Consider the following 55419-nt stretch of genomic DNA (forward strand, 5'->3'; position numbering starts at 1 on the left):
GGTCCGTTCTGGGCAGTACGACGGAACACTGTGCGAGGTAAGTGAACTTGTCCGGCCACAGCACGAAGAACGTCGCGGTTCCGGAACCCGTGCCGCCGTTGTTGCGGAAAACGGCGCTCATCGAGCAGGCGTTGTCGTTGCACGGCCCGTTCCACTGCGAGGAGTGCAGCTGGAATTCGGGCCGCGCCGCGGTGGTCCGCGTCGTTCGCGGCACACTCGTGACCGCGGCGAGCGGCCGCGAAACCGACGGTTCGCGGGCGTGGGAAGGCGCGAGGCCCTTCAGTGGATTGAACCCGGTCAGCGTATTGACGGCCGTCAGAATGGCTAACACTCCGCTGACCGTGCCGACTATGACGCCCCACTTCTTGTAATCCGGCTCGTCCCCCGCCATTACCTCATGCTACGGGATCATTCCGGCGCGAGGGAGGGACGAAATCCACGACAACGCGTCCCCGGCGGCTTTCGTGATCATTTTCGGCGATACCGATTCGGTCCAGGACGACGCGTTCCGCTGGTGAGAGCCGCTGTTTCGGTCCCGCGTCCCAAACCGCGCCGTTCGCCTTGCACCGGACCGCCCGGCTGATGACGATGGCGTCCATCGCGGCTCGGGTCGCGATCCGGGAGGGGCGGGAATCCGCCGAAGAGAAAGAAAAGGGGGACAGTGCGCAAGACGAAGCGAATCGCCGCTGTGGCGGCCTTGGTGATCATTTCCGCTGCCACGATAGGGGCGCCACCGGACACCCAGGGCGCGCGGGTGGGCCATACCGATGGGCTACCCGGCGCGCCCCGACGGCAATCACGGCGTCCGGGATTTCGCGTACATGGATCGGGCGATTTCGCCTGCGTGATCGCCTCGCGCACCCGGGAATCCTCCACGGCCGGTGTCGTGGAGGGACGACACACGACGCTAGTTCGGTCCCTGCCGGTCGCCTGGTACGACCAGGCCGGATTCGTAGGCGAGGACGACGAGTTGCGCGCGATCGCGGGCGTGGAGTTTGGTCATGGCGCGATTGACGTGGGTCTTCGCGGTCGACGGGCTGATCACCATGTGGTCGGCGATCTCGTCGTTGGACAGGCCTCGCGCGACCAGGGCGACGGCTTCGCGTTCGCGGTTGGTCAGTTCCTTCAGCCCGGTACCTGTGCCGGCGCCGAGCGGCAGGGTGACGTACCGGTCGATCAGTTTGCGGGTGATCGCCGGCGCGAGCAGGGCGTCGCCGCGTGCGGCGACGCGTACGGCGTGAAGGAAGTCTTCGGGTTCGATGTCCTTGACGAGGAATCCCGCCGCGCCCGCGCGCAGCGCGTTGAAGACGTACTCGTCCAAGCCGTAGTTGGTCAGGATGACGACGTGCACGCCGGACAGGGCCGGATCGGCGGCGATGCGCCGGGTCGCCTCGATACCGTCGACGACGGGCATCTGGATGTCGATGAGCGCGATGTCGGGCAGGTGTTCCCTGGCGAGTGCCAGGCCTTCGCTCCCGTCGGCGGCTTCGGCCACGACCTCTATGTCGTCCTCGACGTCGAGCAGCGCGCGGAATCCGCTGCGGAGGAGCGGCTGATCGTCGACCAGCAGGACCCGGATCATGGCGTCCGCTCCACGGGAAGTTCGGCCCGGACGGAGAAACCGCCCGCGCTTCGTGGTCCGGCGTGGAGGCGGCCGCCGAGGGCGGTGACCCGTTCACGCATCCCCAGCAGTCCGACGCCGGGAATCGGTTCGGTGCCCGGTGTGGCCTCTCCGTCGTCGTCGACCTGGATGGCGAGGGCACCGGGACGGTGGTCGATCCGGACCGACGCGGTCGTGGCCGCGGCGTGCCGGGCGATGTTGGTCAGCGATTCCTGAACGATCCGGTACGCGGTGCGGTCCACCGCCGCGGGCAGGTCGTGTCGTTGCCCTTCGATGGTGAGCGTCGCGTCCAGGCCGCTCGCCTGTGCCCGTTTCACCAGGTCGGAGATCCGGTCGAGCCCGTGCGGCGGGTTCGTTTCATCGTCACGCAGCGCTTCCAGGGTCGCTCGCAGCTCCCGGGTCGCTTCACGGCCGGCCTCCCGGATCGCCAGCAAGGATTCCGGCACCGGCTCGCCCCGCTTGGTGGCCAGGTGGACGGCTACTTCGGCCTGCACCTTGATGACGGAGATCTGGTGGGTGAGCGAATCGTGCAGTTCCCGCGCGATGTGCAGCCGCTCCTCGTCGGCCCGGCGCCGCGCGGTCTCCTCGCGGGTGCGTTCGGCCTCGTCGGCCCGGCGTTCGGCCTGTCGCAGTGCTTCGCCCGCCGCGCCGGCGGCGATCAGCCAGGCCAGCTGAAGGGCGTCCCGGCTCTGGGTGAAGGCCTCGCTGATGGAAGTGGCGTTGGCGGAGGCCAGGATCACGAGCGGGAGCGCGGCGATCATGAGCACCGACCCCGCGACGGCGACGATCCGGTGACCGGCGCGGACAGCGGCATAGACCGCGACCAGGTAGGCGACGGCAGGTACATCGAAACCGACGGCCTGGTACCCCAGCGCGCACAGACCGGTCACGGCCAGCACCGTGATCGGGGCGCGTCGGTGCGCGGCGAGCGCCAGGCCACCGGTGACCAGCACCACGTAGCCCAGCGCGCCGAGGCTCGGGGTGGAGTCCTCACCGGACAGTTCCGTGACCAGCAGGACCACCGTCACCCCGACGGCGATCACCCAGTCCCAGACCCTGCTCATGCGTGCACCCTAGCCAGCCGCCCACCCGCGCGACTCCTCCGCGCGGACGATCTGCCGTCTACCACGCACGCGGTAGTTCCGGCGCTCCTACGGCATCAGCGGCAGTCCGGATTGCCTGCGTTCACCGGACGACCGGGGGCGGGTCCGGCGGACACCATCAGAGGACATCAGCCATCGAGAGAAGGAGTGCCCCATGTCGGTCCACTTGCTGTCCGAGCCGATCGCCGCCGCCTATCTGACCCCCGGGCGTCTCTGGTCCTTGGTGGCCGCCCTGGCGGGCGTGATCGGGGTGATCGTCGGAGGGCTGGCCCTCGCTCGCCACCGTTCCGGCAACACCCGGCGCGGAGCCGTCGTGGCACTGACGGCGGGGCTGCTCGGCATGGCAGGCGGTGGTTTCGTGGTGGCGGCCGCCGAGGGTGGTCCCGGTACCGGCTACGGAATCGTCGGCGGCTACATCGCCTTGGTGATCGGGCTGCTCGCCGCGATCCTCGGATGGCTGGCTCTGTCGCGCTCCCGTCGCACGGCCTGAGGGGCTGGGGGCATCGAGGTCTAGATATATCAACCTGTATTGATGTATCTTCGGCCCGTGGCGACCGTCGAGATGTCCGAGCCGCCGCCGTTCGTACGGTTGGCGAGTGATCCGCTGCGCTGGCGGCTGCTGCGCGAGTTGTCCCACGGCGACCGCCGGGTGCGGGAGCTGGTGGAACTGGTCGGGCAGCCGCAGAACCTGGTGTCCTACCACCTGCGCAAGCTGCGGGCCGCGGAGCTGGTCACGGCACGGAGAAGCAGTTTCGACGGTCGTGACACCTACTATCACCTCGATCTGGAGCAGTGCGCGGACGCGCTCGCCGAGGCGGGAAGTTCGCTGCACCCCGCTCTCGCGCCAAACCGGGTGGACGCGATGAGAGCCGGGGCCCGGCTCAAGGTGTTGTTCGTGTGCACCGGTAACAGTGGACGGTCGCCGATGGCCGAGGCGCTGCTGCGGCACCGGGCGGGTTCGATGGTCGAGGTGTCCAGCGCGGGCAGCCATCCGAAACCGTTGCATCCCGACGCCGTGCGTGTCCTCGCCGAGCGCGACATCGTCCTGACCCACGAACCGTCCCATGTGGACAGCTTCCGGCGCAGGCGATTCCATTGGGTGATCAGCCTTTGCGACCGCGTCCGCGAAGTCTGCCCGGAGTTCCCCGGGCATCCGCGCGTCATCCATTGGAGCCTGCCGGACCCGGCCAAGGAAACCGATGAGGCGGGGGAGACCTATCCGGCGTTCCGTCGCCTCGCTGTCGAGCTGGACCGCCGGATCGGGTTCCTGGCCGCCCGATTCGGTGTGCCCGGCCCCGAGAAGTATCGGAACGAAGAGGTGAAGAGGACATGACTTCGGACTTGGTGAGTGTGCGTTACCTGGTCGACGACGTCGCGGCCGCCGTCGAGTTCTACACCGGACATCTGGACTTCGCCGTGCGCTCGAGTGTGTTGCCGGCGTTCGCCGACGTGGTGCGCGGGAATCTCCGGCTGCTCCTCAGCGGTCCGGCGAGTTCGGCGGGCCGTCCGATGCCGGACGGCACGAAACCGGCACCGGGTGGCTGGAACCGCATCCATCTCGTCGTCGACGACATCGACGCCGAAGTCGCCAGGCTGCGTGCCGCGGGCGTCCCGTTCCGCAGTGACGTCGTGACCGGGCCGGGTGGCCGCCAGATCGTGTTCGACGACCCGGCGGGCAATCCGGTCGAACTGTTCCAGCCCGCGGCCCGTTGACACCGAACCACGAGCAGGAGCCCGCGATGCCGGGAAAGTCCACGGAGGACGCCATCGCCACGCCGGGCCTGGGGACCGTCCTGCGGGAATGGGGCCGGATCGGATGCGTCGGTTTCGGCGGCCCGCCCACCCACATCGCCCTGCTCCGCGAGTTGTGCGTGCGACGCCGGGGCTGGTTGTCGGACCAGGAGTTCGAGGACGCGATCGCCGCCTGCAACCTGCTGCCCGGCCCCGCGTCGACCCAGCTGGCGATCTTCACCGCGTGGCGGGTGCGCGGCCGCGCGGGAGCCCTGGTCGGAGGCGCCGCGTTCATCGTGCCCGGCCTCATCGTGATCTTGGCGCTGGCCGCGCTGTTCCTCACCGGGTCCCCGCCCGCGTGGGTGCGCGGAGCCGGTGCGGGAGCGGGCGCGGCGGTCGCCGCCGTCGCCGTGCACGCGGGCGTCGGCCTGATCCCGGCAGGCTGGCGGCGTGCGGCCACCACGGGCCGCGTGCGCTGGATCCTGTACGTCCTCGCGGGTGTCGCGTCGGCCGCTCTGGTCGGTCCATGGCTGGTGCTCGTCCTGCTGGGCTGCGGTGTGATCGAACTGACCGTCAACCGCTCACGCCGCGGCGAGTCGAGCACCGCCCTGCTCGCCGTTCCCGCGCAATCATGGGCCGCCGCGGCCGCGGGCGCCGGCGTGTTCGCGTCGGTGGCGTGGGTGGCGCTCAAGGTCGGGATGCTGTCCTACGGCGGCGGCTTCGTGATCATCCCGCTCATGCAGGACGACGCGGTGAACACCTACCACTGGATGAGCGCGGGGGAGTTCCTCAACGCGGTCGCGCTCGGCCAGGTCACGCCGGGCCCGGTGGTGCAGACCGTCGCCGTCGTCGGCTACGCCGCGGCCGGGCTCACCGGCGGCATCCTGGCCTCGCTGGTCGCCTTCGCACCGTCGTTCCTGTTCATCCTGTTCGGTGCCAAGCACTTCGACCGGCTCCGCGGAAACCCGAACGTGCGGGCGTTCCTCGACGGTGCCGGTCCGGCCGCCGTCGGCGCGATCCTCGGCTCGGCGATCCCGCTCGCGCTCAGCCTGACCCAGGCGTGGCAGTACGCCGTACTCGCCGGCGCCGGGGTCCTGCTGTTCGTGTTCCGGCGTGGAGTGGTGACCACGATCCTGGCCGCGGCCGGGGCCGGAACCGTGCTCGCGCTCGCCGGAGTGCTCCTGCCGAGCTGAGCTTCAGGCCTGCCGTGCGCCCAAACCGCGGGTGGTGACGACACGCGCGCTGCCGTCCGCCAGGTGGTAGGACAGTCCGGCGACGGCGGCTTCTCCGGCGTCGATCTTGTCGGCGAGCAGCCGGGAGCGGTCGACCAGGAGGTCGACGGTGTGGCGGATGTGCTCGTCGATGATGTCGTCGTTCCCGGTGAGCCCGGCGGCGCGGGCGGCGAGGACACTCGGGGTGACCCGTTCGATGACGTCGCGGACGAAGCCGTTGGTGCCGAGTCCGTCGGTCAGCGCCGCCCGGGTCGCGGCGACGGCGCCACAGGAGTCGTGACCCAGGACGACGACCAGGGGGCAGCCGAGGATGCTGACGGCGTACTCGATGCTGCCCAGCACCTCCGAACCGGCGACGTGGCCGGCGGTACGGACGACGAACAGGTCACCCAGTCCGCGGTCGAAGATGATCTCGGCGGCCAGGCGCGAGTCGGAGCAGCCGAAGAGGACGGCGAAGGGGCGCTGTTCAGGCGCGGTTTCGGCGCGGCGAGTGGCGTCCTGGTTCGGGTGTTCCGGGGTACCGGCGATGAAACGCCGGTTACCGGCGAGCAGAAGGTCGAAGGCCTCGGAAGGGGTCGGCGGCGCGTCGCTCATGGAGCGGACATTACCGGCTGCCACCGGGACCGGCAGATCTTTGCCGGTGTGGCGAGGGCCACGTGGAGGCGGCGGCGGAGGCCTGTCTTGACAAGTTCCCGGCTTCGGCCAGGCACGAGTATGACAAGAAATGCACTCGAATTCCCTTTCCTTTGTCTGTGGTTGACGTGTATCTCGCGCCGACCGCAAAAGTGACCGTCAGAAGTATGGTCGTCGCCGTGATCGCCGTCGACCGGTCTCGCCGCGGAGCAGGTCGTGAACGTCGCCATCAGTGGTTTCACGCCGGATCGGCAGACGCCGTCGCTGTCGATTTCGATGCGGATGAGCTGAAGAAGGTGCCTCTCACCTTTCCCCGAAAAGCCTGCGCCATCTGCCGGTGGCATGCCTCGATGAGTGGATACGCGTCGCGATGCCGTGGCGCTCGCGCACCTCGTCACCGCTTCCGTCACCGCGGTGGCCGTCACGCTCGGGCACGTCGCCTGATCCGTTCGGTATTGCTTGGCGGACAGGGGGTGGGAACCCGGCCGCCCGTTTCGGGATTCACCCTTTCGGCGAACATGCTTCGATGTGAGATCAGCTGGTTCTACGGGTGATGAGGGACATGGCGAGCGACAGTGAGGTCCGACGGCGGCCCCTGACGAGTTACGTCAGCCGCACGGACGACGAGAACGAGGTGCGACGGCTGCTCGGAGCGGGACGGCTGGTCACCTTGACCGGCGCCGGCGGTGTCGGCAAGACACGGTTGGCGGCCCAGGTGGCCAGTTCGCTCACCCGGGAGTTCCCCGGCGGTGTGGCGGTCGCCGGGCTGGGGGAGCTGCGGGACGAACGTCTCGTCGCGCGCACGGTCGCCGACAGCCTGGGCCTGCACGACACGGCGGGACGTACCGACCTGGAGGCCGTGGTGTCGTATCTGCGCCCGCGGCGGTCGTTGCTTTTGCTGGACAACTGCGAACACCTCCTCTCCGGCAGCGCGGACCTGGTGACGGCGTTGCTGCGCGACTGCCGGGACCTCGTGGTCCTGGCCACCAGCCGTTGCTCGCTGGGGCTCGCCGGTGAGCACGTGCTGACGATCCGATCCCTGCCCGTGCCCCACGAAGAGATCGGGACACCGCAGGAGGCGCTCACGTTCGGCGCTGTGCGGCTGTTCGCGGAGCGGGCCTCGAACGTCCTGTCGTCGTTCGAGGTCACCGAAGGCAACGTCGCGGATGTCGTCCGCCTCTGCCGCCGTCTCGACGGCCTGCCGCTGGCGATCGAACTCGCGGCGGCCCGGATCCGCGCCTTGTCGCCGTCGCAGATCGCCGATCGGGTCGAGCGGAACTCGGGGGTGCTGACCACCGGTCTCCGGATGCCGGTCGAGCGGCATCGGACGCTGCGCGCCACCATCGACTGGAGTCACTCCCTCTGCACCGAGACCGAGCGGACCGTCTGGGCACGCTGTTCGGTGTTCGCCGGGCAGTTCGACCTGTCCGCCGCCGAGGACGTCTGCGCCGAGGACGGCGGGCTGGACTCCCTGGCCGTGCTCGACGCGGTCGATGGTCTGGTCGACAAGTCGGTGCTGACCCGCATCGACGGCACGGACAGGGTCCACTACCGGATGCTCCGGCTCCTCCGCGGATACGGCGGACGGCGGCTCGCCGATTCCGATGATGATTTCGCCGTGGCGAGGAAACATCGTGACCACTACGCCCGGCTGATCGCACAGGCCGCCGACACGTGGTTCGGGCCGGGGCAGGACGAGACGTACGAGCGGCTGACGGCGGCGCATGCCGATATTCGTGAGGCGCTGTCATGGTCGCTCCGCACCTCTGGCGAAAGCCCGGTGGCGTTGGAGATGGCCACCGGCATGATCGAATACTGGGTGGCTCGCGGCGCGGCCTGGGAAGTGCGGGACTGGATCGATCGCGCGCTCGACGCGGTGCCGCCGGAGACCCGGGGGCGGGCCCGCGGCCTGGCGATCGCGGCCCTGTGCGCCGCGCTGCACGCTGATCTGCCGCGTGCCCGGCAGCGGTTGGCCGCCGCCGAAGCGATCGAGGACCACGAAGCCGTGCCCTACATCGACCACGCGCGGGCCTTCGTGAAGATGCTGGCCACCGAGCCGAATTCGATGGCCCACGCGGCGGAGGCCGTGCGGATCTTCGGTGAGCGAGGCGACGTACGACGCCAGATGCACCCGATGTTCCTTCAGGGCGTCGCTCTGGCTTACCGAGGGGACCTGCCGGGAGCGCGGGAGCTGCTGGGCTCGATGCGACGGCTGTGCGAGGAGGCGGGGGAGGAGCGGTATCGCTCGATGGCCTTGTTCGGTCTGGGGGTCGCCGAAGTCTGCTTCGGCGGCGATCTCGGCGACGGCGAACAGTTCATCCGTTCCGCGCTGGAGATCGACCTCCGCGCGTCCGACGTGCTGTCCGCGGCGTACCGGGTGGACGGTCTGGCCTGGGTTTCCGCCCGGCGCGGGGAATGGGTCCGCGCGGCGGAACTGTTCGGGACCGCCGCCACGCTCTGGGACCGCTGCAACGCGGAGCCCGACGTAGCGGTCTCCGCGACCCACACGACGTTCTACGAGGCCACCCGGAAAGCGCTGGGAGCCGCGAAATTCGATGCCGCGTTCACCGAGGGACGGCGGCGGAACCCGCATGACGCCCTGACCGGCCCGCAGGCCCTGCCCGTCGGCGAACCGGCCGTGCTCCCGCCGCTGACGCCGCGTGAATCGGAGATCGCGCGGCTGGTCGCGGCGGGGCTGAGCAACCGGGAGATCGCGGCGAGGCTGGTCATCGCCCGGCGAACGGTGGAGACGCATCTGCAGCACATCTCGCACAAGCTCGACTTCGTCAACCGGACCCAGCTGGCCGTCTGGGTCGGGCAGCGAGACGCCTGCCGCGGGCCGCTGTGACCCCCGGTGGGCACAGCGGCCGCGTGACGGACTGTCAGTCGATCGGGCAGGTTCCTTGATACACGGCGATCTTCGGGTCGTTCGCCGGAAGCGGGCACAGGAACTGGTCGTACCTGGTGTCTTGGTCCACGAAGCGTTTCATCCACGAAATGCTGTACTTCGCGATGGTCACGTTCGGCTTCGTCGGTGCCATGTGGCCGGCACCGGCCAGCAGCATGTACGCCTTGTCCAACGACGCGGGAAGGCTTTGGTAGAACGGCCGGGAATGCGCGCCGTCCGGGGCGATGAAGTCGTTCTGGGCACTGACGACGAACGTGGGGACCTTCAGGTCGGAGAAGGTCGTGTTCGGATTCCAGCCCGTCAGCGGGATGGCGGCCTTCAGCGTGGGCGCCTTCTGGGAGGCGATCAGGGAACCGCCGCCGCCCATCGAATGTCCCATCACGGCGAGCCGGTCCGGGTCGACGCGGTCCTTGACCTGGCTCTTGTCCGTGACGTAGCGCAGCGCCGCGAGCAGCTGGTCGGACCGGACGTCCGGGGTGTCCCAGGTGCTCTTGGTCGAGAACGTGATCACGACGAATCCCTGGGAGGCCAGCCGCGGGCCGTACCAGGCGATCGCGCTCTCCGTTTCGAGGAAGCCGGGCGCGATCGCGATCGCGCCGAACGTGCCCTGGCCGGTTTCGGTCGGGTAGTGGATCGTCCCGCCGCCGAAACCTTGCCCGGCGGGGACTTTCTCGGTGGCCGTCTGGAACGATCCGCGATCAGCCTCGATGCTGGCTTTCGTCGGAGCCGGTCCGCGAGCATAAGGATTCTCTTCGGCGACGGCCGGTACCGCCGCCACGAGAAGTGCGGCCACCGCACTGAGAACCACGGCGCCCCACTGTGATCCACGCTTCATCGCGCATGTCCTCTCGGAAGAACCGCTCCGAGTCCGGAACGGTTTCCCAGATATAGCGGGATCCTTGCCGGATGCGCGTCGTGGAAATTACTGAGAAGCGGAAAACTGTCACTTCGAGGTGAACTCAGGTCTCGTGAGTGGTAAGGACGGTTCTAACCGTCCTTACCACTCACGAGGCAGGTGGCTCGTTCAGGCTCCCGGCCGGTTCCCGGTGGGGATCGTGATGAGGGTCGTCGTCGGTGACGTGCCCTTGTCGAGGAACAACATCGCCAGCGCGCGCACCATCTGGTCGAACATGTAGAACCCGGCGGGCATGACGGGGATCAGTCCCTCGCGGAAGGCGATGTAGGCGGGCCACGCGGTGCGGATGAGGGCCGCGGACGCGTAGTCGCGCCGCAGTCCGAGCCAGTCGCCGATCGCGTCGCTCAGCACATAACGCACGAACTCGTTGAGGAATCCGCGAGTGACGCCGAGATCGATCTGAGCGGTCAGCCCGAGCAGGTCTTCGGCGAGTTCTTTGCCTTCGTGTGACGGGGAAAGGATCGGGGTGAGCACCTGCGCCGACTGCGTGTGCGCGGCGGCCCACGTCTTCGGGATGAATTCCTCCCGCACGCCGAGCAGGTGGATGGCGACCTGCCACATGTGGAGGAAGGCTTCCTCGTCGGCGGCCGACATCGGGACCTTCCACTCGCGCAGCTTCCGGTGCACGAAGGTGCCGAGGCTGTGGAAGGTGACCAGGATGTCGCCGTTGCTGATCGGGATCCGTTCGTCCGCGACGGACTTCCAGTGCGCCGACCGCGGCAGCAGATGACGCACCGCGGCGTGCACCAGCCGGGTCTTGTTGGCGGTGACCACGAACTGGCCATCGGGCTCGAACGCGTTCAGGTCGCTCAGGTCGTAGCCGAAGGTGAAGGTCTTGGCCGCGCGGTCCCGCATGTCGGCCCCGCCCGCGGACCAGTAGACCGATTTGGCCTCACGCGGGATGACCGTGCTCATGATGCCGCTGCCGAGCCCGTACAGCATGAACAGGTAGGTGTCCTTGCGCCGGTTGAAATCGGCCGCGCGGCGCAGCTTCGCGGGATCGGCCCAGGACGGCAGTTCGTTGACGCGCTGGAGGTATCCCGCCAGATCGGCGGGCAGGCCGCCGGGCAGCGGGTCGTTGTTGTCCACCCAGGACCGCATCGCGGTGTTGACGGCCGGAACCTGGCCCGACTCGAGAACTCCCGCCATGATGCGGTCGATTTCGTCGTCCCAGACCCACCAAGGGTCGGCCGCCGAACCGGTCTGCGTCGCGCCCCACGCGGGCGCGACACTCGCCGCGCCCACCAGGCCCAACGCGACACCGAGGGAAAGAACATTCCTCCTGCTGAGATCGCTCATTTACTTACCTAACTTCCTTGGTAGGTTCGGGACGCTTTGTCTCGCGTCCTATGAGTGATTCACTGGCGACTTACTCGTTTCTCGTCAAGGTCGCGAAGCGAACCCTTGACCACTTTCCCGCCCGCGTTGCGCGGGAGTTCGCGGATCACCACGAGATCCTTGGGCATCTTGAAGGACGCGAGCCTGCCGTCGAGGAATTCGATCAGTTCCCCCAAGGACGGCGCGGCGTCCGGCGGGGTGGTGATGTACGCGACCGGAACCTGGCCCCAGCGTTCGTCGGCCCGGCCGATCACGGCGACCTCCAGTACCGACGGATGTGCGGAGATCGCGTTCTCCACTTCGGCGCAGTAGATGTTCTCGCCGCCGCTGATGATCATGTCCTTCTTGCGGTCGACCACCCAGATGAAGCCGTCTTCGTCCTGCGAGACCAAGTCGCCGGAATGGAACCAGCCGCCGGCAAAGGCTTCCGCGGTCTCCTGAGGTTTCTGCCAGTAGCCCTTGGTCAGCGTCGGGCCGCGATAGACGATCTCTCCCACTTCGCCCGGTGCGACGTCGTTCATGTCGTCGTCCACGACGCGGTACTGGAGGGTCGGGATCGGTTTGCCGACGGAGCCGAGCTTGCGCACCGAGTCTTCTCCGCTGAGCACGCAGGTGATCGGGGAGGTCTCGGTCTGGCCGAACACGGCCACATTGAGGGCGCCGGGGAATTTCTCGGCCATGGCGAGAAGCGTCGACTCGGTCGCGGGAGCGGCACCCCAGCTGATGACCCGGAGCTTCAGATCACGCGCGGCGATGTCCGGCTGAGCGCAGATCAGGTCCCACTGCTGGGGAACGTTGAACACCACGGTGGCGCCTTCGCGTTCGTAGGCGTCGAGCACCGCGCGCGGGTCGAAGGCGCCCAGCGGGTGGATCACGACCACGCCGCCGACGAGGAAGTTCGCCACTATCGAACCCAGGCCCGCGATGTGGAAGAAGGGCGCGGTCAGGAAAGCGACATCGGTGTCGTCGAAGATCTTCATCGCCCGGATGCAGGTGATCGCCTGCAACTGCAGGTTGCGATGGGACAGCATCACCCCCTTCGGCCTGCCGGTGGTGCCCGAGGTGTACATGATCAGCGCCGTCGACTCCTCGCTGACGTCGGGCAGCTCCATCGGTTCGTGCGCGGCCAGGAATTCCTCGTAAGCGGTGCGGCCTTCGGCGTCGTCCGGCTCGCCGAGGACGAGGACCGTCCCGATCGACGCGGCGCTCGGTGCGGCGTCGAGCAGCGGCAGCAGCCGCGCGTCGATGACGATGGCGGACGGCGTGCAGTCGGCCAGGATGTAGTCGAGCTCCGCCGGCGCGAGCCGGAAACTGAGCGGGACGGCCATGGCGCCCAGGCTGTTCGCCGCGAACACGCTTTCCACGAACCACGGGTGATTCAGGGTCAGCGTGGCCACGCGATGGCCTTCTGTGACACCTCGCGCGGCGAGGGCGGTGGCCAGGCGCAGGGACCGCTGGGAGAGCTCCGCCCAGGTGGTCGTCTCCCCGAGGTACCGCAGGGCGGGCTTGTCCGGTCGCATCAGCGCGTGCGTGGCCGCGTGCGCCATCCAGTGGTGCCGGAAGGACGAGGCGGGAGCCGAAGCGGTCGACATGGCCATCCTCAGGTGTCGGAACGGTACTGGTCGCGAGGCCAGTATGCATGCCAAGGCGCCGGTTGAGAAGCGATAAGTTAATCGAAAATCACATCGCCGGGCAGGCCTTGCCGGATGGTTCCCGTAGAGATGATCCGGTTCGTGGTTGACTTCCCGGCATGGCCCTGTTCCCGCGCGCAGCCGCTCAGAACCCGCGATGAGCGCCGACTCGACCGCGGCCGTCCGGCCCCGCAACCGCAAGCAACTGATCGTCGAAGCGGCCGGGCGGATCTTCAGCGAACACGGCTACCACGCGGCGTCGATGGAGGAGATCGCCGCCGAAGTGGGCATCACCGCAGCCGCCCTGTACCGGCACTTCCCGAACAAGTACGCGTTGTTCGCCGCGTGCGCGAACGTCATGGCGGACCGGCTCGTCGCCACGCTCGACGAGGTGGCGCCCGGCGCGCCGCTGGCGGACCTGCTCGCCGCCGTCACGCAGGGCACGGTCACCCATCGTGCGTCGAGTGGCTTGTACCGCTGGGAATCCCGGTACCTCGACCGCGACGACCGGCATTCGCTCGGGGTGAAGTTCGGGCAGGTCGTGGACCGGGTGACGGAGGCGGTGCGGCGGGAGTACCCGCTCCCCGGCGAGGGGCTGCGGGCCGTGGCCGCCCTCGGGGTGATCGGGTCCATCACGATGCACCGCACCTCGATCGCCCAGCGCCGGGTCGAAGAGGTACTGGTCGAGTCCGCCCTGCGAGTGGCGGCGACCGATCCGACGACGGGTGACGCGGGCGCGCATACCGTCGAGCTGCCGTCCAGTCCCGTGCCGCGCACCCGGCGTTCGGAGATCCTCGCGGCCGCCATCCCGTTGTTCGAGCGGGACGGGTTCGCCAACGTCACCAATGGCCGGATCGCCGAAGCCGTGGGGCTGGTGCCGTCCGCGCTCTACCGGTATTTCCCCGGCAAGGCCGACATTCTCGCCGCGGCCTGTCTGCAGGCCGCGGGGATCCTTGCCCAAGCGGTGGAACAGAACCTTCGCGGGGTCGACGACACGAACGACGCCTTGCTCGTACTGGCACGGACGTATGTGGCCTACAGCTTCGAGCACACCGCGCTCACCAGTGTCGCCAACGCCGAACTGGCCGGCCTCCCCGCTGTTCTGCGGCGGCCCTTGGTCAGCGCGCAGCGCGAGCACATCGCCGTGTGGGAACGGCAACTACGGTCGGCACGGCCGGAACTCGACCAGCGTCAGGCGAGGGTGCTCGTGCACGCCGGTTTCGGTGTGGTGGTCGAAGCGGGCCGGAGGTTGCGATGGGAGGACGTCCCCGCCAACCGTGACGCTGTCAGCGCGTTGCTCGTGAGCGCGTTGGGCGTCTGACGCTTGCTCGAGGTGACCGATCGTCATCGGCCTGATCGTCACCGATGACAGCTTCGCGCCCGGCTTCGCTTACCTGACCGTGATAACGATCGGCCGGGATCCCTCCTGCGTCTTCCTGGCCGGCAAGGTCGAGCGCGTCGCCGAGCGAACGCCAGGGTGAACCGGCGGAGACAGCCGCACGGCTGTGATCAGCGCTACATATATACCCCCTAGGGGTACTTGTGTTCGTGGACCGCCGGGCATACCTTCATCTGCGTTAGATACCCCCTATGGGTATCCGGTTCTCGAAAGGATGGTCGTCATGGCGGAGACAACCCCGGACCCACGGCGGTGGTGGGCGCTGGGACTCATCGCGCTGGCCCAATTCATGGTCATCATGGATACGTCGATCATTGGTGTCGCCCTGCCCGCGATGCAGCAGGATCTCGGGTTCTCCCCGGGTGACCTGTCGTGGGTGTTCAACGCTTACGTCATCGCGCTGGCCGGGTTGCTGCTGCTCGGCGGGCGTCTGTCGGATCTGTTCGGGGCGCGGAGGGTGTTCGCCGCCGGGTGGGTGGTCACCCTGGGCGGTTCGGTGGTCGCCGCGGTGGCGGGGACGGCGTGGGTCGAACTGCTCGGCCGGGTGCTGCAGGGTGCGGGAGCGGCGCTGATCGCGCCGTCCGCGTTGACCCTGCTGATGATGTTGTTCGGCGCGCGTCCGCGTGAGCTGACCAAGGCGCTCGCGCTCTACGGCGCGGCCGCTCCGGCCGGTGGTACCGCGGGGGTGTTCCTCGGTGGCGTGATCACCGAGTGGCTGTCGTGGCCGTGGATCTTCTGGCTCTACGTCCCGATTTCGCTGATCGCGGTGCTGGCCACCGGCAGGCTGATGCCGTCCGCGCCCGCCCGGCGTGGTTCGGTCGACCTCGCCGGCGCCGTCGCGGCGACCGCGGGACTCGGGCTGACCGTGTTCGGCGTCGTCCGGGCACCGGAAGCTGGCTGGGGCGCGGCCGGCACCTGGGGCGCGCTGGCGGGCGGTGTCGCGCTGCTCGCGGTGTTCGTGGTGATCCAGCGGAAGCGCGCGGTTCCGTTGGTGCGGCTGGGTATCTTCGCGACGCCGAACCTCGGCGGCGCGAACCTGGCCCAGTTCCTGCTCGGCGCGGCGTGGATCCCGATGTGGTACTTCCTCAACCTGTACCTGCAGCAGGTCCTGGGATACGGGGCCTTCGCCAGTGGCGCCGCGCTGCTGCCGATGACCGTGCTGATCGTCGTGCTGATGGTCGCGGTCGCGCCCCGGCTGATCGGCCGGTTCGGCCCGAAGAAGATGATCATCGGTGGTCTGTGGGCGCTCGCCGCGGGACTGGTGTGGCTGTCGTTCGTCAGCCCGACGGGCAACTTCGTCATCGACGTCCTGCCCGCGTCGCTGGTCGCGGCACTCGGTCAGGCGCTGGCGTTCATCCCGTCGCTCGGCACCGCCATCTCCAGCGCGAAACCTGAGGAAGGCGGACTCGCCTCCGGGATCGTGAACACCTCCTATCAGATCGGATCGGCGCTCGGTCTCGCCGCGATGACCGCGGTCGGCGTGTCGTTCGGCGCGGGACGGATCGGTGACCCGGTCGCGTTGACCGGCGGCTACTCGGCGGCGTTCCTCGGGGCCGCGGGCATCGCGGTCGCCGGGGGCTTCCTGGCCATGGCCACCCTGCGCACCCCGAAGCCAGAGCCGAGCGATGTCGCCGGAGGTGAACCGGCGGTGCTGCGATGACCGGCTGTATCCCCGTGTGGAGGGCGAGACCGTTCCAGGTTCGCCCTCCACACGGCTTTTCGGGACATCTGGGTGGTACCGGCTCACATTTCGCGGGGCCGCGTCGTCGGTAGGGCGGAACACCCACCACGACAAAGGAGATCGCGATGAACGCCCGGCTCGACTACTTCGGCAACCCGGTCGGCGGAAAGTTCATGAGGACCATCATCTCGGCAGGGAGGGGACTGGCCGATTCACCTCTGCCGCTCACGATCCAGGAACTGGTGCGGATGCGCGCGAGCCAGATCAACGGTTGCGCGGTGTGCCTGGACATCCACACCAAGGAAGCCGCCGCCGCGGGTGAGTCCGACGTGCGGATCAACCTGGTCGCCGTGTGGCGGGAGGCGACGGTCTTCACCGAGGCCGAGCGCGCCGCGCTGGAGGTGACCGAACAGGCCTGCCGGATGGCCGACGGCGGCGGCGTCACCGATGAGGCGTGGGCGAACGTCGCCAAGCATTTCGACGAGGACCAGCTCGCCGCGCTCGTCGCGGTGATCTCGCTGATCAACGCCTTCAACCGGGTGAACGCCATCGTCCAGAATCCCGGCGGCGACTACCGGGCCGGACAGTTCGCCTGACCTTCGGACAGCGATTTCGGGAGAGACCATGACCATCACCGAAACAGCGCGCAATCGGGCGGCGTTCGACCGCTTTCACGACGCGACCAACACTGGCAGCTTCGAGGTCATCGAGAAGACGATCGACGAGGTTGTCGCGCCGGACGTGGTGTTCCACGCGCCGGTGCCGATGGACACGACCGGGGCACAGGCACTGAAGCAGGTGTGGACGGTGCTGCTTCGCGCGTTCCCCGACCTGCGGGTCACGGCCGAGGACGTGCTCGTCGACGGGGACAAGATCGTCTGCCGGAACACCGTCACCGGCACACATCGAGGCGAGTTCAGGGGAATGCCTGCCACCGGAAAGTCGGTTTCCTACAGCGAGATCTTCATACTCCGCTTCGCCGGAGGGCGGGTCACCGAGATCTGGGGTGTCGTCGACGTTCTCACCCAGCTACGGCAACTCGGCGCCCTCGCGGCATAGCGGTCAGGCGTCTGCCCACGGCCTGAGTTTCTCCGGATTCCGCATCCCCCAGATGCGCTGGATGCGGTCTTCGGCGACGTGGAACGCGAAGACGGCGACGGTCAGCTCGGCCTGCCGGAGCACGAGGCCGGGCCGGCCGTTGACGTCCCGCTCCAGAAGCTCGAGACCGGACGTCAGGTGCGCCACCGACATGAGATAGGACGCGACCTCCTCGCGCCCTTCGAAGGGGTGCAGCGCGGCCTTGACGAGCCCTCCGCCATCGCTGGCGGCCCTGACGTCCGGATCGAGGAGACCGATGAGCGCTCCGATGTCCTTGGCCTCCCACGCCTTCTTGAAATCCTTGACGAGTTCGGCCTGCCGGGCGATCGGGGCGGGAGAAACCCGTGTCGCGCGGATGCGGCGGCGCGCTGAGGAGGCCAGCTGGCGGCAGGCGGCCGGGCTGCGGCCGACGATCTCCGCGACCTCGGCGAAGGCGTAGCGGAAGACGTCGTGCAGGACGAACGCGACCCGCTCGGCCGGGGTCAGCGACTCGAGCACGACGAGAAACGCCATGTTGATCGACTCGTCGAGGGTGATCCGGTCGGCCGGGTCGGCGGCGGACGGACGCCCGGTCGTCCATTCGAGGTCGCCCGGCAGCGGTTCGGGGAGCCACTCGCCGACGTAGCGTTCCCTTCGCGCGCGTGCGGACCCGAGGAGGTCCAGGCAGATGCGGCTCGCGACCGTCGTCAGCCAGGCGCCGGGGGAGGCGATCGCTTCTCGCCGGTCAGTGGGCAAGGCGTACCAGCGGGTGTAGGTCTCCTGCACCACGTCCTCGGCTTCGGAAAGCGAACCGACCAGACGATACGCGAGCCCGATCAGCTGACGCCGCTCACTCACGATCGCTTTCAGGCTCGGGTCGATCGGACCGTGCGTTCGTTCGGATGAATCGTTCATGGGATTTCGCCCCCTGGTCGCGTGCGCTGTCCCGGGTACGACGAGACACCACTGCCGGATGTGAGGTCACCGGGCACCTCGCCTCCCGCAGCGGTCCTCAGGACAGCGGGCTATGCCGAGCGGGGGAAGTCCTTGCGCTTGATCTTGGCCCGGCGACCGTCCGGATGATGGAAGACGATGCCTTCGGCCACGTGCCCGGGAGAGAACCGGCTGTCCAGCGTGGCGAGGAAGTCCCGGAGCTCGTGGTAGCTGCGTGGCACCTCGGGCAAGGTGGGTGCTTGGAAGTTGAAGGGGACGCACCGGTGGTCTTCCAGCCCCAGGGGGTTGCCTTGGATGCGGGGGCCGAGCGCCTCGCTCGGGTGCTCGCCGTCCGGCCACTCGGACACGTCGGTGTTCCCGGCCGCCGCGAGGATCCACTTGTCGTCGGTGGATCCGCTGTCGGTGTCCACGTACCAGCCGTCCACGATGCCCTGTTGCTTCTGCGCCTTGCTCGGGTTGCGGCGCTTCTCGACCCGGACCACCTGTCCCGCGCGCACGGTCAGCCGGACGTTGGTGCCGTCGAGTTTCTCGGTCCCCACCCCGGCGCCGTCGAACACCCACGCGCACTCGGCGCGAGGTCTGTCGACGACGTGGAAGCGCTCATCGCGCTCGAAAAGCGTGGGGATCTTCTCCATGACCGTCTTCCCTTTCACGACGTGTCCGATGAGTTCCTCGGGAGTGATGGCGCCGACGGCCAGGCCGCCGGCAAGCGCTCGTATCAACTCCGCCACGGAGACGTTGGCTTCGACGGCCACGTGCTTCAGCGCCTTCTTCTCCTCAGGGGAGATCCAGGCGACCAGCCGTGACCATCCTTCGGGAGGTGTCCATCGAGCCAGCGTCGCAGGGTCTTTACGTGGCCTGCCCCGTCCTCGTGCCTGCTCCACGGGTTGAACCGTAGCCAGCCACGAGCGCTTGTGTCAATTGGCAAAACAGAAAATATTCGCGCAGGACCTACCCCGGATAGCGATTCGGATGCTCTTGGGAGGTAAGGCAATTCGGGGCCCGGTCGGTGACCTGCTCGGCGCCTTGGTGAGCAGTGACCCGTGATCGTGTGGATTCCGGGTCGCCCAACGTCCCAAAATCCACACAGCGCCGCGCTACCGGCACGACCACTTTGACCGATCGCGGCGAGTGGCCTTCAGTGCGCCGCTCCCGCCAAGGACTGGGGCACCCGGGTCGTGAGTGGCAAGGATGGTTAGAACCGTCTTTACCACTCACGACACCGAGGCTTCGACGCCATCGTCGCGCCGGCCCGGTTCAGTGCGCGCCCGCTTCTCCAAGGATCCGGGCGACTGCCGCCTGGCCCTTGGTCCGGGCGTGGGCGAGGGGAGTGACCCCCTGTTTGTCGGCGAGATTCACGTCGGCGCCCGCGGCGACGAGCGCTCGGACCACTTCCTGATGGCGCTGCCCGCCGTCGCCGAGGATGACCGCTTCCAGCAACGCGGTCCAGCCGAGGTCGTTCACGTGGTCGACGTCGATCCCGCTGCCCGCCACCAACCGCACGTACTCGGCGTGCCCGCGTTCGGAGGCGGGGATCAGCGAGACGCCGCCGTACCGGTTGGTGATGGTCAGGTCCGGCTTGGCCTCGAGCAGCAGCTTCGCCATCGGGACGCTGCCGGTGACCCCGGTGACCAGCCACGGTGTGTCGTGCCGCTCGTCGAGCGCGTTCGGGTCGGCGCCCGCTTTGACGAGGATTTCGGCTACCTCGACCCGGTTCTCGGTGACGGCGACGAGCAACGGGGTCCGGCCGCGATCGTCACGGGTCTCCAGGTCGGCGCCGGCGTCGACGGCCTGCCGGACACGATTCACGTCGGCTTCGAAGAGTTGACTCACGGGGACTCCTTGGCGGGGAGGCTGGGCCGAGGCGGGCGGAGGTGCGGTGCTCGGTGCAGGACTGGGTGGTGCGCTCGGTGCCTGCGGGGAGCAGGCACCGAGCACGAGGGCGGCGAGCAGCGCCACGACGGCCCGCTCACCGATCATCAGCGAAGTTCCCCGATGGCGCGCAGGCCGGCCGCGGCGAATCGCTCGTCGAGGTCGCCGCTGGGCGCGCCACCGACCCCGATCCCGGCGACCGGGCCGCCGTTCGCGGCGACCGGCACACCGCCGGCGAGGAAGAGCGTGCCGGGGATGTCACGGATGGTCGGACCGTCGCCCTGGGCGTTCTTGGCCAGCGCGGACGTCGGCTGTCCGAAGGAGACCGCGGTGAAGGCCTTGCGCTTGGCGGACTCTTCCGTCTGCGGCCCGGCACCATCGCCCTTGAGCAGGACGCGAACGTCACCCGACCGGTCCACCACGGCCACGGTGACCCGCTGGCCCTCCTTCTCGGCGGCGTCCAGCGCGGCCTGCGCGGCGCGGGTGGCGGCGTCGACGCCGAGAACGCTGGTCTGCACGACAGCCTGCGGGGCGGACGGCTGCGGCTTGCGGTCCTGTGCCTGCGCCGCGCCCACGCCGGTGGCCAGCGCGACGGTCGCGAGACCGGCCGTCATACCCAGGACGAGGCGAGTGCGGGGGAGCTTGGCGTTCATCGGATTTCCTTTGCGGTGAGGGGTGTTTCGTTCTCCTTCGACTTTCCCGCCTGGCCGGGCCCGGCGAATCGGGTGTGTGGACATCGATCGGACGTCGAGTGGTCGGTGGGGGCATCAACCGAACGATTGATGCGGGACACCCCGCCTTCCCGCTTACGATCATCGGCGACGAAGGGAGGACCGAAGTGAAACCGCACCTCGGGGCGGCCACGCGGCTGAACGCCGCGATGCACGCCGGGTTCTTCCTGCTGCTCGCCGCGTCGGTGGCCCGGTTCGTCGCGGGGCACGGGTTGAGCGGTGCCACACCGCTGATCCTCGCGCTTACCGGCGCGCTCGCGCTGGTCTACGCGGCGGGCGTACTGGGCTGGGCCGTTCTCGACCGGTGGCGTCCGGTGTGGCTGACCGCGGTGATCGCGGTCTGGCTCGCGCTGGTGGTGGCCGCGCCGAGTTTCGCCTGGTGCGCCGTGCCGTTGTTCTTCGTCTGCCTGCAGATGCTGCGCCCGCGGCTGATGATCGCGGTGGTCGTCCTGCTGACCGTCGCGACCATCCTCGCCCAGTTGAGGATCGCGAGCGGGTTCGATCCGAGCATCGTGCTCGCGCCCATCGCGGTGGCGCTGATGGCCACGATGACGTTCGTGCAACTCGACCGGGACCGCGTGGAGTTGCGGGAGACGGTCAAGAATCTCCTGCGCGCCAGAGTCGATCTCGCGCAGAGCCAGCGACTGGCCGGGATGATGCAGGAACGAGAGCGGCTGGCGCGAGAGATCCATGACGCCCTCGCGCAGGGGCTCTCGAGTATGCGGATGCTGCTCCAGGCGGCACAGAGGTCGTGGGACACGGACCCGGAACTGGCCAAGGGCCACGTGTCCCGCGCTGTCGACGCGGCCGGTGACACACTCGACGAGGCACGCCGGTTCGTCCGGGGCCTGGGGTCGCCGCGGCTCGAGGCCACCGATCTCGGCGAGACCCTGAAAGATCTCGCCGAGCAGGTCATGTTCGCCGCCATGCACGAGGTGCGCTTCGAAACCAGTGGGGATCCGTATCCGCTGTCATCCGAGGTGGAGACAGGTCTGCTCCGCGTCGCGCAGGGAGCGTTGGCGAACGTCAGTGAGCACGCCAGAGCGACGAAAGCCGCCATCACGCTGACCTACCTGGCGGACAAGGTCGTCCTCGACATCCGCGACGACGGTGTCGGCTTCGATCCGGCTTCGGCTCGCGAGAGCGGCGACCGGGGAAACGGGCTGCGGATGATCACCGAGCGGCTCGCCGAACTCGGTGGTGAGATGGTCGTCGAGAGCGCGCCGGGTGAGGGCACCGCGCTCGCCGTCGCCGTGCCCACCAGGGAGGTTCGATGACCATCCGGGTGCTGATCGTCGACGATCATCCGGTGGTGCGGGCGGGAATCGCCGCGCTGCTGGCCGGGGAACCCGACTTCGAGGTGATCGGCGAATGCGCCGGCGCCGACGAAGCCGTGCTGTTCGCCACCGCCAAGAAGCCGGACGTCGTGCTGATGGACCTGCAGCTCGGCGACGGCCCGGACGGTGTGAACGCCACCGAACGCCTGACCGCTCTGCCGGATCCGCCGAAGGTGCTGGTGCTCACCACCTACGACGCCGAACTGGACATCACCAGGGCGGTGGCCGCCGGCGCCACCGGCTACCTGCTCAAGGCGGGACCGCCCGAGGATCTCTTCCGGGGCATCCACGCCGCCGCACGCGGCGAGACCGCGATGGCACCTCAGGTCGCGGCCCGGCTCTTCGGACATATGCGGGCCCCGGCACCCGCGCTGAGCCCTCGTGAGACCGAGATAGTGCAGTTGGTGGCGGAAGGGTTGATCAACCGGCAGATCGCCGCGCGCCTGTTCATTTCCGAAGCCACGGTGAAGACGCACCTGGTCCACATCTACGACAAACTCGGCGTCGACAGCCGTGCCGGTGCGGTGGCCGTCGCCACGGAGCGGAGGATCATCCGCAACTGAAGGTGTTGTTCAGGTTTTGCGTCCCACAGCGGCGACGATGCCGGGGTCCATGAGTTCGAGGCCGTCGAGCATTTCCTCGATTTCGCACCGGGTGCGGAAAAGCCCCGGCTGATGCTCTGGTTCAGGATCGCCTGCACACGGTGGGCGATGAGGCTGTTCTCGTCCTCCGGGGTCGGAGAAATGCGAGAACACCACGTAGGAACCGGAAGGGATCGCGTCGATGTAGGTCTGCAGAACCTGCGCCGGGGGCATCCCTTCGGCGGCGCTGTGGTGGTGCGGCGTGACCACGTGCATCAGGGCGTAAGGACGGCTGAACTCGAGCATGGTGGTGACGACGTCGTTCTTCAGGACCTCGTCGAATTCGAAGCGCAAACACGGTGCCCGGCTGAGTGACTCCGACGTCGACCGGCATCGCGCCGGTCAGGTGCGATCCAGCGGCCCTTGTCCTGGTACCGCGCGCTGTTCCGGACCATCTCGCCGAACCCAGCGCCGCCTTGTACGGGCCGGCCGGCGAGCGGAGCAACATTTCGAGAGATTCGGTGTACCGGCTCCAGGTTCGTCGAACAGCCCCGCGCCACCGCATACGCCGGTTTCGGCCATCCGAAGCTCGACTCGTCGGCCGCTTCGCGGTCTCCTGCGAGCTCCGCGGCGATGCTGCGGACCTGTTCGTAACCGGTCATGGCCGGAAACGTCGGTGCCCGGCCGTAGCTTTTCATGCCCGCCAGAAACAAGTTCTTCTCCGGGTGGGTGAGTTCCTTCGCGCCGTGCGGGTAGACGGTTCGTCAGGTCGTGGCGGAAGCCGGACAGTGTCACCACTTCGCCGACGTCGTCGAGCCGCTGTCCGGCGGACGAGATCAGGGTCAACCGCCCGTCTCCGTCGCGTCCGACGGTCTCGGTGCGGAACCCTGTCACGACGGTGATCCGCCCCGACTCCACCGCCGCTTGGGCGCGCAGGCCGAGAGCGCCTCGGGCGGAGAGCTGGTCCGCCTCGCCGCCGCCGGAATCGCCTTGCATCGCAGCGCCGGCTAGCGCACGGTCGGCATCCGCGAACGCATCTTCGAGCACGACGGCGTATGGTGCGACACCGTTTTCCTTGAACGTCGCAGTTCTGTCAACTGAAGTTCGCGCGTTATCGCGGTTCGGCGAGTCCCGGGGGCGTCGGGAAATCGCGCACCACACCGGTTTCAGGTGGCGGTGAGGTGGATGTCCCGGCGACCTGGTGCGTACACGGAAAGTGTTTGGGCCGATCGCGTGATACGCGTACCGGACCGGAGAGACGCATAGGCGTCGGCTAATGTCGGTGGTACGGTCCTTCGCGGTCGAGAAACCTCATCAAATGATCATTGCCTCGTCCCGTATTCAGAGATGGGCCTTCGGAAACAGAGAGTATGAGTAGTGGATTTCGACGCACTGATCGCCGAACTGCGGACGCTGCGGGACAACGTCACCGGAGTGACCGACACGGTGATAGCCGCGGTCGACGGAATACCGATAGTCGCCGACGCGGCGAAGAACATCGACCCCGCGGAGGTCTCCGCGCTCGCCGCAGCGAACCTCGGGATTGCGCGGCAGGCGGCCGAGGTTACCGGCAAAGGAAAGCTGCGGCAGACCGTGGTGTTCAGCAGTGACGGTTACATGGCCGTTTACGCCATTGACCGGATGGCGCTCATGGTCATCATGGGAGACCGTCAGCTGAATGTCGGACGCCTTCTTTTCGAATGCCGCCCGGTCATCGACCGGATCAGCTCGATACTGGCCGCTTAGCCGTCAAACGAAGAAAGTGAGTTCGATGAATATCGAAAACGCGCTGAAGGAATCCATGTCGATCGCCGGAGCCGTCGGTGTCGCGCTGGTCGATTACGAGAGCGGGATGTCGCTCGGCACCAGCGGGGGCGGTGATTGGCTCAACCTGGAAGTCGCGGCGGCGGGGAACACCGATGTCGTCAGATCGAAGATGCGGGTCATGTCCGCGCTCGCGCTCAACGACAGCATCGAGGACATCCTCATCACGTTGCACCGCCAGTACCATTTGATCCGGTTGCTGGATTCCATGAGCGCCAGGAGTTCCCTGTTCCTGTACCTGGTGCTGGACCGGGATCAGGCGAATCTCGCGCTGGCCCGGCACTACCTCAAGCGCATCGAGGCGGAGTTGCAGGTCTGAAGACGAACGGAGGAAGCCGGCGATGACCGGAGGCGCGTCCAGTCACCATGCACTCGTCGCCGGCTCGGCGCTCATGGGCGGTCTCGGCTCGTTGTTCCCGGCGGGGTTGAAGCTCATCGGCGATCGACTCGAATTCGTGTTCGTCCTGCCCGACGGCCGGAACGGCCACCACGCCACGGATACCGAACCGTCGGACCATCCGTTCGTCGCGGTGAAGGAGCGGATGCGGCTCGGTGCCGTCACTTCGATACCGCCGCCACGGTTCTTCCTCGACACCGACAGCAGATGGACGCGGCTTCACGTGGAGCTCACCGGACTCGCCGTCCGGGCGGTGATCGTGCTGCCGGACGAGCTCACAGCGCGGTCGCTCAACGCGCCGTTCCTCGGCTGCTGGCAGGCTCAGGTCCCCGGTGCCGTGCGGCTCGCGGTGGACGAGATCGCGCGGATCCTCGCGCGGTGCCACCACCGGGCCGGAGGACCGGAACCGCTGATCGACCTGGAACTGGGTTATGTGCCGGACCGGAACTTCGAGGCCGTGTTCGCCCGCGCCCACGAGCCGGTCAGGCCCTTCATCGCGCCTGTCCGTCCGGCGTTCAAGATGCGCTGGAACGCGGTGACACCGGCGCAGCGCAAGGCTTTCACCGGTGAGTTGATCGACGTCACGACCACGGGCCGGTGGCTCCGCCGCAGGCCGACCGCGACGATCATGGGACTCGAAGTGGACTTGCCGCCGGCGCTCTCGCCGCGGCTCCGCGTCGGCCGCGAAGGGACGACACGATCGGAGAGCGGGTGGTCGTGAGTGGCGTTTCGGGTCAGAACCCGAAACGCCACTCACGACCATCTGGACCTGCGCCGTCCCGCCTGACAGCGTGGCTTCCGCGATCGGGTGCCCAGCGGGGCACGTAAGGCATCGGTTCAGCCGGTCGTGAGTGGTAAGGACGGTTCTAACCGTCCTTACCACTCACGAGCCCCACCACTTTCCGCCACTCACGACCGTCGTCAGGCGGTGACGAGTGACAGGCCGTAGGTCTGCAGGATCTCGTTCACCGGCTGGAACCAGGTCTCGCCGCCGGAACCACAGTTGCCCCAGCCACCGGAGGTGACTCCCTGCGCCTGGTCGCCGGTGATGAAGGAGCCGCCGGAGTCGCCGGGTTCCGCGCAGACGTTGGTGCGGGTCATCTGGTGGACCGCGCCCTGCGAGTAGTTGACCGTCTCGTTGTGCCCCAGCACGGTGCCGCAGTGCCAGTGCGTCGTCGAACCGGACCGGCACACCGAGGTGCCGACCGGCGCGACCCACGAGCCGCGGACGAGCGCGTCGCTCACGGTGCCCCAGCCGAGGACGACCGGCGCGGTCCACCAGCCGTTGCCGATCCGGATGAACGCGTAGTCGTTGCCGGGGAAGGAAGAACCGGCGAAGCTGCCCATCGCCGAGCCGTCCCAGCCGACGACCGAGCTGCCGGTGCCGCCGCAGTGGCCGGCGCTGACGAATCCACCGTGGACGGAGAACCCGATCGAGCAGCGGGTGTTCCCGTTGATGTAATACGGGTCGCCGCCGACGGTGCCCGCCGCGAACGGTTCGGCCTTGGGTGCGGAGACCACTGTGACCGGGCCGGATTTCCTTGCCCGGGCAAGGAAGTCGTCGACGTCGGAACCGTGCGCGCCCGGTCGCACCGCGACCACGACGCTGCCGCTGCGCGGATCGGCGCGCCAGCCGCTGACGGCGGCGGGGGCGGGCCGGGTCTTGGCCGACAAGTCGATTTCGGCCTTGGCCGCGTCGAGCTCGGCCGCGCTGACCGCGACCGCGGTGGGTTCGGCGCCGGCCCGCCGGACGGCGGAGGCCGCCGCGGGATCGGTCACCCCTACGACGAGTTCGCCGCGCGCCGGATCGAACCAGGCGCCGCCGAACGCCGCACCGGCGGCCTGCCGGGCGGCGGGCAGCACACGCGAGGCGGTCATTTCCTGGGTGAGCCGGGCCGAGGCCTGCGCGGCGGTGAGCCCCAGGTCCCGCTGCATGGCGGCGATCAGACCGGGTGAAGCCTGCGCGACCGGGGCGAGGGCGGCGGAAGTGAGACTCGCGGTCAGGACGGCGGCGCCGCCGAGTGCCAGGGCGATTCTTCGACGCATGGTTACTCCTCCAAGGCCGGGGGAAAGAAACACACTGCCCGCCGAGTGTGCGGCCGAGGTCTGGGAAAGGGCGAGGAATGTCCGGTCTTCTGTCCGGAATTCACAAGAGCGAACGCCGTCGGATCGAACGGTTCCGATCACCTCGGAGCCGCGCCCGCCATCGTCTACTTAGGACAATCAGGTGCTCGGGTCTCGGGCCCTCCGAGCGCCCTCGCGGCGGTTCCAGTACGTTGCCGGATATGACCGCGTCGCCGGAGGATGTGCCGGAGCAGGTGCTGCGCACCTCGATCGTCGAGCGGTTGTTCGCCCGCGAGGCGGACCCGCGCCCGCTGTTCACGCATCAAGACCACAGTGCCGGCGTGGACAACACGGTCACCTGGACGGAATTCGTCTCCCGGGTGCGTGTGGTCGCGGGGGCACTGCGCCTGGTCACACGGCCGGGTGATCGCGCCGCTGTGCTCACCGGCCAGGACCTGAATTACCCCTTGGCGTTCTTCGGGGCACTCGCCGCCGGCCTGGTGGCCGTGCCGTTGATGGCACCGGGCAGTCCGTCTCAGCGCGGCAGGCTCGCCGGTGTGCTGGCGGACTGCGGCGCACGGGTTTGGCTGACCTCTTCGTCCGCCGCCGCGAAGGTGTGCGAAGCCGGCACGCCGGACCACCTGATCGTGGTCGACGAACTCTCCGGGCCGGGTGCCGATCCGCTCCCCGTCGCGCCGGAAAGCCCCGCGTATCTGCAGTACACGTCCGGGTCGACACGAGAGCCCGCCGGTGCCGTCATCCCGCATAGGGCGGTCGCCGCCGCCTGCTGGCAGGCGAGCCGGGCCTACGCCGTCGACGAGGGCACGACCTGTGCCGGCTGGATCCCGTTCTTCCACGACATGGGCCTGATCCAGCTTCTGTGCCTGCCGGTCCACGCGGGGGCACGATCGGTGTTCATGTCGCCCGCCGAGTTCGTGCACCGTCCCGCGAGATGGCTGCGTCAGCTCGCCGATCACCCGGCCGTGTTCACCGCCGCGCCGAACTTCGCGTTCGACCTGGCCGTCGAAGCCGCCGAAGAGGCGGGGGACGAACTCGATCTTTCCGATGTCCGGATCGCGCTCAACGGCGCCGAGCCGGTTCGGGCGCGCACGGTCGAGCGTTTCCTGGAGGCCTTCGGCCCGCGCGGATTCCGGGCCGAAGCCCACCGCCCGTCCTACGGCCTGGCCGAGGCCACCGTGTACGTCGCGAGCGCGGGCGCCGAGGGACCGCGAGGGGCGGTGTTCGACAGGGAGGCCCTCGCGCAGGGCCGGGCGATCGAGGTGCCGGACGGCCAGGAACTCGTCTCTGTCGGCCGTCCGCTCGGACAGCGGGTCCGGATCGTCCGCGACGGGGTGGCGCAGCCCGACGGCCTGGCCGGGGAGATCTGGATCCACGGGCCGAACGTCGCGGCGGGGTACTGGGGCCGCGGCGACGCCACGGCGTTCGGGGGCGAACTCGACGGCGTCGGCGGCTGGCTGCGCACCGGTGACCTCGGTGTGTTCCACCGCGGCGACCTCTACATCACCGGGAGGCTCAAGGACCTCATCGTCATCGACGGCCGCAACTTCCACCCGCAGGACATCGAAGCGGTGGCGGGGGAAGCGCATCCGGCGATCCGCCGCGACCGTGTCGCCGCATTCGGTGTCACCGACGAAAGGGGAGAAGGGGCCATGCTGGTGGCCGAATGGGAAAAGAACGCCGAAGCTGATGTCAGAGAAGTGACGAGAGTGGTACTGCGCGCTGTTTCAAGGGAACATGATCTGACGTTGCGATCGGTACGGCTGGTTCCCTCCGGTGAGCTTCCGCGCACTTCCAGTGGCAAGGTCGCGCGAGCCGCGGCGAAGGCGCGTTATAGTCGGCCCCGTGGGTGATCACCGCGCGGAGGTCGTGAAGGTCGTCAGTGAGACTTTTCGGCTTGATCCCGCCGAAATCGAGTCCGACGCGCCGCTCGAAGAGCTGGGTATCGACTCCAAGGGACGGATAAAACTCCTGTCGGCGCTGGAGATCTACCACGACGTGAGGATTGATCTGGACCAGCTGGACCGGTTCACCGACATCGGGTCGGTGGCCGAAGTGCTCGCAGAGGCACTCGGCGGTAAAGCCGACGGATCCGACGAAAGGCGCTGAAAAGAATGAGCGGGGGCTTCACCGCGGCGACCGATGCGCTTTCATCGGCGTCGAAGAACATCGGAAAGCTGACGGAGCAGTTGCTCGAAGACAACCCGGATCTGTCGAGCACACCGGTGAACGCGGCCGGTTTCGGCCAGGCGCACGGCGACCACGCGAAGAAGTACACCGATGGGGTGGCGGCGTTGTGGGCGTCGGTCCAGGGTTACAGCAGCACACTCGGCTCGTTCGGCACGAACCTCGCCACCGCGGGCACCGCGTACGGCACCAACGAGGACGAGCAGAAGAACAAGATCACCAAGACGGGGATGCGCTAGTGGCCACCAAAACCACCTGGACCGACGTCAAGGCCGTCCTCGACGACCCGGCTGTTCCGGCCGAGCAGAAGACCAAACTCATCGGCTCGTGGATGCGGACGCATCCGGCGCCTCCGCCGTGGACGGCGGACCAGGAGCCGGAGGAGATCAAGCAGAAGCGCAAGGAAGCCGAGAAGTACGCGGCGTCCTACAACGCCCTTCCGTTCCTGCCTTACGACGACGACGTCGACAAGGTCTACAAGGACGCGAAGGGCGCGGGCGATCAGGCCAGCTTCAACCGCAAGGAAGAAACGAAGGCCGTCGACGAAGGCAACAAGAAACTCGACGGCACCAAGGAACCCACCGCGGAGGGTGCCGGGACCAAGACGTCGGACGAGATCTTCGACGCCGCCGCGCCCGCGCTCAAGGTCTTCCAGACCTTCGGCTCGCTGCTGGCGAAGCTCCCGGAAGACTGCCGGGGCAACACCCGTGCGCTCGACTTCGAGAAGGACATCAAGAAGCCGTTCGACGAGCAGCGCGGCATCAGCTTCAAGAACTTCGTCGACGACGCCGCCCACTTCAAGACCGGCTCGAAGACCGTCGACAAGGCCATCCAGGACACCGGTTCCCAGCTGAACACCCTTTACGGGACCTGGACCGGGAAGGCCGCGGACGCCTCGTCGGACAACTACAACGAGAAGATCCTCCCCAAGGCCAAGAAACTCTCCCAGACACTGAACAACGCGAGCGAAGCGACGCTGCACACCACCGCCACGGTGTTCAAACTGTGCAAGGGCAAGGCCGACACGGTCATCGATCTCTACAAGGAGATCGTCGGCAAAGCGGACTTCCCGATGGCGCAGAAGGTCATCGCCATCGCCGCCGGTGAGAAGAGCGGCAAGGAGGACCTCGGCGCGATCGCGGGCTGGATGGACGTCAACTTCGGCTCCAACCTCGTCCAGCAGTTGAACAACGACGGCTGCTGCGACGACGACGAGTTCAAGAAGGCGGGCCAGAACCTCGCCAAGCAGTGGATCCAGAAACAGTTCATCCCCGAGATGTGGACCATCATCTACGAGGGCTTCGCCAAGTCCTGCAAGGAAACCAAGGATTTCGTCGACCAGGCCTACGACGAACTCGACAAGGTGATGGGCAAGGTCAAGAACGAGTTCGAAGGCGCGGGTGACAAGGGCGGCACCGACGGCAAGGGTGGCGCGGGCGGACCCGGCGGCACGGGCGGCGGCCCCGGCGGCGGTCAGGGCCCGGACTTCACCGGTGGTCAGGGTGGTCCCGGCGGCGGTCCTGGAGGTGGCCCCGGCGGTGGCCAAGGAACGGGTGGTCCCGGCGGCGGACCTGGCGGTGGACCCGGGGGTGGTCCGGGCAACGGCCCGGACTTCACCGGAGGCACCGGCGGTGGACCGGGCGGCGGCCCAGAGGGTAGCTCCGGCGGCGGTCCCGGCGGTGGCCAAGGAACCGGTGGTTCCGGTCCGGGCGGCGGCACCGGCCCGGCAGGGCAGGTCAAGCCCCCGCCGGTCCCGGACGTGAACATTCCCGAGGGCGGATCCGGATCGCCGGGCGGCCCCGGTGGTGGACCGGACGCGAACAAGGACCAGACGTCACCTTCGGGCTCGGCCCCGCCGCCGTCGAACGGCGACGAGCAGAAGGCCGCGGCCGAAGAGGCGAAGAAACAAGCCGCGGCGGCGGCCGAGAACGCCAAGAAGCAGGCTTCGGAGGCGCTGGGCAAGCTGGGCGACGGCCCGACGGGTACCGACCTCGGTGGTTCCGGTGGCTCCGGCCCGGGCGGTTCAGGACCGGGTGGCGGCACCGGCGGCGGTCCCGGTGGTGGGGGCAACACGGACGCCGCGGCCGAAGCCAAGGCAGCGGCCGAGAAGGCCGGCGAAGAGGCGAAGAAGCAGGCGTCCAAGGCGCTGAACAAGCTGGGCGACGCCCCCGGCGGCATGGGTGACTCCGACGCCAAGGACTCCGACTCCAAGGGCTCCGACGAGAAGGCCGCCGAGGAGGCGAAGAAGAAGGCCTCCGAAGCCTTGGACAAGCTCGGCGACGAGCTGCCCGGCGAAGACGGTGACAAGCTGACCGGTGACAAACCCGGTGAAGACGGCGACAAGGCCGAGGACGGCGAACGCGAGACTCTCAAGGTCAAGCAAGGCGACAAGACCTTCGAGATGACCGAGCCGGACAAAGACGGCGAGATGGAGATCAAGATCGGGGACGGTTCCGGACCCGCCAAGGACTTCAAGCTCGACTGGACCGGTGACGGTGACGAGTCCAAGCTGGGCTCCACACCCGATTCGGACGACGGGAAGCCGGACAAGGACGGTGTCCACCGTCCGGGACCGGACGGCAAGATCCACATCCAGGACGGCGATGTGAAGATCACCGCCGAGCGTCCCGATGGTCCGTCCGGGCCGACGGTCGTCACCGTCGACGACGGCACCGGCAAGCCGACCACGTACACCCTCGGGGAGGACAAGCCCTCCACGGACAAGGCGTCGCACCCGGCGACTCCCGTCACCGGGACGGTGCAGCCCGAGTCCAAGACGGGGTTCACCCCGCACCACGGTGGCGGCGGAACCGTCCCCGACGGGATCCGTGCCGGTGACATCAGCGGTGGCGGTTCCGGTGGTGGCGGTGGTTTCGGCGGCGGTGGTGCTTCGGCGCCGTCGATGCCCTTCGAAACCGCGAGCCCCGCGACGGGCCAGTCGCTGACCGAAGGCGTGCACACCGGCGGGGGTGGGACACATCAGCCGCAACCCGTGGCGTCGGGTGCTCCGTCCGCTCCGATGGGCGGCCCGGCAGGCCAGTCGTTCGGCGGCGGCGCCATGCCGCCGATGGGCGGCATGGGTGCGGGCGGAGCGGGCGGTCAGGGCGGCGGAGATCAGGAACGGACCAACCGCGCGTACCGGATCGAGGGCGAGGTGTTCGACCAGATCAACGAACCCACCGGCCGGATCACCGGTTCGTTGCTGGACGATGAGGATCAGTCGGCCACCCGCAAGCGGTGAGCCGGGGCAGGGGAGAACAGATGAGCGCCGATGACACCGCCGCCATGAAGGCGACCCTGGACGGTCTCGTCCGCGAGCAGGCGGAGCGCCGGGTACTGCGGGATCAGCGCGCCGACGAGATCAAGGCCAGCTCGCAGGAGTTCATGACCAAGCAGGTCCAGACCGCCCAGCGTTATGTCGAGCACCGGCGGGAACTGGGGCAGCGCAAGACGAAGTCCGGTTGGAGCACCGATCGGTCGCACGCGCAGCCGGGGAACGCGTCGGCGTTCGACGAGGCCCCGGCCTTCGACGACGCGGGTGCGGCGGCTCCGTTCGCTTCGGAGCCGCCCGCCCGCACGGGGCGGGACACCCCTCGGCGTGCTCCCCGCGCTCGCCCGGCACCGGCGGACGACGAGGACGACGCCTTCCTCAACAACCGTTGGCGCGACTGACCCAGGCGACGAGTCCGAGCACCAGGGGCGGCAGGAAGCCGGTGCCGAACGAAGCCGCCGGCACGTCGCGCGGTCCCGGCTCGCCGATCACCTCGGCGACCGAGCCGGAGCGCCCGGACAGCACGTGAATGGGTCCGGCCGATTCAGGCGTCTCGCCTGCCGATGGCGGCCAGTCCGGCGTAGGTCGCCGCTGTCGCCCACACGGCCATCGCGACGAGTGCGCCGAGCGGGGACAGGTGGGTTTCGGTCGCCGCGCCGCTGAGCTGACCTGCCAGCTCCGAGGGCAGGACCGCGGCGATCCGGCCGTTCCAGGGCGCGGGCAGCAGCATCTGCGGCGCCATCGGGAGGGCGAAGAGCAGGACCGCCATGGTGACCAGCGTTCCGGCGGTGGATTTGATCATCGTGGCGAGGCCGAGCGCGATCAGGGCGATCACCGTCATGAGCAGGCCCTCGGCCAAGACCACCGGGAGGCCGGTTCCGACGGTGGTCAGTGACCCGATCGGCCGGTCGCCGATCACCAGCCTGCTCACGAAGAAGGTCGCCACGGCGACCACTTCGCCCGCGATCAGGCTGATCGCGGCGACGACCGCGACTTTGGCCAGCAGGAGTTTCCGCCGCACGGGGACCGCGACCAGGCTGGTGCGGATCATCCCGGTGGAGTACTCGGACGTCGCGGTGAGGATGCCGAAAGTCATCAGGCACAGCTGTACGACGGTGAGGACGGAGGTTCCGTCACCGAGGCCGCCGAAATGGGAGCGTTCGTCCGGGGTGGCCGCGTCCCAGGCGCCGGCGGAGATCAGGGCCATCAGGCCGCCGACGAGGACGGCCGCCGCGGAGAAGGCGAGCAGGGTGCGAGTCGAGCGGACCGACCTCGCCTTGATGGTTTCCGAAGCGATGACGTCGATCATGAGTTCGCCCTTTCCGCGCGGTATTCGGTGCTGTCGTCGGTGAGCTTGAGGTAGGCGTCTTCGAGGGAGTCGCTGCGTGGGGTGAGCTCGTGCACGGCGATGCGGTGCCGCGCGGCGATGTCACCGATGGCCGCGGCATCGAGGCCTTGTGCGGTGAGGCTTCCGTCGGGCCTGCGGGTGACCGTGGCGCCGGCCGACCGCAGCAGGCGGATCAGTTCGGCGTCGTTCGGCGTGCGGACCAGTACGTCGCGCTGGAACCGTTCGGCGAGTTCGAGGATCGTGGCCTCCGCGATCAGCTTGCCCCGCCCGATGACCACGATGTGGTCGGCGGTGAGTTCCATTTCGCTCATGAGGTGGCTGGAGACGAGGACGGTCCTGCCTTCGGCCGCCAGCGTGCGCATGAGGTCGCGGATCCAGCGGATGCCTTCGGGGTCGAGGCCGTTGACCGGTTCGTCGAACAGGAGGATCCCGGGATCACCGAGCAGGGCGGTGGCGATCCCGAGCCGTTGTTTCATGCCGAGGGAGAAGCCGCCGATCCGTTTGCCCGCCACGGTGGTGAGGCCGACCCGGTCCAGCACCGCGCGCACACGAGTCTTGCCGATACCGTTGCTGCGGGCCAGGCAGTACAGGTGGTTGAAGGCGCTGCGCCCGCCGTGGACGGCGGACGCGTCGAGTAGCGCGCCCACCTGGTGCAGCGGTCGATCGATGCCGGCGTAGTGCTGTCCGTTGATCAGCGCGTCGCCGGAGGTCGGGGTGTCCAGGCCGAGGACGGCACGCATCGTGGTGGACTTGCCCGCCCCGTTGGGGCCGAGGAAACCGGTCACGTACCCGGGTTCGACCCGGAAGGACAGGTGGTCCACGGCGACCGTCCGGCCGTAGCGCTTGGTCAATTCCCTGAGCTCGATCATGATGTGAATGCTGGCCCGGCGGTACGATCGGCGAATCGGACCGCGGGCTCAAAACGCCGCTCGCCCCACAGTCGTACCGGCTCGGTGAGATCCGACCAGGGGATGACCGCGGGACAGGCTGATAGGCGCAGCCTCTCAACGTGGTGGCAACTGGGTCTTGGACGGTCGACGAACACTCCGCCGCGCGGGTTTGCCCTCGGCACCCCGGGGTATTCGCCTCGGGTGAGGCGAGCCGGAACGGGCTGGCCGGTATCCAGGGTGGAGGGGTTCATGGTCGACGTGAAGATGACGGTAGACACTTCTCCCGAGCGCGTGTTCGAAGTGCTCGCCGACGGCTGGACCTACGCCGCGTGGGTGGTGGGGGCCTCCCATATCCGCGATGTGGACAAGGGGTGGCCGGCGCGGGGAACGCGGATCCACCACTGTGTCGGGTCGTGGCCCCTGCTGCTCAACGACGTCACCAAGGTGCACGCCGTCGACCCGCCACGGCTACTCGAACTCGAGGCGCGCGCCTGGCCTTTCGGTACCGCCCGGATCCGGTTGGAGCTGTGGGAAACCGAGTCGGCGACCACGGAGATCCTGATGTCCGAGCAAGCCATCCGCGGACCGGGCCGCCTGCTGCCGGAGGCCGCGCAGGCGCTCTTTCTGATCCCGCGGAACCGCGAATCCCTGCGACGTCTCGCGGATCTCGCGAAGGGCCGCGAAGCCGCCTAGCGAGAGGCCGCGACACCTGGACTTCCGGCTCAACGACCGGTGGACTGATCCTGATGGCTCGGCCGTCCGAGCCGTACCCGGTCGCGAGGCGGGTCGAGGGGACGGCTGTCGCCCCGTCGCCCGGCTCGGATGGCGGCGAGGAGGTCGGTGATCGTGGACGCCGCGTCGTGCCGCGGTCGCCAGCCGAGTTCCTCCCGTGCGCGGCGAGTGTCCACAAGTGACGCTCGATCGGCGAGTCGCAACCAGGATGGATGCAGGGGTTGCAGGCCGAGCCGCCAGCTCGGCCAGGCCAGTCCGGTCAGCAGCCTCAGCGGTACGGGTATCCGGATCCCACCTGCCAGCGCCGCGAGGTCGCGGCTCTTGAGAACGGAGTCACCGGCGAGGTTGAACGCACCGGTCGCGCGGCGGTCGAGGATCGCCAGGATCGCTCGTGCCACATCGTCGGAATGCACCACCTGCATCCGCAGTCCCGGCCACAACGGCACCGGCAGCCACTTGCGACCGAGTGGCAGCGGCGGCGCCAGCGGGCTGAGCAGCCAACCGGAGAACTCGGCCGCCGCGTCCGGCTGGACGACACCGCACGGACGGATCCGCGCCACCCGGATCCCGGGGTGATCACGGCAGAACTCGTCCAATTTGGACTCGAAAGCCGCTTTTCCCGCGCTGTAGGCGCTGTCGGCCAATCCGCCGCAGGGCCATCCTTCGTCCACCTCGTCCCAGCGGTTCGCCGGGGTGTAGGCGGCGACCGACGACGCGCACACGACATGCTCCACTCCGGCGTCGGCGGCCGCGCGCAGGACGTTCGCACTGCCCGCCATGTTGGTCCGGAGCATCGCCGGGTCGTCGGCGCGCGGGTGGATCGCCCAGGCGAGGTGCACCACCGCGTCCGCCCCGGTGAAGGTTCCGGTCAGCTCCGGCCAGGCGTCGTTCGCGCCGACGTCCTGCTGGACCCAGCGGGCCGACGAATAAGGTGCGGCGGCCGTATCGGGGCGTCGGCGCGCCACGCCGACCACCTCGTGGTCTTCCCCGGCCAGTACCCGGAGCAAGGCGGTCCCGATGTTCCCGCTCGCACCGGTGACGACGATCTTCATCCGCGGAGTCCTCATCGGTAGACGGCGCGGTGCGCGGCACGCACCGTCGCGCGGTAGACGGAACCGGCCCAGCCGTCACGGGCGAGGGCTGCCCTGGCGGCGTTCGATCCGGGCGCGCCGTGCACCGCGCCGCCGGGATGCGCCGACGCGGAGGCCAGGAAGAGCCGGTCGATCGGGGTGTCGGCCCGGCCGAGACCGGGGACGGGCCGGAAGAAGAGCTGTTGCTGGATGGCCGCGGTTCCGGCGTTGATCGAACCTTCCACCAGGCTGTGGTTCCCTTCCTGCAGTTCGGCCGGCCCGGCGATCGCGCGGCCGGCGATCAGGCCGCGGAAACCGGGCGCGTGCCTCTCCAGGACCTCTTCCATCCGGTCCGCGTGGCGGCGCAACCGGGAAGCGGTCCAGGTTTCGCCCCTCGGCACATGGGTGTAGGCCCAGGCGGATTCGGTACCGGCGGGGGAGCGGGTCGGGTCGGCGGTGGTCATCTGCCCGAGCAACAGGAAGAGATCACGGGGCACCCGCCCGCAGGCGAGATCGTTGGCGATCCCGGCGAGGCCGTCGAGGTCCGCTCCGATGTGGACGGTCCCCGCCTCGCCGACCTCGGCGGCGTTCCACGGGATGGGCGACGACAGCGCCCAGTCCACCTTGATCGTGGCGTCGTCCCAGACGAAACGGTCCAGATCGGACACCAGCCGCGCGGGAAGGTGCTCGTCGCCGACCAGATCCCTGTACAGCACCGGCGCGGGGACGTCGGCGAGCACGGCCCGGCGGGCACGGACCGATCCGCCGTCCGCGTCCCGGACACCCACCGCCCGGCCGCCCGAGAGCGTCACTTCGGTGACCGGCGTGCCGCAGACGATCTCCCCGCCCTTGACGGACAGGCGTTTCACCAGCGCGTCGGTCAGACGGCCTGCCCCGCCTTCCGGGACCGGGAAACCGACGTCCTGACCGAGCATGGTCAGCAGCCAACCGAAGACGCCGCTCCCGGCCTGGTCCGGGCCGAGGTCGGTGTGCATGGCGTTGCCCGCGAGCAGCAGGCGGGCGCCTTCGCCGTCGAATTTCTCCTTGCCGAGGCCGCGGGCGGTCAGTGTCAGCATCCTCGCCAGCCGGAGCGATTCCGCGGTGCCGAGCGTCTTGACCAGCCGTGCCCCCGACCGCACCGGCGGAAAGGGGCGGACGATCGCGTCCAGCAGTGGTTCGCGCAGACGCCGCCAGTTCGCGTGTTCGGACCGCAGGTTGTCCGCGTCCCGTTCGTCGAACCCCGCGACGGAGCGGGCGGTGCGGTCGAGGTCGCGGGACTGCAGGACATACCGGTCGTCGGGCAGCACATGCGCCAATACCGCCGGGGCGTGCCGCCACCGCAGGCCGTGGTCCTCGAGATCCAGCCCGGCGAGCACCGGCGACGCTGCGCCGAGCGGGTAGAAAGCGCTGTAGACGTCGTTACGGAACCCCGGAGCGGTGAGCTCCTCGGTCCGTACCGCGCCACCGGGCTTCGGCGTGGCCTCGATGACCAGGGTCTCCCAGCCCGCGTCGGCCAGCAAGTTGGCCGCGACCAGGCCGTTCGGTCCCGATCCGACCACCACGGCGTCGACTTCCATGCTCAGGGCATACCCCGGACGAGCGGGTTCAATCCCTTTGCCGTGCTCACGAACGGCGCCAGGCGATCCCGCGGTAGGTGGAGCTGTCCGCGGCGAGGCCGTAGCCGATGATGACGGTGCCGCTCGCGTTGATGTGCTGGGCCACGATCGCGGTGAGACCGCGAGGCGACGGGAGCGGGAACGGCCTCGCGTCCGCGTCCCAGCGGACCGGCCGCGCCGTTCCCTCACTCACGGACTCGCCGACGACGGTCCCGGCGTCGTCGATGTCGAAGCACGTACTGGCGATGTCCGAGGGCAGGGGCCGGAGCACGGTGGGCCGTCCGTCGCGATCCCAGCGCGCGCAGGTGCCGCGCCGGTCCGGCGTCACACCCCAGCCGATCGCGACACCGCGCCGGGTGATCCGGACGACCTGTCCCGCGGAGAACTCCGGTTCACCGGTCAGCAGGACGGTGCCCCCGTCGCGGTGCCACACGACCCCGTCGCCGACGATGGCACCGGAGTCGGTGATACCGCACGCCGTCGCGCGGCGGGGCGGGGGAAGTGTGCTGATCTTCCCCGACGACGTCCAGCGCACCGCGGTCCGGGTGCCCGTACCGTTCTTGGCCGATCCGACGACCTCGTCCAGCCCGTTCAGGTCGTGACCCTGGGTCTCGCCGTCGCCGGGCAGGGTGCCGAGTTCCACGGCCTCGCCGCCGGGTTCCCAGCGCAGCGCCCGCCACCGGTAGCCCGGCCACATCGCGTTCCCCAGTATCGACCCGCGTTCGTTCACCCGGCATGCCGAGCCGGAGACCACGCCGTCGGGGAGTTCGAGCGCGCGCACCCGGCCGTCGGGCCGCCAGCACACGGGCAGGAGGTGCTCGCCGACGTAGAGCGCGCCCACGATGACCCCCGCCGGGTTGACGCTGACCGCGCTGCCGCCGGAACAGCCGTCGAGGACCGGCAGCGGCGTGGGGCGTCCGTCCCGGTCCCAGCGCACCGGCCGCGAACCGGACTCGCCCACGATCGTCCCGGCGTCGTTCACGCAGTAGGCGCCGGTGCCCTCGCCGTCGGAGAGCGGCCGTAGGCCGACCGCAGTGAAACCGGGTTCCTCGGGCATCGGATCGGGCACGAGTCGGCAGCCTAGTGCGAGGGCGCACGCAATGGGGAAACTTGCACTGACCGGGTGACATGGTGCTCCACATAGGACCTGTCTACGGCGTCAGCACTATCCTGCCGAACACTTCGCCGTCGTCCATCTTCCGGTGCGCCAGAACGGCTTTCTCCAGCGGTAGCAGCTCGTGCACCACCGAACGCAGTTCGCCGCGAGTCGCCGCGGCGAACTGCTCCGCACTAGCCTTCCGCCGATCCGGCTCGGGGATCGAGTCCGCGCTGAAGGCCGCGAACGACAGGGACTTCCGGAAGGTCGCCATCAGCTTCGCGCCGAAGTCCGCCGGTGGCATGCCCGCGACCACGCCGACGACGACCATGCGGCCGTTCGGATTCAGCCGGTCGAAGAAGGAAGGCATGTCCACACCGGACACGATGTCGACGATGACGTCGTAACCCGCCGGGCCGTCCCCCGCGCCGGAGCGGTCGAGGACATGGGTCGCGCCCAGCTCGCGAAGGCGGTCGCCGCGCTCGGACGAGGACGTCGTGACCGCCACGGCGCTCGCGCCGCCCCGCGCCGCGAGTTGCACCGTCATGATCCCGATGCTGCCGGCCGCCCCGCGCACCAGCACCGATTCGCCTGCCTCGAAAGGGGCGTGCGCGAGGCCGAAATGGGCCACCATGCCGGAAGTCCCGAGGGCCACCGCGTCGGTGGCGGACAGGTTCTCGGGCAGGGACAGGAGCTTCTCGACCGGGACAGCCGTTCGTTCGACGTAGCCGCCGCCCTCGCCGGTGAACGCCCAGACACGCCGCCCGATCCAGGCCGGATCGACGCCGTCGCCGACCGCGGTGACGGTGCCCGCCACCTCGTTGCCGGGAATGTGCCCTTCCCGGAAGCCGAAACCGGCGAGAGCGCCGCTCCGGATCACGGTGTCGACCCCGCCGACGCCGATCGCTTCCACGCTGATCAGCACCTCTCCGGCGGCGGGAACGGGGGAGGGTAAGTCGATCACGGCAAGGCCGTCGGGGCCGCCGAACGTCCGGATTTCGACTGCTCGCATCTTCGTCTCCTGGTCGTCGATCACTGACCCGGCGGACGCTAACGGACGCCCCCGTCCGTTTTGGCTAAAGTGAGAGTGGCGACCCCTCGTTTGTCTCGGATCCCGCGCTCCGACGCCCTGGACAACCGTGAACGCATCCTCGAAGCGGCTCGCGCGCTGTTCGCCACCGAAGGTCTGAACGTGCCGCTGCGGGAAGTCGCGCGCCGCGCCGAAGTCGGTCCTGCCACGTTGTATCGCCACTTCCCGACCAAGGAGATCCTGGCGACCGAGGCCTTCGCCGACCAGATGCGCACCTGCCACCTCGTCGTCGACGAGGGGCTCGCCGACCCGGATCCGTGGCGCGGCTTCTGTTCCGTGATCGAGAAGATCTGCGAGCTGCACTCGCGCGACCGGGGCTTCACGGCCGCTTTCGTGTCGGCCTTCCCCAAGGCGGTGGATTTCACCGCGGACCGCGACTACGCGCTCAAGGCGATCGCCGAACTGGCGGGCCGGGCCAAGGACGCCGGGAACCTGCGCCCCGACTTCGTTCTCGACGACCTGATCCTCATGCTCATGGCCAACAACGGGATCCAAGCCGCTTCGGCGGCCGCGCAGGTCGCGGCGTCCCGGCGGTTCGCCGCGCTCGTGATCCAGGCCTTCCGGGCCGTGCCAAAACAGGCGCCGCTGCCGCCTGTCGCGCGGCTGGCCCTCGTGATGCCGGGAATGACCCTTTGAGTCATTTCCTGCGGGCTTCGAGGCCTTCCAAGACGAGGTCCAGGCCGTAGGCGAATTCGCTCACGAGCCCCAGGAGCGGGCGGCCTCCACCAGCGCCGTGACACACTCCGCGACAGCGGGCCGGGTTTCCCCTTGCGGTTGCACGGCGTAGAGCTGCCGGTGCAGTACCGGTTCGAGCGGTGCGCACACCACGGTCGACGGCGCGATCGTGGTGGCCATGCTCGGCACGAGCGTGACGGCGCCGAGCCCGGCGACGACGGCGAACTGGGTGCCGAATCCGCTGACCGTGTGCCGCACGACCGGTTCGATACCGCGTTCGCGCAGGGTCTGGCGGATCCAGGCGTTCGCCAGGGTGGGACGGGCCCAGGCGACCCAGATCTCCTCCGCGAGGTCTTCTGCGCGCACCGAGTCCGCGCCCGCCAGTGGGTGTCCGGCAGGGAGCACGATCATCGCCGAGTCGTCGCGCAGTTCGGTCCAGCGGGTGGCGGGCGGCCGGGTGAGCGGCAGGTTCTCCCAGCTCTCGACGACCACGACGTCGAAGACGCCGTCGGCGAGCGCGGGGAGGGCCACCTCGGGTTCGACCTCGTGCAGCCGTGCCTCGATGCCGGGGTGGCGGACGGCGAGGCCGGTGAGCGCGGGGGTGATGAACGTGTGCACCCCGGACGGGATGGCGCCGATCTCGACGACCCCGGTCGTCTCCCCGGTGAGGGAGTCCAGATCGGCGCGGGCGGCGCGGAGTTCGGCGAGGACCCGGTCCGAGCGCTGCGCCAGCAACAGCCCCGCCGGGGTGAGCCGCACGCCGCGCCCGTGCCGGACGAGGAGCCCGGTGCCCGCCTCCCGCTCCAGTTTGGTCAGCTGCTGGGAGATCGCCGACGGCGTCACGTGCAGCAGCTCGGCCGCGGCGGCGAGCGATCCCCGCCGCCACACCGCGTGCAGCATCCGCAGCCGTTCCACATTGGACAGATCGCCACTCATTAGCCGAGCTTAACCCTCGGGGTAAGAGGATCTCGCTGGTCCTCGCGGGCGTCGTGCGATCGAATCGAAGTCATGCGGCACACCGGAATGCTCATCGATCCGAAGGCGCAAGGAGTCCTCGGAGCCCTCGCGATCGCCCTGTCCGCCCCGCTCGTCGCGCTGTCCGGGGTCAGTTCGACGACGGCGACGTTCTTCCGCTGCCTGTTCGCGTTGCCGATCCTCGTGGTCCTGGCGTTATCCCGGGAGAGAGGACACCGTCCCACTCCGGCGGCACGGCGGCGGCACGTGCTGGCCGGCGTCCTGTTCGGGGTCGACATGGTGCTGTGGAGCGAGGCGATCCTCTCCGTTGGCGCCGGAGTCGCCACGGCACTGGTCAACGTCCAGGTGATCCTCGTCCCCCTGGCCGGACTGCTCTGGTTCGGTGAGCGGCCGCCGCGGTCGTTCTGGCTGTCCGTCCCGGTGATGCTGGCGGGAACGGCACTGGCCGGGGGACTGGCGGACGGCGGTGCCGCGGGCAGCGATCCCTGGTACGGCACGGTGATGGCGCTGCTGGCGGGCGTGGCCTACGCCGGCTACCTGATCCTGTTGCGCCGCGCCGGAACCGAAGGCGGCGGCCGCACGACCATGCTCGCCACCGCGACAGCGGCTTCGGCGAGCGTGGGCGGTCTTTCGGGGCTGGCCGCCGGAAATCTCGACGTCACGCCGCCGGTTTCGGCGTTGCTGTGGCTGTTCGTGCTGGCCGTGACCGGTCAGGTGCTCGGCTGGCTCCTGATCGGGCGGGCGCTGTCCGCGCTGCCCGCCGGCGGCGGATCCGCCGTGCTCATGCTGCAACCCGCCGCCGCCATCCTGTTCGGGGCCGCCCTGCTCGGCCAGTGGCCGACACCGCTTCAACTGACGGGCTGCGCGCTCGTCGTCGCCGCGGTCGGAGCCGTCTCGTTCCTCGGCGGCCGGTCGTCACGGAACCACCAGCACCGGCCAGTGCCCGGTCTTGATGAGCTTGGTCGCGACCGACCCCGCGAACCGGTGGCCCGCCTTCTGTGAGGCACCGACCACGACGGTGTCGACCTGGCCGCGGTCGGCGGTGCCGCGGAGCGCGGTGTACGGATCGCCGAAGGTCTTCAAAAAACTGACCGGCACTTCCAGTTCCTCGGCCGCCGTGCGGATCTGCTCGCGGATTTCCGCGTAGAGCTGCAAGGTCGTGTCGTGCTCCACCGTCGCCGCGACCGCCGGTCCGAGGGTGGTCAGCGCCGTGTGGCAGACGACGAAGGCGACGATCAGCCTGCCGCCCTCGCGCCGTGCCATGCCGAAGGCGAAGGCGGCCGCCCGCATCGCCGTGTCGGAGCCGTCGACCCCGGCCAGGATGGCCCGCCCCGTGTGGTGCCGGGGCGGGCCGAAACGCTCCACAGTGGACTCGAAGGCCCCGGCGGCGTTCCCGTTCATCGCGGGCTACCGCGCGACCGGGTCGGAAGCCGGGGCTTCCGACTTCGTCTCCACGTCGAGGGTGGTGCGCAGGGTGAGCGGCTTGAGCAGCAGCGCCGCGATCACGCCCACGACGCCCACCGCCGCGGAGATCAGGAAGATGTGCGCGGTCGCGTCGCCGTACACGGTGTGCACGATCGTCTGGACCTCCGGTGGCAGCGCCTTGAGGTTCAGCGCGCTGACGCTCCCGGTCGACGCCTGGCCCGCCGGCACGTGCAGCGCGGTGGACAGGTCGGCCGTGACCCGGTTCGCGAGCACGGCACCGAGCACCGAGACGCCGATGGTGCCGCCGAGCGACCGGAAGAACGTGACCGAAGCACTGGCCGCGCCCAGATCCCGCAACGGCACGGTGTTCTGCACGGCGAGCACGAGGTTCTGCATCGTCATGCCGACACCGACGCCGACGACCGCCATCGCGATGCCGACCAGCCACAGCGGGGAGGCGTGGTCGACCGTGCCCAGCCCGAGGAAGCCGATCACCAGGGTGATCGTGCCCGCCACGATGTACGGCTTCATCCGTCCGGTGCGGCTGATCAGGCGTCCGGACACGGTCGAGGAGACGAGCACGCCCGCCATCAGCGGAATGGTCAGCAGACCGGCTTCGGTGGGGGAGTAGCCGCGGCCGACCTGGAAGTACTGGCCGAGGAACACCGAGCCGCCGAACATCGCCATCCCGACCGCGAGGCTCGCGATGATCGCCAGCGCGGGGGTGCGCTGGGTGATGATGTGCAACGGGACGACGGGTTCGCGGACCTTCCGCTCCACCAGCACGGCGAGGACGAGGAGCACGACGCCGCCCGCCACCATGACGGCGGTCTGCCAGGACAGCCAGTCGAAGCTGTTGCCGACGAACGAGACCCAGATCAGCAGGACACTCACACCCGCCGCGATGAGACCCGCGCCGAGGTAGTCCACCTGGACGTTTTCCCGGCGCACGGTCTCCAGCTTCAGTGTCCGTTGCAGCACGATGAACGCCGCCACCGCGATCGGCACGCCGACGAAGAAGCACCAGCGCCAGCCCAGCCACGGCACGTCCACGATCAGGCCGCCGAGCAGTGGCCCGCCGACGGTGGCGACCGCCATGACCGCGCCGAGGTAACCGTTGTAGCGGCCGCGTTCACGCGGCGGGATGATCGCCGCGATCACGACCTGCACCAGTGCTTGCAGGCCGCCGACGCCGATGCCCTGGAACGCGCGGGCGGCGATCAGCTGTCCGGTGTTCTGGCTGAACCCGCTGATCGTCGACCCGATCACGAAGATCACGATCGCGATCTGGACCAGCGTCTTCTTGTTGAACAGATCGGCGAGCTTGCCCCAGATGGGGGTGGTGGCCGTCGCCGCCAGCAGGGTGGCCGTGACCACCCACGTGTACTGCGTCTGCGTGCCGTTCAGCGAGCCGATGATCAACGGCAGGGCGGTCGAGACGACCGTCGAGCTGATCATCGCCACGAGCAGCGCGAGCAGCAGACCGGACAGCGACTCGAGCACCTGGCGGTGCCCCATCGCCCCTGACGGTGCCTCCGCCGTCGTTCCCTCGGTCTTCATGGCGTCCTTTCGAGCGTTCGGGGCAATTGTTGCCCACTGTGCAAACTTGCACAGTGGGAACTTTATTCCCGTCGCTACGCTGTCCTGGTGGACACCCTCGACACGCTCCGCACCCGCAAAAAGGCGGCGACGCGGCAATCACTGCACGAGGCCGCGCTCCGGCTGGCGATGGAGCACGGTCTCGACGGTGTGACCGTCGAGGACATCGCCGACGCGGTGGGCGTGTCCCGGCGGACGTTCTCGAACTACTTCGCGAACAAAGAGGACGCGATCCTGCACGCCGACCGCGAGCGCACCGGGCTGCTGGTGTCGCTGGTCGAAGGCAGGCCTCCCGGCGAGAAGCCATGGCCGGCACTCCGCGCGGCGTGCCGGGAGCTGTACCGGGCCCACCCCGTCCCCGACCGTGAGTGGGTGGCGCAGCTACGGCTGCTGCGGCGGCACCCGTCGCTGCTCGCGCGGCAGGCGGGCGATCAGTTCGCCCTCGAACGCGACCTGATCGAGGTGCTGCTCGCCAGGGGGCACGGCCTCGATCAGGAGCTGGCCAGGCTCACCGCGGCGACCTTCCTCGCCACGCTGCGGACGGGCAACGTGCTGTGGCTGGAAGGCCAGGAAGAGCAGCCGCTCCCCGAGTTGGTGGATCGGTTGCTGGGCCGCGTTCAGCTCCGGTGACCGAGGGCGTGCTCAAGCCTCGTGAGTGGTAAGGACGGTTAGAACCGTCCTTACCACTCACGAGGTGGCCTACGCGTTGACGGTGTCCAAGAGCAGTTTCGCGGCCACCGTCGCCCCGTCGGTGCGGATCGTGTCCGCCACCGCCTTCGCCCGCGCGCCGGTTTCGGGGGACAGGGCCGTCTTGAGCACGGCCGTCAGGGATTCGACGGTCGGCGCCGGATCCTGGTGTGCCACACCGATTCCCAATTCGGCCACCCGTGTGGCCCAGTACGGCTGGTCCGCGATCCGGGGGACGACCACCTGGGGCGCGCCCGCCCGGGACGCCGTCGTCGTGGTGCCCGCGCCGCCGTGGTGCACGACGGCGGCCACCCGGCGGAAGAGCGCTTGCTGATTGACTTCGCCGACGACGAAACAGTCGTCGGCGTCGTCGATCGAACCCAATCCGGCCCACCCGCGGGCGAGCAGGATCCGCCGTCCCAGCGTGCGGGCGGACTCGATGGCCACCCGGGCGATGTCCTTCGGCGCGTACGCGGCCATGCTGCCGAAGCCCACGTACACCGGTGGTTCACCGGAATCGAGGAACTTCTCCAGTTCGTCCGGGAGCGGGCGGTCGTCGGGCCGGATCCACGCTCCCGTCGGGACGAGGTCGAGATCCGTCATGCCCTCCGACGGGCACAAGACCGTGTCCGCCGCCAGCCACGGTGTGCCGGTGAAGACGTGATCGCGGACGTTGTCCACCGGCGGTAGCCCGATCGCCGCCCGGTGACTGTTGAGCGCCCCGCCGTACAAGGCGTCGACCCGTTGCGCGTCCTGCCGCCACAACACCCGGTTGTCGGTCTCTCCCTCCGGGGACGGCGTGCCCGGCCGCATCCCCGGGGCGAAGTGCCGCGACGGCAGCCCGAAGATGTGGAAACACGCGTACACGTAAGGGACCCCGAGTTTCTCGGCCACGTCCCGCGCGCCGGCGGGCAGCAGGCCGGTCGCCAGGATCGCGTCGCACCCTTCTTCCGCCGCCGCGGAGAGCGTTTCGAACCGGGCGGCGACCAGTGCCGGGGCGAGTTTCAGCGCGTCCTCCCCCGTCGGTGGTTTCGGTCCGGCGACCACCGAGTGCACCGTCGGGCCGAGCGGCACCAGCGGAACCCCGGCCCGCTCCAGCAACGTCACGAACTCCTCGTCCGGCGGCGCGCACACCCGGGCCTCCGCGCCCAGTTCCCGTAATGCCATCGCGAGCCCCACCAAGGGTTCGACATCTCCGCGTGACCCCCACGTCGTCAGCAAAACACGCACTTCGCGACTCCCATTTCCGCAGCTTCCAGCCTTCGGCGGGCAATTCTGGGGTATCACCCCGGCCTTGCCGCAAGCCCCCATGTCCGCTATAAGTTGAAGGGGGCAAGGAAATGAGTTCTTTCTCGTCCACTCTGGACGGAGTCCTTCAGATCGAGCCGGTGCGCAGCGCGAAGGCGACGGCGTGCGTGCGGTTGTGCAGGCCGTATCGCGACATCACCCGGTGGAGGACGTTCTTCACCGTGCTCTCCGAATAGGCGAGTTTGGCCGCGATCTCTTCCGTGCCGTGGCCGTCGGCCAGCAGGCGGAGGACTTCACGTTCCCGGTCGGACAGTCCGGACAACGCGAGACCGTTGGGGGCCAGCAGGTCCTCCTGTATCCGTTCGAGCTGGGAGAGCAGGCTGCCCTGCAAACGTGGCGGCAGCGCGCCCGCGCCCTGGCTGACCGCGAGAATCGTCCGCACCAGGTGCTCGCCGTCGAGGTCGCGCCGCGGCAGCAACGCGGCCATACCGCATTCGATCGCCGTCATCAGGACCTGGACCGGAAAATGGTCGGTCACGATCACACATCTCGGTGGCGTCGCGAGTGACGACGCGGCGCGAACCTGGCGCAGGAACGTGAAGACCCCGTCGCCGATCGAATCGCCGACCGTGACGATCACTTCGGCCGGTCCGAGGTCGGTGTCGGGCAGCACGTCCAGTCGTTCATCGGCGCCGAGAATGCTCGTCGCGCCCAGCCCGGCCAGCAGATCCGGGGCATGCACGGCGACTCTGACGCGATCGGTCCTCCTGCTGATCTTCTCCCCGTGAATCATGTCGAAGTCCCCATCCGAAGCGCTCGGAAACCCTGAATCGGGCAGGCGGACCGGCCCGCCGCCTGTCGGGTGCGACGGCGAGCGGTCCGCAGAGTTAGTGGCTCTTGCTTTACTTAGAAGCTATAACGTTCCAACGTTGCATGTCAACCGCCGAGGTCTCGGTTTCCGAGGTCGACGGCGACACCACAGGGCAAGACGCCCGACAGGCGGGAAAGGTTCACTGCGAAGGCGATCGGACTCGGCGGGCGCCGGGTCACCGGTTCGTGAGGTCGTCCAGTTCGTCCGCGATCAACAGGTCGGGGTCGAATTTCATTCCGGTGAAGTGGCCGGCGAGTTCGAGCGAGAGCACGCCGTGCAGGCGGGTCCAGAAGGCGAGCGCGCGGTGCAGGGTCGCGGACGGGGCCGGATCGTCGCCCGCCCAGTCGCGGTGGCTGTCCAGATGCTTGTCGAACGGGGTTTCCGGCTTGTCCACGGTGATCGCGCGGCACGCTTCGAGCAGCACGGCCATGACCTCGCTCGAGATGGCGGTGGTGTCGTCCGGCGCGTGGTAGCCGGGAACGGGCGTGCCGTAGATGAGGAAGTAGCGCTGCGGGTCGCTCCGGGCCCAGTCCCGGATGGTGACGGCGAGCCCGGCCAGATCGGCGCCGCCGTCGAACGCCGCCCGGACGGTGTCGGCGAGGCTCCGGTACGCGTCGCGGATGAGCGCGGTGACGAGATCGTCGCGGCTGGCGAAGTACCGGTACAGGGCGGGACCGCTCATCCCCACCTGTTTGGCGATCGCGTTGAGCGACAGCGCGGGCACCCCGGCGGTGGCGATCTGCTCCCACGCGTGCTGCTTGATCTCCGCGCGCACCTGGTCGCGATAGCGCTCCCGCGGGCTCTGCCCGTCCGCGTCCGTCATCGGCCCTCCGCTCCGTCGGCCCGAAGCTTAGCCCGCTCCTGTCTCGTGAGTGGTGAGGACGGTTCTAACCGTCCTCACCACTCACGAGGACGCGGACAGGAGCGCCAGTTCGGCCAAGGCCTGTTCCCGCCACGCGCTGAACGACGGCCCGGGGGAGAGTTCCACGGCCAGGGTGAGGCACTCCCTGGCCTCCTCGAAGGCACCGGCCTCCCGCCAGGCCCGTCCTTCCCGGATCGCGCTGATCACCTCCAACCCGTCGAAATCGCCTTCCCACGCGAGCCACCGGCTGGTGCGGTAGTGGCCCGCCGCCTCCCGCCATTCGGCGAGACCACCGAGCACGTCGCCGATGGCGCGCAGGGTCAGGGTCTTCAGCAGCCGATGGAAACCGGGGTACGTGTCGCCCGCCAGCCGTTCGGCGTCGGAGAGCACGGCACGGTGCACGGCGAGCGCCTCGTCATGCCGTCCGGCGTTGAGCAGCGCGCGCCCGTACATGTTCCGCGCCGTGGTCTGCCCGTCCCAGAACGGGAGTTCGTCCGCCAGTTCGTACCCGCGCTTCGCGAACTCGAACGCTTCGTCGCCTTGTCCGATCAACCGCAACACCTGGCCGAGGTAAATGGACGCCCAGGTCTGTTCGACTTCGTCACCGATCCGGACGGCGATGTCCAGCGCACGGCGATGCGCGGCCACCGCACCTTCCACGTCGTCGAGACAGACGTTGCAGGCCCAGCCGACGAAGTTGAGCAGTTTCGCCTCGGCCCCGGCGTCGCCGAGCGCGTTCGCCGCGGCCGCGCCGAGCGAGAAGATCTCCCACCACGGCCGCTGGGCACTCCGCCCGTCGGAGTACCAGTGCAGCGCGATGGCGAGATCCCGGACCTCCCGGTGCCGCCCTTTCCGTGCCGCCGTCCGGTGCGCGGCGACCCAGTTCCCGCCTTCGGCCTCCAGCCAGCGGGCGCTCTCGTCCCGCGAGCCGAACCGGCCGGTCTCCGGTGCCTTGGGATAGAACAGCCTGGCCGCTTCGGCCGCCTTGTCGAGAAGATGGGCGAGCACGGTGTCCCGCGCGGCCGGCTCCTCCTCCGCCTCGAACCGTTCCTCGGCGAACAGGCGGATGAGGTCGTGGAACTGGTGCCGTTCCGCTTCCGCGGTGGTCTGCAGGAGGCTGGCGTCGACGAGTTCGTCGAGATGATCGCGGACGTCGGCGTGGGCCGCGCCGGACACGACGACCGCGAGTTCGAGACCGAAGTCGGCGCCGGGCACGGTCGCCAGCCGGCGGAACAGCCGCCGCGCCTCGGGCGAGACCGCGCGATAGGACAGGTCGAAAGCCGAACGCAGCTGCAGATCGCCCGCCGCGAGCGCGCGCAGCCGGGTGCTTTCGTCACGCAGCCGGTCTGCGAGCTGGGCCACGGACCACTGCGGCCGGGTGGCGAGCCGGTTGCCCGCGATCCGGACCGCGAGCGGCAGGTACCCGCACAGTTCGACGAGCTCACGTGCCGCGGCGGGCTCCGCGCGTACCCGGTCGGTGCCGATGATCTTGGCGAGCAGTCCGGTCGCGCCGCCGTCCGAAAGCGGTTCGAGCCCCAGCCAGCGGGCGCCTTCGAGCCCGGCGAGCGTGCGGCGGCAGGTGATCAGGGTGAGGGAGCCGGGCCCGGTGACCAGCAGCGGCCGGATCTGCGCTTCGTCGGCCGCGTTGTCGAGCAGCAGCAGGACCTGGCGCCCTTCGAGCAGCATCCGCAGCAACGCCGACCGTTCGGCTTCGGAGGCGGGCACCTGCCCCGGCGCGACGTCCAGCGCACGCAACAGCCGGTCGAGCGCGGCTCTGGCGCTCAGCGGTTCTTCGTCCATCCCGCGCAGGTCCACCGCGTAGCTCCCGTCCGGGAACTCCGCGCGCCACAGATCCGCCGCGGTCACCGCGAGCGCCGTCTTCCCGACCCCCGCCTGTCCGACGATCGCGACCACGCCACCACCTTCGGCGACCTTCGCGGACAGCTGTTCCAGCTCGCTTTCGCGGCCGGACAGATCCGCGGTGGGCGCGGGCAGCGCGCAGGTCGCCGCGATCTGCGCGGCCAGCGCCGGGTTTCGGCGCCGTCCCTGCTTGGCGACGGTCAGGAAGAATTCCCGGTCACCGCCGGTCAAGCCGAGCGCGTCGGCCAGCACCTCGGCGGAGCGCTGCTGAGCGGCTCGCGCACGGCCGCGCTCCAGCTCGCGCAGGGCACGGACACTGATACCGGAGGCCTCGGCCAGCCGCCCCTGCGTCCATCCCGCGGCCCGCCGATGTTCGAGCAGGAGCTTGCCGAACACCGACCGCGTCTCGTTCGCCTCCACCGCGGCCCATTCAACCGGCAGGCTTCCGATGACGAAAAGCTGCCCCCTGCTTCCGCTTGTCCCGGCTTCTCCGGGGCCGGTTACCTGGAAGGCATGTCGACGATCATGACGACGCCCGTCCGCCCGGTCGTCCGGACCGGGGAGCGCCGGGAGATCCGGGTCGCCGTGCACGCCGGTGATCCGCTCGTCCGGGCGGGGCTGCGCAGCGCGCTCGGCGAAGGCCCTGGCATCACCTTGCGCGACGACCCGGCGCAGGCCGACGTCCTCGTCGCGGTCGCGGGGAACGACCCGCAGCGCATCCCGGCCGGGTCCGCCCGGCTGGTGCTGGTGGCCGATCAGCCCAACAAGGCCGAACTGTGGGCCGCGGTGGAACGCGGGCTCGCCGTCGTCGTCGCACGCGCCGAGGCCACGCCGGGGCGGTTGCTGCGCGCGGTCGCCGACGCCCACGCCGGCCGGGGCGATCTGCCCGCCGATCAGCTCGGCAGCCTGCTCCGCGGGATTTCGAGGCTGCACAAGGAAGTCCTCGAGCCGCGCGAAATCACCCTCAGCGGTCTGTCGCCACGCGAGACCGAAGTGCTCCGCCTGCTCGCGGACGGGTTCGACACCGGTGAGATCGCCCGGCGGGTGGCCTACTCGGACCGGACCGTGAAGAACATCCTGCACGGCCTGCTCAGCCGGTTCAATCTGCGCAACCGCACCCACGTCGTGGCGTACGCGCTCCGCGAAGGCCTCATCTGAGCGCTTTCAGATGACCCCTTCCCGGATCGCGTAGGCCACCGCGTGCGACCGGTTCCGCAGCCGCAGCCGGTCCGTGGCCGCGTAGATGACGTTCTTCACCGTTCGTTCCGAATAGGAGAGTTCGGTCGCGATCTCCTGCGTGTCGAGCCCGTCGGCCATCAGGCGGAGGACGTCGATCTCACGCGGCGAGAGAGCGGACCCGGCGGGCACGCTCGGCGCGAGCATCTCCCGGTGTAGCCGCTCGGCGTGTCCGGCCAGCCTGCCGAGCAGATCCGACGGTGAGGCCACGGCGTCCGACGCGGCGACGCGCACGCTGTCGGCCACGCGCGAGTCGGTCATCGCCGACCTCGGCAGGATGGCGACCACCCGGCACGCCACCGCCGTCGCGAGGCCGCCTTCCTCGATCCGGTCGGTCACCAGCACGATCGGCTTGCCGAGTTCGGCGGTGACTTCACGCAACGCGGTGAACGCGTCGGCCGAAAGCCGGTCGAAAGCGGCGACGATGACGTCGGTCTCGTCCCGTGCCCGGTCTTCGACCACCTCCACGGACGCGCGTGCCTCGAGGAGGTCGACCATTCCGGCCCTCGTGATGGGGTCCAGGGCGCAGACGCTCACCCGAACTGCTCGCATGTGTCCGTCTTCCGTCCACTGTGGATCTTCGATTTGTCAAGAGCGGCAAGGACAAAAAGCTGGGTCGCTCCCTTTTCCGTGCGGCTCGCGGTGATTCTCGTCCGCCGTGAACGACCCCGGCAACGCGTTCGGCCGCGTCCTGCTTCCCCCGCCAGCGGAGACTGGCCGAATGGGCACCCTTCTGTCATGCGCCCTCAAAAAAGGGGGCTTGACCTGCATAGACGCCACTTCGACGCATAGTGACGCCAACTTGTCCTTGCACTGGCGCCACCGTGGTGCCATGATGGCATCATGGATTTGACGCCCTTTGTGGACAACGTTCGCCGGGAACTCGCCGTCGCCGCCGAAGCGGGGGGAGCCGAGGCGAGCGCGCTCGCCGAACGCCTGACCGCGCCGCTCGCGTCGGCCATTCGTCTCGCGCTGCTGGACGCGTTGTCCGCCGCGTCGGACGAGATCACCCGTGACCTCGCACCGGGTTCGGTCGAGGTCCGGCTGCGCGCCGGGGAAGCCGGCTTCGCCGTCACGCTTCCCGCTGTCGAGCAAGCCGAACCCGTCGCGGCCGCCGCGCCGGAGCCGCCGCCGGTACCGGACGACGAAGGAGCCACGGCCCGGATCAACTTCCGGCTTCCCGAACATCTCAAGGCGCGCGTCGAGGAAGCCGCGGCCGCGCAAGGCCGTTCGGTCAACGCGTGGCTCGTGCGTGCCGCGTCCGCGGCGTTGCACCCGTCGGAACGGACCACGCCGTCCGCCCCGGCGAGCGGCGGTCATCGCGGCGCGCAGCGCTACACCGGCTGGGTCAGCTAGACCCCGTAGACCAGCACAAACACCGATCACACCACATTCGAGGGGACAACCATGCCTTCTTTCGCCACTCCGGAACCCATTCTCGCGGACCTCGAGCCGGTCGTCGGCAACGTCCGCATCGTCGCCGGCGACCGCGCCGAGACGGTCGTCGAAGTCGCCCCGCTCGACGAGAACAACGGCTCCGACGTCGACGCCGCGAAGCGGACCGTCGTCGAGTTCTCCGGCGGCACCTTGACGGTCCGCGCGCCGAAGATGCGCCTGCTCGACTTCTCCAACCGGACGAGGGCGATCGACGTGACCATCGAACTTCCCGCCGGTTCCCGGGTGCAGGGGAGCACCGGTCTCGGCGACCTGACCGCGACCGGACGACTCGGTGCCTGTCGCTACAAGTCCGGGACCGGGCACATCCGGCTCGACCGCGCCGGCGAACTGAAACTGCACTCCGCGTCCGGGAACATCGTCGTCGAGCACGCCGACGGCAACGCCGACATCAGTACGAGTTCCGGCCGCGTGCACGTCGGCGGGATCGAGGGCACCGCGGTGGTCAAGAACTCCAACGGGCCCACCACCATCGGGACCGCCGGCGATTCGATCCGCCTCCGCTCGGCCAACGGCGACATCACCGTCGACAAGGCCGAAAGCGGCGTCGAAGCCAAGACCGCCAACGGTTCGGTCCGCGTGCTCGACGCCGCCAGGGGAACGCTCACCCTCGAGACGTCGTTGGGGGACGTCGAGATCGGCATCCGCGAGGGCAGCGCAGCCTGGCTCGACGTGAACACCCGCTTCGGCCGCGTCATCAACGACATGACCGCCGCCACCGCACCCGGCGCCGCGACCGACAAGGTCGAAGTCCACGCCGGCACCGCCGTCGGCGACATCATCGTTCGCCGCTCCTGACCCATCGGGTCCTTACGCACCAGGGGAATCCACATGAGACACCCGGCCATTTCCGCGACCGGCCTGCGCAAGTCCTACGGCGACAAGGTCGTCCTGGACGGCATCGACCTGCACGTCCCGACCGGCACCGTCTTCTCGCTGCTCGGACCCAACGGCGCCGGCAAGACCACCACGGTCAACATCCTGTCCACTTTGGTCACCCCGGATGCCGGTGGCGCGACCATCGCCGGAGCCGACCTGGCCGCCGATCCGGACGGTGTCCGCGCCGCCATCGGCCTCACCGGCCAGTTCTCCGCGGTCGACAACCTGCTCACCGGCGAGGAGAACCTGTTCCTCATGGCGGATCTGCACCATCTGCCGCGCCGTGCCGGGCGCAAGCGCGCCGCCGAACTCCTGGAACGGTTCGAACTGACCGACGCCGCGAAGAAGACGCCGTCCACCTTCTCGGGTGGCATGCGCCGCAAGCTCGACCTGGCGATGACGCTGATCGGCGACCCGAAGGTCATCTTCCTCGACGAACCGACCACCGGTCTCGACCCGCGCAGCCGCCGCACGATGTGGCAGATCATCCGGGACCTCGTCGACGGTGGCGTGACGATCTTCCTCACCACGCAGTACCTGGAGGAGGCGGACCAGCTCGCCGACCGGGTCGCCGTGCTCGACGGCGGCCGGATCGTCGCACTGGGCACGCCCGACGAACTGAAGCGCCGCGTGCCCGGCGGGCACATGCAGCTGAAGTTCCCCGACGCGGTCTCGCTGCGCGACGCGACCCGCGTGCTTCGGGTGTCCACTTCGGACGAAGAAGCCCTGGCGCTTCGCGTGCCGACCGACGGCACCGTCGCCGCGCTTCGCGCCGTGCTGGACCGGCTCGACGCCGAAGCCGTCGCCGTCGACAGTCTCACCGTGCACACGCCGGACCTCGACGACGTGTTCCTCAGCCTCACCGGTCACCGGACCGAAGCGACCAAGGAGATGGCCCGATGACCACTCTTTCCCTCTCGATGCGCGACTCGGCGACCATGCTGCGCCGCAACATCCGGCACATGCGACGCTATCCGTCACTCACCATCATGCTGATCGGCCAGCCGATCGTGTTCCTGCTGCTGTTCGTCTACGTTTTCGGCGGCACGCTCGGCAACGGACTCGGCGGAGGAGGCGGCAGAGCCGAATACGTCGGCTATGTCACGCCTGCCATCCTGCTCGTCACCGTGTGCAGCGCCGCTCTCGGCACCGCCATCTCCGTGGCGACGGACATGACCGAGGGCATCATCGCCCGGTTCCGCACGATGGCGATCAGCAAAGCCTCGGTACTGACCGGGCACGTCGTCGGCGCGCTCATCCAGACGGCGCTCGCCCTCGCCGTGGTCTTCGGGGTCACGC

Annotated in this window: 56 protein-coding genes and 2 pseudogenes (2 of these 58 only partly in view); 29 read left to right on the top strand and 29 right to left on the bottom strand. The window is 69.1% G+C overall.

Annotated elements, in window-relative coordinates:
• The 3 genes from H074_RS11015 to H074_RS11025 form a co-directional block, all read right to left on the bottom strand.
• A protein-coding gene (locus H074_RS11015; RefSeq protein WP_007030103.1) for a hypothetical protein crosses the window boundary here: on the bottom strand, positions 1-391 show its 5' portion. 110 nt of this gene lie to the left of the window's left edge; 391 of the gene's 501 nt are visible here — the first part of the coding sequence; it begins with the start codon at positions 389-391; its stop codon lies beyond the left edge, outside the window.
• A gap of 516 nt (positions 392-907) precedes the next feature.
• Positions 908-1582, bottom strand: a complete 675-nt coding sequence (locus H074_RS11020; protein WP_007030104.1) for a response regulator — start codon at positions 1580-1582, stop codon at positions 908-910.
• On the bottom strand, positions 1579-2685 hold the full coding sequence (locus tag H074_RS11025; RefSeq protein ID WP_007030105.1) for a sensor histidine kinase: 1107 nt from the start codon (positions 2683-2685) through the stop codon (positions 1579-1581). The genes H074_RS11020 and H074_RS11025 overlap by 4 nt, the downstream gene beginning before the upstream one ends.
• A 193-nt stretch (positions 2686-2878) precedes the next feature.
• Here H074_RS11025 and H074_RS11030 point away from each other — a divergent pair, with 193 nt between their 5' ends.
• From H074_RS11030 to chrA, 4 genes are read left to right on the top strand one after another with little or no spacing between them, the layout of a single operon-like run.
• Positions 2879-3214, top strand: a complete 336-nt coding sequence (locus H074_RS11030; protein ID WP_007030106.1) for a DUF6223 family protein — start codon at positions 2879-2881, stop codon at positions 3212-3214.
• 42 nt (positions 3215-3256) lie between these two features.
• A complete protein-coding gene (locus H074_RS11035; RefSeq protein WP_152521385.1) occupies positions 3257-4057 on the top strand; it encodes a metalloregulator ArsR/SmtB family transcription factor in 801 nt (266 codons plus the stop codon).
• A complete protein-coding gene (locus H074_RS11040; RefSeq protein WP_007030108.1) occupies positions 4054-4437 on the top strand; it encodes a VOC family protein in 384 nt (127 codons plus the stop codon). Before H074_RS11035 ends, H074_RS11040 begins: the two co-directional genes overlap by 4 nt.
• A gap of 26 nt (positions 4438-4463) precedes the next feature.
• Positions 4464-5648: a chromate efflux transporter gene (gene chrA, locus H074_RS11045; protein ID WP_007030109.1), complete on the top strand. Its 1185-nt coding sequence runs from the start codon at positions 4464-4466 to the stop codon at positions 5646-5648.
• 3 nt (positions 5649-5651) lie between these two features.
• Here chrA and H074_RS11050 read toward each other — a convergent pair whose 3' ends face one another.
• Positions 5652-6281: a carbonic anhydrase gene (locus H074_RS11050; protein WP_007030110.1), complete on the bottom strand. Its 630-nt coding sequence runs from the start codon at positions 6279-6281 to the stop codon at positions 5652-5654.
• Between the two features lie 601 nt (positions 6282-6882).
• Between H074_RS11050 and H074_RS11055 the strand changes: the two genes are divergently transcribed.
• Positions 6883-9168 carry an ATP-binding protein gene (locus H074_RS11055; RefSeq protein ID WP_007030111.1) on the top strand — a complete coding sequence of 762 codons (2286 nt, stop codon included), beginning with the start codon at positions 6883-6885 and terminating at the stop codon, positions 9166-9168.
• Positions 9169-9202: 34 nt separating this feature from the next.
• Here H074_RS11055 and H074_RS11060 read toward each other — a convergent pair whose 3' ends face one another.
• The 3 genes from H074_RS11060 to H074_RS11070 all read right to left on the bottom strand — a co-directional run bounded on the left by H074_RS11060 (position 9203) and on the right by H074_RS11070 (position 13074).
• The gene (locus H074_RS11060) at positions 9203-10063 is read right to left on the bottom strand and encodes a poly(ethylene terephthalate) hydrolase family protein (RefSeq protein ID WP_007030112.1); all 861 of its coding nucleotides are present in this window, start codon (positions 10061-10063) and stop codon (positions 9203-9205) included.
• Positions 10064-10252: 189 nt separating this feature from the next.
• The gene (locus H074_RS11065; RefSeq protein WP_007030113.1) at positions 10253-11443 is read right to left on the bottom strand and encodes an oxygenase MpaB family protein; all 1191 of its coding nucleotides are present in this window, start codon (positions 11441-11443) and stop codon (positions 10253-10255) included.
• A gap of 59 nt (positions 11444-11502) precedes the next feature.
• Entirely contained in the window at positions 11503-13074 is a 1572-nt protein-coding gene (locus H074_RS11070; RefSeq protein WP_007030114.1) for a long-chain-fatty-acid--CoA ligase, read from the bottom strand.
• 196 nt (positions 13075-13270) lie between these two features.
• On the opposite strand from H074_RS11070, the gene H074_RS11075 reads away from it, so the two are divergent.
• The 4 genes from H074_RS11075 to H074_RS11090 all read left to right on the top strand — a co-directional run bounded on the left by H074_RS11075 (position 13271) and on the right by H074_RS11090 (position 17252).
• On the top strand, positions 13271-14434 hold the full coding sequence (locus tag H074_RS11075; RefSeq protein ID WP_007030115.1) for a TetR/AcrR family transcriptional regulator: 1164 nt from the start codon (positions 13271-13273) through the stop codon (positions 14432-14434).
• Positions 14435-14735: 301 nt separating this feature from the next.
• Positions 14736-16172 (top strand): MFS transporter, encoded by a 1437-nt coding sequence (locus H074_RS11080; RefSeq protein WP_007030116.1) that lies wholly within the window; start codon positions 14736-14738, stop codon positions 16170-16172.
• 146 nt (positions 16173-16318) lie between these two features.
• A complete protein-coding gene (locus tag H074_RS11085; protein WP_007030117.1) occupies positions 16319-16789 on the top strand; it encodes a carboxymuconolactone decarboxylase family protein in 471 nt (156 codons plus the stop codon).
• A gap of 28 nt (positions 16790-16817) precedes the next feature.
• Positions 16818-17252: an ester cyclase gene (locus tag H074_RS11090; protein WP_007030118.1), complete on the top strand. Its 435-nt coding sequence runs from the start codon at positions 16818-16820 to the stop codon at positions 17250-17252.
• Between the two features lie 3 nt (positions 17253-17255).
• On the opposite strand, the gene sigJ is transcribed toward H074_RS11090, so the two are convergent.
• The 4 genes from sigJ to H074_RS11110 all read right to left on the bottom strand — a co-directional run bounded on the left by sigJ (position 17256) and on the right by H074_RS11110 (position 20749).
• Positions 17256-18185, bottom strand: a complete 930-nt coding sequence (sigJ, locus tag H074_RS11095; RefSeq protein WP_007030119.1) for an RNA polymerase sigma factor SigJ — start codon at positions 18183-18185, stop codon at positions 17256-17258.
• A gap of 110 nt (positions 18186-18295) precedes the next feature.
• Positions 18296-19108, bottom strand: coding sequence for a DNA ligase-like domain-containing protein (locus H074_RS11100; RefSeq protein WP_152521386.1), 813 nt, complete (start codon positions 19106-19108; stop codon positions 18296-18298).
• A gap of 373 nt (positions 19109-19481) precedes the next feature.
• On the bottom strand, positions 19482-20057 hold the full coding sequence (locus H074_RS11105; RefSeq protein WP_007030121.1) for an ankyrin repeat domain-containing protein: 576 nt from the start codon (positions 20055-20057) through the stop codon (positions 19482-19484).
• 146 nt (positions 20058-20203) lie between these two features.
• Complete coding sequence (locus H074_RS11110) at positions 20204-20749, bottom strand: GlcG/HbpS family heme-binding protein (protein ID WP_007030122.1); 546 nt, start codon at positions 20747-20749, stop codon at positions 20204-20206.
• A gap of 185 nt (positions 20750-20934) precedes the next feature.
• On the opposite strand from H074_RS11110, the gene H074_RS11115 reads away from it, so the two are divergent.
• Together H074_RS11115 and H074_RS11120 are read left to right on the top strand one after the other, a co-directional pair.
• Positions 20935-22104, top strand: a complete 1170-nt coding sequence (locus H074_RS11115) for a sensor histidine kinase (RefSeq protein ID WP_007030123.1) — start codon at positions 20935-20937, stop codon at positions 22102-22104.
• Entirely contained in the window at positions 22101-22727 is a 627-nt protein-coding gene (locus H074_RS11120) for a response regulator (RefSeq protein WP_007030124.1), read from the top strand. Before H074_RS11115 ends, H074_RS11120 begins: the two co-directional genes overlap by 4 nt.
• A gap of 9 nt (positions 22728-22736) precedes the next feature.
• On the opposite strand, the gene H074_RS11125 is transcribed toward H074_RS11120, so the two are convergent.
• Positions 22737-23099 (bottom strand): SAM-dependent methyltransferase, encoded by a 363-nt coding sequence (locus H074_RS11125; RefSeq protein ID WP_007030125.1) that lies wholly within the window; start codon positions 23097-23099, stop codon positions 22737-22739.
• 48 nt (positions 23100-23147) lie between these two features.
• A pseudogene (locus H074_RS41475) lies at positions 23148-23726 on the bottom strand (hypothetical protein); the annotation flags it as partial.
• On the opposite strand from H074_RS41475, the pseudogene H074_RS40210 reads away from it, so the two are divergent.
• The 4 genes and pseudogenes from H074_RS40210 to H074_RS11145 form a co-directional block, all read left to right on the top strand.
• A pseudogene (locus H074_RS40210) lies at positions 23724-23846 on the top strand (ArsR family transcriptional regulator); the annotation flags it as partial. The pseudogenes H074_RS41475 and H074_RS40210 sit on opposite strands and share 3 nt — an antisense overlap.
• A 276-nt stretch (positions 23847-24122) precedes the next feature.
• Entirely contained in the window at positions 24123-24491 is a 369-nt protein-coding gene (locus H074_RS11135) for a roadblock/LC7 domain-containing protein (RefSeq protein ID WP_007030127.1), read from the top strand.
• Between the two features lie 25 nt (positions 24492-24516).
• Complete coding sequence (locus tag H074_RS11140) at positions 24517-24888, top strand: hypothetical protein (protein WP_007030128.1); 372 nt, start codon at positions 24517-24519, stop codon at positions 24886-24888.
• Positions 24889-24910: 22 nt separating this feature from the next.
• A complete protein-coding gene (locus tag H074_RS11145) occupies positions 24911-25687 on the top strand; it encodes a hypothetical protein (RefSeq protein WP_007030129.1) in 777 nt (258 codons plus the stop codon).
• A gap of 200 nt (positions 25688-25887) precedes the next feature.
• Here H074_RS11145 and H074_RS11150 read toward each other — a convergent pair whose 3' ends face one another.
• Complete coding sequence (locus tag H074_RS11150; protein ID WP_007030130.1) at positions 25888-27012, bottom strand: S1 family peptidase; 1125 nt, start codon at positions 27010-27012, stop codon at positions 25888-25890.
• A gap of 239 nt (positions 27013-27251) precedes the next feature.
• Between H074_RS11150 and H074_RS11155 the strand changes: the two genes are divergently transcribed.
• The 5 genes from H074_RS11155 to H074_RS11175 are packed head-to-tail and all read left to right on the top strand — an operon-like array spanning position 27252 to position 32907.
• Positions 27252-28901: a fatty acyl-AMP ligase gene (locus H074_RS11155; protein ID WP_007030131.1), complete on the top strand. Its 1650-nt coding sequence runs from the start codon at positions 27252-27254 to the stop codon at positions 28899-28901.
• Positions 28894-29157 (top strand): acyl carrier protein, encoded by a 264-nt coding sequence (locus tag H074_RS11160; RefSeq protein WP_007030132.1) that lies wholly within the window; start codon positions 28894-28896, stop codon positions 29155-29157. Before H074_RS11155 ends, H074_RS11160 begins: the two co-directional genes overlap by 8 nt.
• Positions 29158-29162: 5 nt before the next feature.
• Complete coding sequence (locus H074_RS11165) at positions 29163-29474, top strand: hypothetical protein (protein WP_007030133.1); 312 nt, start codon at positions 29163-29165, stop codon at positions 29472-29474.
• A complete protein-coding gene (locus H074_RS42030; protein ID WP_007030134.1) occupies positions 29474-32476 on the top strand; it encodes a WXG100 family type VII secretion target in 3003 nt (1000 codons plus the stop codon). The genes H074_RS11165 and H074_RS42030 overlap by 1 nt, the downstream gene beginning before the upstream one ends.
• Positions 32477-32496: 20 nt before the next feature.
• Positions 32497-32907, top strand: a complete 411-nt coding sequence (locus H074_RS11175) for a hypothetical protein (protein ID WP_007030135.1) — start codon at positions 32497-32499, stop codon at positions 32905-32907.
• On the opposite strand, the gene H074_RS40970 is transcribed toward H074_RS11175, so the two are convergent.
• Genes H074_RS40970 through H074_RS11185 form a run of 3 tightly spaced genes read right to left on the bottom strand, consistent with a single transcriptional unit; the run spans position 32885 to position 34723 of the window.
• Positions 32885-33031 carry a hypothetical protein gene (locus H074_RS40970; RefSeq protein ID WP_167333166.1) on the bottom strand — a complete coding sequence of 49 codons (147 nt, stop codon included), beginning with the start codon at positions 33029-33031 and terminating at the stop codon, positions 32885-32887. The genes H074_RS11175 and H074_RS40970 overlap by 23 nt on opposite strands.
• 19 nt (positions 33032-33050) lie before the next feature.
• Complete coding sequence (locus H074_RS11180; protein ID WP_007030136.1) at positions 33051-33815, bottom strand: ABC transporter permease; 765 nt, start codon at positions 33813-33815, stop codon at positions 33051-33053.
• The gene (locus tag H074_RS11185; RefSeq protein WP_007030137.1) at positions 33812-34723 is read right to left on the bottom strand and encodes an ABC transporter ATP-binding protein; all 912 of its coding nucleotides are present in this window, start codon (positions 34721-34723) and stop codon (positions 33812-33814) included. The genes H074_RS11180 and H074_RS11185 overlap by 4 nt, the downstream gene beginning before the upstream one ends.
• A gap of 270 nt (positions 34724-34993) precedes the next feature.
• Here H074_RS11185 and H074_RS11190 point away from each other — a divergent pair, with 270 nt between their 5' ends.
• Entirely contained in the window at positions 34994-35437 is a 444-nt protein-coding gene (locus H074_RS11190) for an SRPBCC family protein (RefSeq protein WP_007030138.1), read from the top strand.
• 29 nt (positions 35438-35466) lie between these two features.
• Here H074_RS11190 and H074_RS11195 read toward each other — a convergent pair whose 3' ends face one another.
• From H074_RS11195 to H074_RS11210, 4 genes are all read right to left on the bottom strand, one after another.
• Positions 35467-36528, bottom strand: a complete 1062-nt coding sequence (locus H074_RS11195; protein ID WP_007030139.1) for an NAD-dependent epimerase/dehydratase family protein — start codon at positions 36526-36528, stop codon at positions 35467-35469.
• 11 nt (positions 36529-36539) lie between these two features.
• Entirely contained in the window at positions 36540-38123 is a 1584-nt protein-coding gene (locus H074_RS11200; protein ID WP_007030140.1) for a phytoene desaturase family protein, read from the bottom strand.
• A gap of 46 nt (positions 38124-38169) precedes the next feature.
• Positions 38170-39231 (bottom strand): hypothetical protein, encoded by a 1062-nt coding sequence (locus H074_RS11205; protein ID WP_007030141.1) that lies wholly within the window; start codon positions 39229-39231, stop codon positions 38170-38172.
• Positions 39232-39313: 82 nt separating this feature from the next.
• Positions 39314-40270, bottom strand: coding sequence for a zinc-dependent alcohol dehydrogenase family protein (locus H074_RS11210; RefSeq protein ID WP_007030142.1), 957 nt, complete (start codon positions 40268-40270; stop codon positions 39314-39316).
• Between the two features lie 75 nt (positions 40271-40345).
• Between H074_RS11210 and H074_RS11215 the strand changes: the two genes are divergently transcribed.
• Positions 40346-40984 (top strand): TetR/AcrR family transcriptional regulator, encoded by a 639-nt coding sequence (locus H074_RS11215; RefSeq protein WP_085940920.1) that lies wholly within the window; start codon positions 40346-40348, stop codon positions 40982-40984.
• Between the two features lie 60 nt (positions 40985-41044).
• Here H074_RS11215 and H074_RS11220 read toward each other — a convergent pair whose 3' ends face one another.
• Positions 41045-41959 carry a LysR family transcriptional regulator gene (locus tag H074_RS11220; protein ID WP_039922082.1) on the bottom strand — a complete coding sequence of 305 codons (915 nt, stop codon included), beginning with the start codon at positions 41957-41959 and terminating at the stop codon, positions 41045-41047.
• A 72-nt stretch (positions 41960-42031) separates the two neighbouring features.
• Between H074_RS11220 and H074_RS11225 the strand changes: the two genes are divergently transcribed.
• Positions 42032-43000, top strand: coding sequence for a DMT family transporter (locus H074_RS11225; protein ID WP_007030145.1), 969 nt, complete (start codon positions 42032-42034; stop codon positions 42998-43000).
• Here H074_RS11225 and H074_RS11230 read toward each other — a convergent pair.
• Both H074_RS11230 and H074_RS11235 read right to left on the bottom strand, forming a co-directional pair.
• A complete protein-coding gene (locus H074_RS11230; protein WP_007030146.1) occupies positions 42914-43399 on the bottom strand; it encodes a universal stress protein in 486 nt (161 codons plus the stop codon). The two genes, H074_RS11225 and H074_RS11230, sit on opposite strands and share 87 nt — an antisense overlap.
• 6 nt (positions 43400-43405) lie before the next feature.
• A complete protein-coding gene (locus H074_RS11235; protein ID WP_007030147.1) occupies positions 43406-44983 on the bottom strand; it encodes an MDR family MFS transporter in 1578 nt (525 codons plus the stop codon).
• An 87-nt stretch (positions 44984-45070) separates the two neighbouring features.
• Here H074_RS11235 and H074_RS11240 point away from each other — a divergent pair, with 87 nt between their 5' ends.
• Complete coding sequence (locus H074_RS11240) at positions 45071-45652, top strand: TetR/AcrR family transcriptional regulator (RefSeq protein ID WP_007030148.1); 582 nt, start codon at positions 45071-45073, stop codon at positions 45650-45652.
• A 69-nt stretch (positions 45653-45721) separates the two neighbouring features.
• Here H074_RS11240 and H074_RS11245 read toward each other — a convergent pair whose 3' ends face one another.
• The 4 genes from H074_RS11245 to H074_RS11260 all read right to left on the bottom strand — a co-directional run bounded on the left by H074_RS11245 (position 45722) and on the right by H074_RS11260 (position 50970).
• Entirely contained in the window at positions 45722-46939 is a 1218-nt protein-coding gene (locus tag H074_RS11245) for a glycosyltransferase (protein WP_039922086.1), read from the bottom strand.
• Positions 46940-47084: 145 nt separating this feature from the next.
• Complete coding sequence (locus tag H074_RS11250) at positions 47085-47750, bottom strand: helix-turn-helix transcriptional regulator (protein WP_007030150.1); 666 nt, start codon at positions 47748-47750, stop codon at positions 47085-47087.
• A gap of 253 nt (positions 47751-48003) precedes the next feature.
• Positions 48004-48651, bottom strand: coding sequence for a TetR/AcrR family transcriptional regulator (locus H074_RS11255; RefSeq protein WP_007030151.1), 648 nt, complete (start codon positions 48649-48651; stop codon positions 48004-48006).
• Between the two features lie 81 nt (positions 48652-48732).
• On the bottom strand, positions 48733-50970 hold the full coding sequence (locus H074_RS11260; RefSeq protein ID WP_007030152.1) for an ATP-binding protein: 2238 nt from the start codon (positions 50968-50970) through the stop codon (positions 48733-48735).
• Between the two features lie 93 nt (positions 50971-51063).
• Between H074_RS11260 and H074_RS11265 the strand changes: the two genes are divergently transcribed.
• Positions 51064-51708 (top strand): helix-turn-helix transcriptional regulator, encoded by a 645-nt coding sequence (locus tag H074_RS11265; protein ID WP_007030153.1) that lies wholly within the window; start codon positions 51064-51066, stop codon positions 51706-51708.
• Between the two features lie 6 nt (positions 51709-51714).
• Here the strand turns inward: H074_RS11265 and H074_RS11270 are convergent, their stop codons facing one another.
• Positions 51715-52284, bottom strand: a complete 570-nt coding sequence (locus tag H074_RS11270) for a helix-turn-helix transcriptional regulator (RefSeq protein ID WP_007030154.1) — start codon at positions 52282-52284, stop codon at positions 51715-51717.
• A 345-nt stretch (positions 52285-52629) separates the two neighbouring features.
• Here H074_RS11270 and H074_RS11275 point away from each other — a divergent pair, with 345 nt between their 5' ends.
• The 4 genes in view from H074_RS11275 to H074_RS11290 are tightly spaced (at most 51 nt apart) and all read left to right on the top strand, a layout consistent with a single transcriptional unit that may run on beyond the window.
• Complete coding sequence (locus H074_RS11275; RefSeq protein ID WP_039922090.1) at positions 52630-53142, top strand: toxin-antitoxin system HicB family antitoxin; 513 nt, start codon at positions 52630-52632, stop codon at positions 53140-53142.
• Positions 53143-53193: 51 nt separating this feature from the next.
• Positions 53194-54039 (top strand): DUF4097 family beta strand repeat-containing protein, encoded by an 846-nt coding sequence (locus tag H074_RS11280; RefSeq protein ID WP_007030156.1) that lies wholly within the window; start codon positions 53194-53196, stop codon positions 54037-54039.
• Positions 54040-54072: 33 nt separating this feature from the next.
• Positions 54073-55023 carry a daunorubicin resistance protein DrrA family ABC transporter ATP-binding protein gene (locus tag H074_RS11285; RefSeq protein WP_007030157.1) on the top strand — a complete coding sequence of 317 codons (951 nt, stop codon included), beginning with the start codon at positions 54073-54075 and terminating at the stop codon, positions 55021-55023.
• Positions 55020-55419, top strand: the 5' portion of a protein-coding gene (locus H074_RS11290; RefSeq protein WP_007030158.1) for an ABC transporter permease. It continues 389 nt past the right edge of the window; 400 of the gene's 789 nt are visible here — the first part of the coding sequence; its start codon is at positions 55020-55022; its stop codon lies beyond the right edge, outside the window. Before H074_RS11285 ends, H074_RS11290 begins: the two co-directional genes overlap by 4 nt.

Source organism: Amycolatopsis decaplanina DSM 44594 (assembly GCF_000342005.1).
In the GTDB taxonomy this organism is placed as follows: Bacteria; Actinomycetota; Actinomycetes; order Mycobacteriales; family Pseudonocardiaceae; genus Amycolatopsis; species Amycolatopsis decaplanina.

Excerpts from the sequence above, each read along its gene's own strand:
- H074_RS11225 (WP_007030145.1), top strand. The coding sequence starts at position 42,032 with ATGCGGCACACCGGAATGCTCATCGATCCGAAGGCGCAAGGAGTCCTC.
- chrA (WP_007030109.1), top strand. The coding sequence starts at position 4,464 with ATGCCGGGAAAGTCCACGGAGGACGCCATCGCCACGCCGGGCCTGGGG.
- H074_RS11195 (WP_007030139.1), bottom strand. The coding sequence starts at position 36,528 with ATGAAGATCGTCGTCACCGGTGCGAGCGGGAACATCGGGACCGCCTTG.
- H074_RS11270 (WP_007030154.1), bottom strand. The coding sequence starts at position 52,284 with ATGGTCGACCTCCTCGAGGCACGCGCGTCCGTGGAGGTGGTCGAAGAC.
- H074_RS11250 (WP_007030150.1), bottom strand. The coding sequence starts at position 47,750 with ATGATTCACGGGGAGAAGATCAGCAGGAGGACCGATCGCGTCAGAGTC.
- H074_RS11265 (WP_007030153.1), top strand. The coding sequence starts at position 51,064 with ATGTCGACGATCATGACGACGCCCGTCCGCCCGGTCGTCCGGACCGGG.
- H074_RS11085 (WP_007030117.1), top strand. The coding sequence starts at position 16,319 with ATGAACGCCCGGCTCGACTACTTCGGCAACCCGGTCGGCGGAAAGTTC.
- H074_RS11055 (WP_007030111.1), top strand. The coding sequence starts at position 6,883 with ATGGCGAGCGACAGTGAGGTCCGACGGCGGCCCCTGACGAGTTACGTC.
- H074_RS11040 (WP_007030108.1), top strand. The coding sequence starts at position 4,054 with ATGACTTCGGACTTGGTGAGTGTGCGTTACCTGGTCGACGACGTCGCG.
- H074_RS11060 (WP_007030112.1), bottom strand. The coding sequence starts at position 10,063 with ATGAAGCGTGGATCACAGTGGGGCGCCGTGGTTCTCAGTGCGGTGGCC.
- H074_RS11120 (WP_007030124.1), top strand. The coding sequence starts at position 22,101 with ATGACCATCCGGGTGCTGATCGTCGACGATCATCCGGTGGTGCGGGCG.
- H074_RS11220 (WP_039922082.1), bottom strand. The coding sequence starts at position 41,959 with ATGAGTGGCGATCTGTCCAATGTGGAACGGCTGCGGATGCTGCACGCG.
- H074_RS11025 (WP_007030105.1), bottom strand. The coding sequence starts at position 2,685 with ATGAGCAGGGTCTGGGACTGGGTGATCGCCGTCGGGGTGACGGTGGTC.
- H074_RS11280 (WP_007030156.1), top strand. The coding sequence starts at position 53,194 with ATGCCTTCTTTCGCCACTCCGGAACCCATTCTCGCGGACCTCGAGCCG.
- H074_RS11090 (WP_007030118.1), top strand. The coding sequence starts at position 16,818 with ATGACCATCACCGAAACAGCGCGCAATCGGGCGGCGTTCGACCGCTTT.
- H074_RS11030 (WP_007030106.1), top strand. The coding sequence starts at position 2,879 with ATGTCGGTCCACTTGCTGTCCGAGCCGATCGCCGCCGCCTATCTGACC.
- sigJ (WP_007030119.1), bottom strand. The coding sequence starts at position 18,185 with ATGAACGATTCATCCGAACGAACGCACGGTCCGATCGACCCGAGCCTG.
- H074_RS11165 (WP_007030133.1), top strand. The coding sequence starts at position 29,163 with ATGAGCGGGGGCTTCACCGCGGCGACCGATGCGCTTTCATCGGCGTCG.
- H074_RS11235 (WP_007030147.1), bottom strand. The coding sequence starts at position 44,983 with ATGAAGACCGAGGGAACGACGGCGGAGGCACCGTCAGGGGCGATGGGG.
- H074_RS11190 (WP_007030138.1), top strand. The coding sequence starts at position 34,994 with ATGGTCGACGTGAAGATGACGGTAGACACTTCTCCCGAGCGCGTGTTC.
- H074_RS11110 (WP_007030122.1), bottom strand. The coding sequence starts at position 20,749 with ATGAACGCCAAGCTCCCCCGCACTCGCCTCGTCCTGGGTATGACGGCC.
- H074_RS11070 (WP_007030114.1), bottom strand. The coding sequence starts at position 13,074 with ATGTCGACCGCTTCGGCTCCCGCCTCGTCCTTCCGGCACCACTGGATG.
- H074_RS11175 (WP_007030135.1), top strand. The coding sequence starts at position 32,497 with ATGAGCGCCGATGACACCGCCGCCATGAAGGCGACCCTGGACGGTCTC.
- H074_RS11065 (WP_007030113.1), bottom strand. The coding sequence starts at position 11,443 with ATGAGCGATCTCAGCAGGAGGAATGTTCTTTCCCTCGGTGTCGCGTTG.
- H074_RS11285 (WP_007030157.1), top strand. The coding sequence starts at position 54,073 with ATGAGACACCCGGCCATTTCCGCGACCGGCCTGCGCAAGTCCTACGGC.
- H074_RS11230 (WP_007030146.1), bottom strand. The coding sequence starts at position 43,399 with ATGAACGGGAACGCCGCCGGGGCCTTCGAGTCCACTGTGGAGCGTTTC.
- H074_RS11210 (WP_007030142.1), bottom strand. The coding sequence starts at position 40,270 with ATGCGAGCAGTCGAAATCCGGACGTTCGGCGGCCCCGACGGCCTTGCC.
- H074_RS11255 (WP_007030151.1), bottom strand. The coding sequence starts at position 48,651 with ATGACGGACGCGGACGGGCAGAGCCCGCGGGAGCGCTATCGCGACCAG.
- H074_RS11140 (WP_007030128.1), top strand. The coding sequence starts at position 24,517 with ATGAATATCGAAAACGCGCTGAAGGAATCCATGTCGATCGCCGGAGCC.
- H074_RS11150 (WP_007030130.1), bottom strand. The coding sequence starts at position 27,012 with ATGCGTCGAAGAATCGCCCTGGCACTCGGCGGCGCCGCCGTCCTGACC.
- H074_RS11200 (WP_007030140.1), bottom strand. The coding sequence starts at position 38,123 with ATGGAAGTCGACGCCGTGGTGGTCGGATCGGGACCGAACGGCCTGGTC.
- H074_RS11075 (WP_007030115.1), top strand. The coding sequence starts at position 13,271 with ATGAGCGCCGACTCGACCGCGGCCGTCCGGCCCCGCAACCGCAAGCAA.
- H074_RS11275 (WP_039922090.1), top strand. The coding sequence starts at position 52,630 with ATGGATTTGACGCCCTTTGTGGACAACGTTCGCCGGGAACTCGCCGTC.
- H074_RS11020 (WP_007030104.1), bottom strand. The coding sequence starts at position 1,582 with ATGATCCGGGTCCTGCTGGTCGACGATCAGCCGCTCCTCCGCAGCGGA.
- H074_RS11035 (WP_152521385.1), top strand. The coding sequence starts at position 3,257 with ATGTATCTTCGGCCCGTGGCGACCGTCGAGATGTCCGAGCCGCCGCCG.
- H074_RS11145 (WP_007030129.1), top strand. The coding sequence starts at position 24,911 with ATGACCGGAGGCGCGTCCAGTCACCATGCACTCGTCGCCGGCTCGGCG.
- H074_RS11180 (WP_007030136.1), bottom strand. The coding sequence starts at position 33,815 with ATGATCGACGTCATCGCTTCGGAAACCATCAAGGCGAGGTCGGTCCGC.
- H074_RS11155 (WP_007030131.1), top strand. The coding sequence starts at position 27,252 with ATGACCGCGTCGCCGGAGGATGTGCCGGAGCAGGTGCTGCGCACCTCG.
- H074_RS11050 (WP_007030110.1), bottom strand. The coding sequence starts at position 6,281 with ATGAGCGACGCGCCGCCGACCCCTTCCGAGGCCTTCGACCTTCTGCTC.
- H074_RS11185 (WP_007030137.1), bottom strand. The coding sequence starts at position 34,723 with ATGATCGAGCTCAGGGAATTGACCAAGCGCTACGGCCGGACGGTCGCC.
- H074_RS11080 (WP_007030116.1), top strand. The coding sequence starts at position 14,736 with ATGGCGGAGACAACCCCGGACCCACGGCGGTGGTGGGCGCTGGGACTC.